General features: G+C 65.7%; 59 protein-coding genes and 2 riboswitches (1 of these 61 only partly in view). Of the genes, 31 read left to right on the plus strand and 28 right to left on the minus strand.

Annotation, left to right across the window (positions count from 1 at the left end):
* Positions 1-1,170: HD domain-containing phosphohydrolase (locus KBW95_RS09940; RefSeq protein ID WP_211528142.1), on the plus strand; the 1,170-nt coding region annotated here is incomplete at its 5' end.
* A 12-nt stretch (positions 1,171-1,182) separates the two neighbouring features.
* Here the strand turns inward: KBW95_RS09940 and KBW95_RS09945 are convergent.
* Positions 1,183-1,812: a response regulator transcription factor gene (locus KBW95_RS09945; protein WP_229429656.1), complete on the minus strand. Its 630-nt coding sequence runs from the start codon at positions 1,810-1,812 to the stop codon at positions 1,183-1,185.
* A gap of 147 nt (positions 1,813-1,959) precedes the next feature.
* Here KBW95_RS09945 and KBW95_RS09950 point away from each other — a divergent pair, with 147 nt between their 5' ends.
* Entirely contained in the window at positions 1,960-2,409 is a 450-nt protein-coding gene (locus KBW95_RS09950) for an Rrf2 family transcriptional regulator (protein WP_211527006.1), read from the plus strand.
* 58 nt (positions 2,410-2,467) lie between these two features.
* On the opposite strand, the gene KBW95_RS09955 is transcribed toward KBW95_RS09950, so the two are convergent.
* The gene (locus tag KBW95_RS09955; RefSeq protein ID WP_211527007.1) at positions 2,468-3,028 is read right to left on the minus strand and encodes a PEP-CTERM sorting domain-containing protein; all 561 of its coding nucleotides are present in this window, start codon (positions 3,026-3,028) and stop codon (positions 2,468-2,470) included.
* Positions 3,029-3,376: 348 nt separating this feature from the next.
* Between KBW95_RS09955 and KBW95_RS09960 the strand changes: the two genes are divergently transcribed.
* Positions 3,377-4,189, plus strand: a complete 813-nt coding sequence (locus tag KBW95_RS09960) for an alpha/beta fold hydrolase (protein ID WP_211527008.1) — start codon at positions 3,377-3,379, stop codon at positions 4,187-4,189.
* A 90-nt stretch (positions 4,190-4,279) separates the two neighbouring features.
* Positions 4,280-4,498, plus strand: coding sequence for a DUF4287 domain-containing protein (locus tag KBW95_RS09965; RefSeq protein ID WP_211528143.1), 219 nt, complete (start codon positions 4,280-4,282; stop codon positions 4,496-4,498).
* Between the two features lie 296 nt (positions 4,499-4,794).
* Here the strand turns inward: KBW95_RS09965 and fliE are convergent, their stop codons facing one another.
* Positions 4,795-5,166: a flagellar hook-basal body complex protein FliE gene (fliE, locus tag KBW95_RS09970; RefSeq protein ID WP_211527010.1), complete on the minus strand. Its 372-nt coding sequence runs from the start codon at positions 5,164-5,166 to the stop codon at positions 4,795-4,797.
* Between the two features lie 189 nt (positions 5,167-5,355).
* On the opposite strand from fliE, the gene fliF reads away from it, so the two are divergent.
* The 14 genes from fliF (at position 5,356) to KBW95_RS10040 (ending at position 17,411) form a co-directional block, all read left to right on the plus strand.
* The gene (gene fliF / locus KBW95_RS09975; RefSeq protein ID WP_211527011.1) at positions 5,356-7,056 is read left to right on the plus strand and encodes a flagellar basal-body MS-ring/collar protein FliF; all 1,701 of its coding nucleotides are present in this window, start codon (positions 5,356-5,358) and stop codon (positions 7,054-7,056) included.
* Complete coding sequence (gene fliG, locus KBW95_RS09980) at positions 7,049-8,053, plus strand: flagellar motor switch protein FliG (protein ID WP_211527012.1); 1,005 nt, start codon at positions 7,049-7,051, stop codon at positions 8,051-8,053. Before fliF ends, fliG begins: the two co-directional genes overlap by 8 nt.
* Positions 8,053-8,760, plus strand: a complete 708-nt coding sequence (gene fliH / locus KBW95_RS09985; RefSeq protein ID WP_211528144.1) for a flagellar assembly protein FliH — start codon at positions 8,053-8,055, stop codon at positions 8,758-8,760. Before fliG ends, fliH begins: the two co-directional genes overlap by 1 nt.
* Position 8,761: 1 nt before the next feature.
* Complete coding sequence (gene fliI, locus KBW95_RS09990; protein ID WP_211527014.1) at positions 8,762-10,159, plus strand: flagellar protein export ATPase FliI; 1,398 nt, start codon at positions 8,762-8,764, stop codon at positions 10,157-10,159.
* Between the two features lie 37 nt (positions 10,160-10,196).
* Complete coding sequence (gene fliJ, locus KBW95_RS09995) at positions 10,197-10,637, plus strand: flagellar export protein FliJ (RefSeq protein WP_211527015.1); 441 nt, start codon at positions 10,197-10,199, stop codon at positions 10,635-10,637.
* A 7-nt stretch (positions 10,638-10,644) separates the two neighbouring features.
* Positions 10,645-11,910, plus strand: a complete 1,266-nt coding sequence (locus tag KBW95_RS10000; RefSeq protein ID WP_211528145.1) for a flagellar hook-length control protein FliK — start codon at positions 10,645-10,647, stop codon at positions 11,908-11,910.
* Between the two features lie 272 nt (positions 11,911-12,182).
* Positions 12,183-12,722: a flagellar basal body-associated protein FliL gene (fliL, locus tag KBW95_RS10005; protein WP_211528146.1), complete on the plus strand. Its 540-nt coding sequence runs from the start codon at positions 12,183-12,185 to the stop codon at positions 12,720-12,722.
* Between the two features lie 9 nt (positions 12,723-12,731).
* A complete protein-coding gene (gene fliM, locus KBW95_RS10010) occupies positions 12,732-13,715 on the plus strand; it encodes a flagellar motor switch protein FliM (protein WP_211527018.1) in 984 nt (327 codons plus the stop codon).
* A gap of 18 nt (positions 13,716-13,733) precedes the next feature.
* The gene (gene fliN / locus KBW95_RS10015; RefSeq protein ID WP_211527019.1) at positions 13,734-14,171 is read left to right on the plus strand and encodes a flagellar motor switch protein FliN; all 438 of its coding nucleotides are present in this window, start codon (positions 13,734-13,736) and stop codon (positions 14,169-14,171) included.
* Positions 14,168-15,043 carry a flagellar biosynthetic protein FliO gene (gene fliO / locus KBW95_RS24730; RefSeq protein ID WP_211528147.1) on the plus strand — a complete coding sequence of 292 codons (876 nt, stop codon included), beginning with the start codon at positions 14,168-14,170 and terminating at the stop codon, positions 15,041-15,043. The genes fliN and fliO overlap by 4 nt, the downstream gene beginning before the upstream one ends.
* Positions 15,033-15,773, plus strand: coding sequence for a flagellar type III secretion system pore protein FliP (gene fliP, locus KBW95_RS10025; RefSeq protein ID WP_211523784.1), 741 nt, complete (start codon positions 15,033-15,035; stop codon positions 15,771-15,773). Before fliO ends, fliP begins: the two co-directional genes overlap by 11 nt.
* Positions 15,774-15,783: 10 nt before the next feature.
* Positions 15,784-16,053 (plus strand): flagellar biosynthesis protein FliQ, encoded by a 270-nt coding sequence (gene fliQ / locus KBW95_RS10030; RefSeq protein ID WP_211523785.1) that lies wholly within the window; start codon positions 15,784-15,786, stop codon positions 16,051-16,053.
* Positions 16,054-16,057: 4 nt separating this feature from the next.
* Positions 16,058-16,891 (plus strand): flagellar biosynthetic protein FliR, encoded by an 834-nt coding sequence (gene fliR, locus KBW95_RS10035; protein ID WP_211523786.1) that lies wholly within the window; start codon positions 16,058-16,060, stop codon positions 16,889-16,891.
* 79 nt (positions 16,892-16,970) lie between these two features.
* Positions 16,971-17,411 (plus strand): glutathione S-transferase family protein, encoded by a 441-nt coding sequence (locus tag KBW95_RS10040; RefSeq protein WP_211523787.1) that lies wholly within the window; start codon positions 16,971-16,973, stop codon positions 17,409-17,411.
* A 143-nt stretch (positions 17,412-17,554) separates the two neighbouring features.
* Here KBW95_RS10040 and KBW95_RS10045 read toward each other — a convergent pair whose 3' ends face one another.
* From KBW95_RS10045 to flgB, 16 genes are all read right to left on the minus strand, one after another.
* On the minus strand, positions 17,555-18,985 hold the full coding sequence (locus tag KBW95_RS10045; protein WP_229429657.1) for an amidohydrolase family protein: 1,431 nt from the start codon (positions 18,983-18,985) through the stop codon (positions 17,555-17,557).
* A gap of 569 nt (positions 18,986-19,554) precedes the next feature.
* Entirely contained in the window at positions 19,555-19,854 is a 300-nt protein-coding gene (locus KBW95_RS10050) for a hypothetical protein (RefSeq protein ID WP_211523789.1), read from the minus strand.
* Between the two features lie 680 nt (positions 19,855-20,534).
* Complete coding sequence (locus tag KBW95_RS10055) at positions 20,535-20,990, minus strand: DUF3997 domain-containing protein (protein WP_211523790.1); 456 nt, start codon at positions 20,988-20,990, stop codon at positions 20,535-20,537.
* An 8-nt stretch (positions 20,991-20,998) separates the two neighbouring features.
* Positions 20,999-21,802, minus strand: coding sequence for an RHS repeat-associated core domain-containing protein (locus KBW95_RS10060; protein ID WP_307727501.1), 804 nt, complete (start codon positions 21,800-21,802; stop codon positions 20,999-21,001).
* Positions 21,705-22,202 carry a hypothetical protein gene (locus KBW95_RS10065; RefSeq protein ID WP_211528149.1) on the minus strand — a complete coding sequence of 166 codons (498 nt, stop codon included), beginning with the start codon at positions 22,200-22,202 and terminating at the stop codon, positions 21,705-21,707. Before KBW95_RS10065 ends, KBW95_RS10060 begins: the two co-directional genes overlap by 98 nt.
* A gap of 236 nt (positions 22,203-22,438) precedes the next feature.
* Positions 22,439-23,659, minus strand: a complete 1,221-nt coding sequence (gene flgL, locus KBW95_RS10070; protein WP_211528150.1) for a flagellar hook-associated protein FlgL — start codon at positions 23,657-23,659, stop codon at positions 22,439-22,441.
* A gap of 19 nt (positions 23,660-23,678) precedes the next feature.
* A complete protein-coding gene (gene flgK / locus KBW95_RS10075) occupies positions 23,679-25,646 on the minus strand; it encodes a flagellar hook-associated protein FlgK (protein WP_211523794.1) in 1,968 nt (655 codons plus the stop codon).
* Positions 25,647-25,709: 63 nt separating this feature from the next.
* On the minus strand, positions 25,710-26,651 hold the full coding sequence (flgJ, locus tag KBW95_RS10080) for a flagellar assembly peptidoglycan hydrolase FlgJ (protein WP_211528151.1): 942 nt from the start codon (positions 26,649-26,651) through the stop codon (positions 25,710-25,712).
* A 13-nt stretch (positions 26,652-26,664) separates the two neighbouring features.
* Entirely contained in the window at positions 26,665-27,786 is a 1,122-nt protein-coding gene (locus tag KBW95_RS10085) for a flagellar basal body P-ring protein FlgI (protein WP_211523796.1), read from the minus strand.
* Between the two features lie 8 nt (positions 27,787-27,794).
* Positions 27,795-28,445, minus strand: a complete 651-nt coding sequence (locus tag KBW95_RS10090; protein WP_211528152.1) for a flagellar basal body L-ring protein FlgH — start codon at positions 28,443-28,445, stop codon at positions 27,795-27,797.
* Positions 28,442-29,224, minus strand: coding sequence for a flagellar basal-body rod protein FlgG (gene flgG, locus KBW95_RS10095; RefSeq protein WP_211523798.1), 783 nt, complete (start codon positions 29,222-29,224; stop codon positions 28,442-28,444). The genes KBW95_RS10090 and flgG overlap by 4 nt, the downstream gene beginning before the upstream one ends.
* Positions 29,225-29,288: 64 nt before the next feature.
* On the minus strand, positions 29,289-30,029 hold the full coding sequence (gene flgF, locus KBW95_RS10100) for a flagellar basal-body rod protein FlgF (RefSeq protein WP_211528153.1): 741 nt from the start codon (positions 30,027-30,029) through the stop codon (positions 29,289-29,291).
* A 67-nt stretch (positions 30,030-30,096) separates the two neighbouring features.
* A complete protein-coding gene (locus KBW95_RS10105) occupies positions 30,097-31,638 on the minus strand; it encodes a flagellar hook protein FlgE (RefSeq protein ID WP_211528154.1) in 1,542 nt (513 codons plus the stop codon).
* A gap of 38 nt (positions 31,639-31,676) precedes the next feature.
* Positions 31,677-32,384 (minus strand): flagellar hook assembly protein FlgD, encoded by a 708-nt coding sequence (locus KBW95_RS10110; RefSeq protein ID WP_211523801.1) that lies wholly within the window; start codon positions 32,382-32,384, stop codon positions 31,677-31,679.
* A gap of 17 nt (positions 32,385-32,401) precedes the next feature.
* On the minus strand, positions 32,402-32,803 hold the full coding sequence (gene flgC, locus KBW95_RS10115) for a flagellar basal body rod protein FlgC (RefSeq protein WP_211520742.1): 402 nt from the start codon (positions 32,801-32,803) through the stop codon (positions 32,402-32,404).
* 10 nt (positions 32,804-32,813) lie between these two features.
* Positions 32,814-33,224, minus strand: coding sequence for a flagellar basal body rod protein FlgB (gene flgB / locus KBW95_RS10120; protein ID WP_211523802.1), 411 nt, complete (start codon positions 33,222-33,224; stop codon positions 32,814-32,816).
* A 167-nt stretch (positions 33,225-33,391) separates the two neighbouring features.
* On the opposite strand from flgB, the gene flgA reads away from it, so the two are divergent.
* The 3 genes from flgA (at position 33,392) to KBW95_RS10135 (ending at position 34,980) form a co-directional block, all read left to right on the plus strand.
* Entirely contained in the window at positions 33,392-34,093 is a 702-nt protein-coding gene (flgA, locus tag KBW95_RS10125; RefSeq protein WP_211528155.1) for a flagellar basal body P-ring formation chaperone FlgA, read from the plus strand.
* Positions 34,094-34,194: 101 nt separating this feature from the next.
* Positions 34,195-34,506: a flagellar biosynthesis anti-sigma factor FlgM gene (flgM, locus tag KBW95_RS10130; RefSeq protein WP_211523804.1), complete on the plus strand. Its 312-nt coding sequence runs from the start codon at positions 34,195-34,197 to the stop codon at positions 34,504-34,506.
* A 3-nt stretch (positions 34,507-34,509) separates the two neighbouring features.
* Complete coding sequence (locus tag KBW95_RS10135; RefSeq protein WP_211523805.1) at positions 34,510-34,980, plus strand: flagella synthesis protein FlgN; 471 nt, start codon at positions 34,510-34,512, stop codon at positions 34,978-34,980.
* Positions 34,981-35,040: 60 nt separating this feature from the next.
* Here KBW95_RS10135 and KBW95_RS10140 read toward each other — a convergent pair whose 3' ends face one another.
* The gene (locus tag KBW95_RS10140) at positions 35,041-35,484 is read right to left on the minus strand and encodes a hypothetical protein (protein ID WP_211523806.1); all 444 of its coding nucleotides are present in this window, start codon (positions 35,482-35,484) and stop codon (positions 35,041-35,043) included.
* Between the two features lie 230 nt (positions 35,485-35,714).
* On the opposite strand from KBW95_RS10140, the gene htpX reads away from it, so the two are divergent.
* Both htpX and KBW95_RS10150 read left to right on the plus strand, forming a co-directional pair.
* Positions 35,715-36,587 carry a protease HtpX gene (gene htpX, locus KBW95_RS10145; RefSeq protein ID WP_211528156.1) on the plus strand — a complete coding sequence of 291 codons (873 nt, stop codon included), beginning with the start codon at positions 35,715-35,717 and terminating at the stop codon, positions 36,585-36,587.
* A gap of 39 nt (positions 36,588-36,626) precedes the next feature.
* Complete coding sequence (locus KBW95_RS10150) at positions 36,627-37,712, plus strand: AI-2E family transporter (protein WP_211528157.1); 1,086 nt, start codon at positions 36,627-36,629, stop codon at positions 37,710-37,712.
* A 3-nt stretch (positions 37,713-37,715) separates the two neighbouring features.
* Here the strand turns inward: KBW95_RS10150 and KBW95_RS10155 are convergent, their stop codons facing one another.
* Positions 37,716-38,183 (minus strand): GNAT family N-acetyltransferase, encoded by a 468-nt coding sequence (locus KBW95_RS10155; protein WP_211528158.1) that lies wholly within the window; start codon positions 38,181-38,183, stop codon positions 37,716-37,718.
* A 198-nt stretch (positions 38,184-38,381) separates the two neighbouring features.
* On the opposite strand from KBW95_RS10155, the gene KBW95_RS10160 reads away from it, so the two are divergent.
* The 5 genes from KBW95_RS10160 to KBW95_RS10180 all read left to right on the plus strand — a co-directional run bounded on the left by KBW95_RS10160 (position 38,382) and on the right by KBW95_RS10180 (position 43,107).
* Positions 38,382-38,834: a hypothetical protein gene (locus KBW95_RS10160; RefSeq protein WP_211523810.1), complete on the plus strand. Its 453-nt coding sequence runs from the start codon at positions 38,382-38,384 to the stop codon at positions 38,832-38,834.
* Between the two features lie 104 nt (positions 38,835-38,938).
* Positions 38,939-39,027: riboswitch (glycine riboswitch) on the plus strand.
* A gap of 2 nt (positions 39,028-39,029) precedes the next feature.
* Positions 39,030-39,127, plus strand: a riboswitch (glycine riboswitch).
* A gap of 316 nt (positions 39,128-39,443) precedes the next feature.
* Positions 39,444-40,154, plus strand: coding sequence for a hypothetical protein (locus KBW95_RS10165; RefSeq protein WP_211528159.1), 711 nt, complete (start codon positions 39,444-39,446; stop codon positions 40,152-40,154).
* Between the two features lie 38 nt (positions 40,155-40,192).
* Complete coding sequence (locus tag KBW95_RS10170; RefSeq protein ID WP_211523812.1) at positions 40,193-40,786, plus strand: C39 family peptidase; 594 nt, start codon at positions 40,193-40,195, stop codon at positions 40,784-40,786.
* Positions 40,787-40,897: 111 nt separating this feature from the next.
* On the plus strand, positions 40,898-42,082 hold the full coding sequence (locus KBW95_RS10175) for a hypothetical protein (protein ID WP_211528160.1): 1,185 nt from the start codon (positions 40,898-40,900) through the stop codon (positions 42,080-42,082).
* On the plus strand, positions 42,079-43,107 hold the full coding sequence (locus tag KBW95_RS10180) for a DUF4034 domain-containing protein (protein WP_211528161.1): 1,029 nt from the start codon (positions 42,079-42,081) through the stop codon (positions 43,105-43,107). Before KBW95_RS10175 ends, KBW95_RS10180 begins: the two co-directional genes overlap by 4 nt.
* Before the next feature lie 22 nt (positions 43,108-43,129).
* Here KBW95_RS10180 and KBW95_RS10185 read toward each other — a convergent pair whose 3' ends face one another.
* Complete coding sequence (locus tag KBW95_RS10185) at positions 43,130-45,706, minus strand: EAL domain-containing protein (protein ID WP_211523815.1); 2,577 nt, start codon at positions 45,704-45,706, stop codon at positions 43,130-43,132.
* A gap of 297 nt (positions 45,707-46,003) precedes the next feature.
* Between KBW95_RS10185 and KBW95_RS10190 the strand changes: the two genes are divergently transcribed.
* Both KBW95_RS10190 and KBW95_RS10195 read left to right on the plus strand, forming a co-directional pair.
* Positions 46,004-47,095: a M35 family metallo-endopeptidase gene (locus KBW95_RS10190; protein ID WP_211528162.1), complete on the plus strand. Its 1,092-nt coding sequence runs from the start codon at positions 46,004-46,006 to the stop codon at positions 47,093-47,095.
* Between the two features lie 218 nt (positions 47,096-47,313).
* Positions 47,314-48,393: a M35 family metallo-endopeptidase gene (locus KBW95_RS10195; protein WP_211528163.1), complete on the plus strand. Its 1,080-nt coding sequence runs from the start codon at positions 47,314-47,316 to the stop codon at positions 48,391-48,393.
* A gap of 73 nt (positions 48,394-48,466) precedes the next feature.
* Here the strand turns inward: KBW95_RS10195 and KBW95_RS10200 are convergent, their stop codons facing one another.
* The 6 genes from KBW95_RS10200 to flhF all read right to left on the minus strand — a co-directional run bounded on the left by KBW95_RS10200 (position 48,467) and on the right by flhF (position 53,516).
* Positions 48,467-48,958, minus strand: a complete 492-nt coding sequence (locus KBW95_RS10200) for a hypothetical protein (RefSeq protein ID WP_229429659.1) — start codon at positions 48,956-48,958, stop codon at positions 48,467-48,469.
* Positions 48,959-49,046: 88 nt separating this feature from the next.
* Positions 49,047-49,802 (minus strand): flagellar motor protein MotD, encoded by a 756-nt coding sequence (gene motD / locus KBW95_RS10205; RefSeq protein WP_211528164.1) that lies wholly within the window; start codon positions 49,800-49,802, stop codon positions 49,047-49,049.
* Positions 49,803-49,809: 7 nt separating this feature from the next.
* On the minus strand, positions 49,810-50,553 hold the full coding sequence (locus KBW95_RS10210) for a flagellar motor protein (RefSeq protein ID WP_211523819.1): 744 nt from the start codon (positions 50,551-50,553) through the stop codon (positions 49,810-49,812).
* Positions 50,535-51,263 carry an RNA polymerase sigma factor FliA gene (locus tag KBW95_RS10215; protein ID WP_211520721.1) on the minus strand — a complete coding sequence of 243 codons (729 nt, stop codon included), beginning with the start codon at positions 51,261-51,263 and terminating at the stop codon, positions 50,535-50,537. Before KBW95_RS10215 ends, KBW95_RS10210 begins: the two co-directional genes overlap by 19 nt.
* A gap of 41 nt (positions 51,264-51,304) precedes the next feature.
* Positions 51,305-52,126, minus strand: coding sequence for an antiactivator of flagellar biosynthesis FleN protein (locus KBW95_RS10220; RefSeq protein WP_211528165.1), 822 nt, complete (start codon positions 52,124-52,126; stop codon positions 51,305-51,307).
* Positions 52,119-53,516, minus strand: coding sequence for a flagellar biosynthesis protein FlhF (flhF, locus tag KBW95_RS10225; protein WP_211523821.1), 1,398 nt, complete (start codon positions 53,514-53,516; stop codon positions 52,119-52,121). The genes KBW95_RS10220 and flhF overlap by 8 nt, the downstream gene beginning before the upstream one ends.
* Before the next feature lie 327 nt (positions 53,517-53,843).
* Here flhF and KBW95_RS10230 point away from each other — a divergent pair, with 327 nt between their 5' ends.
* Positions 53,844-54,471, plus strand: partial view of an L-type lectin-domain containing protein gene (locus KBW95_RS10230; protein WP_211528166.1) — the 5' portion only. Its footprint extends 227 nt past the window's final position; the window shows 628 of its 855 coding nt (coding positions 1-628); the start codon lies at positions 53,844-53,846; its stop codon lies beyond the right edge, outside the window.

The following is a 54,471-nucleotide window of genomic DNA, read 5'->3' on the forward strand; positions in this document are numbered from 1 at the left end:
ACCGCCCCCGGCTTCGCCGCCCTGCTCGGCGACGACATCGGCGGGCGCCGCGCCCTGCTCGCCGATCCCTTTGCTCCACGCTCCTTTCGCGGCGGCGCCGCGCTGGCCGCCGCCCACGCCGAAGTCGCGGGCGAACTGGCCGCCATGCTGGGCCTGCCCGCGGCGGTGGAACACGCCCTGCGCCACCTGTTCGCGCGCGGCGCCGAGACAGGCCAGATCGCCGCGCTGGCGGGCGACCTCGAACTGCTGGCGCGCACCCATGGCCTGGACGCCGCGCTGGCCATGATCGCGCGCCTGGCCGGGCGCCGCTATCCCGCCGCGCTGGCGCAGCTGGCGGCACAGCACGCCGGCGCCTGGCTGGAGCAACTGGGGCAGCCGGAGGACAGCGCCATCGCCCCTGCCTTCCTTCCGCTGTCGGCGCCGCTGGCGCCGGTGGCCGATGCCGTCGAACTCAAGCTGCCCTGGCTGGCCGGCTATGGACGCCGGGTGGCCTTCCTGGCGCGCGAAGCGGCGGTCCTGGCCGGCCTGCCGGACGCCGTCCAGCGCAGCCTGGTGCGCGCCGCGCTGCTGCACGGCCTGGGCCGCGCCGGCGTGCCGAATCGGGTGTGGCAAGGAGCGAACAGGCTGGAAGGGGACGCACGCGAGGCGGCGCGGCGCGCGCCCTACTTGACCGGGCAGCTGCTCGGGCGCATTCCCGGCCTGGAAGAGGATGGCGCGCTCGCCTCCCAAGCCTACGAACGGCTCGACGGCAGCGGTTACTACCGGGGGATGGACGCCGCGGTCCTGGGACAGCCGCAGCGCATCCTGGCCGCCGCCGCGGCCCACGCCGCGCTGCGCGCGCCGCGTCCATGGCGCGCGGCCCACGAGGAAGTGGCCGCCACCGCCCTGCTCGATACCCAGGCGGCGGGCGGCCGCTTCGACCGCGAGGCGGTGGCGCTGGTGACAGCGGCGGCCAGCCAGGAAATCGCGTCCGTGCCGGCCGCGCTGTCGGCGCGCGAACGGGAAGTGCTGCTGCGGATCAGCCGGGGAGAAAGCGAACGCGCGGCGGCGCGCGCCATGCGCCTCAGTGCCGGCGCGGTGCGCGCGCACCTGGAGCGCGCCCTGGAGGAACTCGGCTGCGCCACGCGCCCGGCAGCCACGCTGCGGGCGCTGGCGCGCGGCCTGCTCTAGCCGCGGAAGGAATCAGGAATAGGTGGCCTGGTGCACGCTGCCGCCCGGGCGGATCAGGCCGCGCTGGGTGGCGACCACCACCGCGTGGGTGCGCGCGGTGGCGTCCAGCTTGCTCATCACGCCCTTCACGTGGGTCTTGACCGTGCCCACGCCGATGCCCAGCTTGCGGGCGATCGACTTGTTGCAGCAGCCCTGGGCCAGCAGCTGCAGGACGTCGGTTTCGCGCCCGGTGAGGGTTTCGCGGCTCAGGCTGTCGGCCACGCTGCGCGTGACCGATTCGGTGAGATAGCGCTGGCCCTGCGCCAGGGCGGCGACCGCCTTCTGCACTTCCTCCGGGCGGCTCGACTGCAGCACATAGCCGTGCACGCCGGCGTCCATCGCGATGCGCACTTCCCATTCCTTGTCGAGCTGGGTGACGATCAGCACCGCCGGGTGGCGCAGGGCTTCCGGCATGGGACGGCGCGCCAGTGCGATGCCCGTGTCGTAGTCGGCCACCAGCACGCGCGCGACGCGCTGTCCCTCCGGCTGGCGCAGGCTGGTGCTGACGCGCAGCTCGGGCAGTTCGGCGAGGATGGCATGCAGGCCGACAGTCATCACCGGATCGGCGTGCATGATATGGACGGCGGAGGAAATCGTATGCATGGTCGTGCTCCTGGTTGGACGGACGCAGGCGGGTGCCCGTTCTCCATCTTGAAACGGGCGTGGCCGATCCGGCAAGTTAAGACATGTAAAAAATGCAGCCGGGGGTGGCCTTCGGCCAACGGGCGAATGCGCTATACTTGAACGATCATGCGCCTGACTTCCTTCACCGACTACACCCTGCGCACCCTGCTGCACCTGGGGAGCAACCGCGACCGCCTGGTCACGATCCAGGAGATCGCCGACCTGCACAGCATCTCGAAGAACCACCTGATGAAGGTGGTGAACGAACTGGCGCGCAACGGCGTGGTCGAGACCATCCGCGGCCGCAACGGCGGCTTCCGGCTGGCGCACGAGCCCGAGGACATCAATATCGGGGCCGTGGTGCGCATGAGCGAAAGCGATTTCTACATGGCCGAGTGCTTCGACCCCGAAGGCACGCCTTGCGGCCTGGTCCAGGCCTGCCGCCTCAAGGGCGTGCTGGGCAGCGCCACCAAGGCCTACCTGGACGAGCTGGACCGCCACACCCTCGCCTCCCTGTTGCCGGAGCCGGCGCCGCGCGAAACGCCGGTCGCTTTCCACCGCAAGAAAGCAGCCTGATGCATCATGAAAAACGGCCGCCCGAGGGCGGCCGTTGTCATTCCTGCTGCCGAACCGTTCAAGCCTTGCGGCGTACGGCGGCGATGCCGGCCAGGCCCAGGCCGAACAGCGCCACGCTCAGCGGTTCCGGCACCTGGCCCGGATCGACCGGGTCTTCGCCGCGCACATAGGTGGCCTTGAGGGTAGCGCTGTGCCAGTTGAAACTGGTGCCGGTGTTCGACTTGACCGTTACCAGCAGCTGGCCGGTGTCGCTCAGCGAAGTCAGCGAGGAGCCGGTGATCTCGTAGGGGCCGTAGGGGGTCTCGCCGTTGGGGACGTTGCTGCCGCTGCCGACCAGGACATTGCCCGGACCGACCAGGAAGGAGAAGGTCTCGAGGCCGCCCTGGTTCGAGCCGCCGACATCCTTCAGTTTCAGGGTCAGCTCGGCCCAGCTGATGGAATCGCGGACGGTGACGAAGTTGTAGGGGGCAAGGGTGAAGTCGAAGGTCCAGCTGGCCGATCCGCCGGCAGCGATGGTCTGGTTGCCCGCGTTATAGGTAGAGTCGATATCAGTGATGATCGGGGAAGCGCTTGCGGCGGCCGAAGCGGCAAAGATGGCGGCGGCGGTGACGAATTTCATGAACTGTTTCATATTTTCCTCTAGTTTTGATTTTGGTCAACTACGCCTTCTTTTATGCAATTCGCGTGCCAGGCCAAGGCTCCAGAGGGAGAACTGTCAAACTGCTCTAATTTTTAGGACACAGCGTAAAAAATTCCGACACTGGACTGTCAACTGTGAATCCTGCTAGGAGCTAGCGTTCACATGGCGCTGCCAAAAAGAAACCGGGCCGCATCAGCGGCCCGGTGCCGAGGTAGCACATGGCCTTGCGGCCATGCAGTAATGATCAGAACGCGTAGCTGGCGCGGCCGTAGAGGTAGCGGCCCGAACGGCCGAACGGCGCGTGGTTGGCGAACGGCCGGTGCGATAATGCGGAATCCGCATCCATGGAAGCACTGCGTGAACGAACTCCGCATCACCGACCACCATATTCCCGCAGGAGACGGCTTCCTGTTCGCACGCGCCTGGCAGGGGGCGGCGAGGACCGCGCCCATCGTGCTGCTGCACGATTCCCTCGGCTGCGTCGAACTCTGGCGCAGCTTTCCGGCCGCCCTGGCGGCGGCGAGCGGACGCAGCGTCATCGCCTACGACCGCCTGGGCTTCGGCCGTTCCAGCCCGCGCGGCGGCGTCCTGCCCCACGGCTTCATCGCCCAGGAGGCGCAACAGGGCTTCGCCCTCGTGCGCGAGCATTTCGGCCTGGAGCATTTCGCACTTTTCGGGCACAGCGTCGGCGGCGGCATGGCGGTCCATTGCGCGGCCGGGTTTGCGCAAGCCTGCGCGGCCCTGGTGACCGAATCGGCCCAGGCCTTCGTGGAAGACCGCACCCGTGCGGGGCTCCTGGTGGCGCAGGACGCGTTCCGCCGGCTGGGCAGCCTGGAGCGCCTTGCCCGCTATCACGGCGACAAGGCGGCCTGGGTCTTGCACGCCTGGCTCGACACCTGGCTGGCGCCGGGCTTTGCCGGCTGGTCGCTGGACGCCGTGCTGCCCGAGGTGCGCTGCCCGGCGCTGGTGCTGCACGGGGTGGAGGATGAATATGGATCCCCTGAACATCCGCGCCGCATCGCGCAAGGCGTAGCCGGGCCGGCCGAGCTGGAACTGATTCCGGACGTGCGTCACGTGCCGCACAAGGAACGGGAAACCTGGGTGGCGCAACGGGTCGCCGCCTTCCTCGCCCGCGGCTGAAGAATATGCAATCCGGATGTCGAAACCGGAGCGCGCCGTTCGTCGTGGCAGGAGGAAGGCAGCCGCACTTCCTTACTTCAGGAGCTGAACATGACGGATCAGAAAGCGACAGGACCGGCGTCCTATATCCCCTCGATCGAAAAGAAATACGGCCAGCCGGTGGCGCACTGGCTCGGTCTTCTGGGCGACAAGACCGGAATGAAACACATGGAGATGGTGAACTGGCTGAAAAACGAGCATGGCATCGGCCACGGCCACGCCAATGCCCTGGTCGCCTGGCATCTGGCCAAGCCTGGCGCGCGCGCCTGAGCGCCAGGCCCTCCTGGCCTCTTTGGATAAGGTGCCAGCCTACACGACAAAGGGAGCCGATGGCTCCCTTTGCTAGATGCGAATCCTCGTCAAGACACGCCGCGCAACAGTGCGAACAGGGCGACTACGGAGACGCATGCACTAACGCTCCCATCCATCAAAGTGCGGAGAGAAGAGCGTAGCCTGGGACATAGATGAGCATAAGAATCCCGCATCGTCTGGCATCGCTGAATTAAAGTCAAACTACTGATCCATACAGCGCAAACGGGCTCCTGCCCCTGCGAGCTTGTCCGCCGTCAAACCTGCATGTTCATGATGTCGTGATAAGCCGACACCAGCTTGTTGCGCACCTGGACGGTGGCCTGGAAGGCGATACTGGATTTCTGCATGGCGATCATGGTGTCCGACAGGCTGACCGTGTCGTCCCCCATGGCGAAGCGCTTGCCGATTTCTTCCGCCTGCCTGGACTTGTTGCTCACTTCCTGCAAGGTGGACTGCAAGGCGTCGGCGAAGTCGAGCTTGGCCACGGGCTTGTCGCCGCCGATGCCGCCGAGGCCGGCCGGCGCGGTCGGGACGACCGAAGCCGGCTTGGTCGCCGCCGCCTTCAATTGCTCCATCATCGCCTGGATGCGGCTGCTGTCGATGCCGCCGATGCCGCCAATACTCATGTTCTTCTCCTGCCTATTATTGCCTTGTAGAATCAAACCCTTTGATCTCAGGCTGTCAGAATATCAGCGCCGGGGCGAAACCGAAGCGTGAAGAAGGCGGGAAAAGTCCCCCTGTTTCCCCATTTGGATGTTGCCCTACGGCTCCATAATGCTGCCTGAGCTCCCCTAATCCACCCACAGACAACCACCATGGCAGCAGCAGCGGAAGAACTGATCGACACCCCTGACTCGGCACCGGCCGCGGCCCCGACCTTTTTCCAGACGACGATGGGCAAGCGCGTCGCGGCGGGCGGCGGCGTGGCCATCATCCTGGCGATCATGGTGGCGGTCTGGATGTGGAGCCAGGCGCCGGAATACCGCGTGCTGTTCTCGAACTACAGCGACCGCGACGGCGGCGCCATCACCGCCGCGCTGGACCAGATGGCGGTTCCGTACAAATTCTCCGAAGGCGGCAGCGCGATCCTGGTGCCGGCCGAGCAGATCCACGACCTGCGCCTGAAGCTGGCGGCCCAGGGCCTGCCCAAGGGCGGCAACGTCGGTTTCGAACTGATGGAAAACCAGAAACTGGGCACGTCCCAGTTCCTGGAACAGGTCAATTACCAGCGCTCGCTCGAAGGCGAGCTGGCGCGCTCCATCCAGTCGCTCGGCTCGGTCAGCAATGCGCGCGTCCACCTGGCGCTGCCAAAGCCCTCGGTCTTCGTGCGCGACCAGCAAAAGCCCACCGCTTCCGTCCTGCTCAACCTGCAGCCGGGCCGCGCCCTCGATCCGGGCCAGGTCAGCGCCATCGTGCACCTGGTCGCTTCCAGCGTGCCGGAACTGACCATCGGCAACGTGACCGTGGTCGACCAGAACGGCACCCTGCTCTCGGACACCTCGAACAAGGGCGCCGGCAGCAAGCAGCTCGACGCCACCCAGCTCAAGTACGTCGACACGGTCCAGCAGAACATCATCAAGCAGGTGGAATCGATCATCAAGCCGATCGTCGGCGAAGGCAATGTGCGTGCCGAAGCCACCGCCGAGATCGACTTCGCCCAGGTCGACACCGCGGCCGAGATGTACAAGCCGAATTCGCCGCCGGAGCCGCAGGCGATCCGCAGCCAGCAGACCTCGGAATCGACCCAGCAAGGCGCCGGCGCCTCGGGCATCCCGGGCGCGCTGTCGAACCAGCCGCCGGGCGTGAACGCGGCCCCGGTCGAAGGCCAGCTGCCGCCGAACGGCGCCCAGCCCGCCGCCGGCCCGAGCCGCAAGGATTCGACCACCAACTACGAAGTCGACAAGACCATCCGCTACGAACAGCGTCCGATGGGCGGCATCAAGCGCCTGACCGTGGGCGTGGTGGTGAACTACCGCCGCATCGTCGATCCGAAGACCGGCAAGGTCACTGTGCGTCCGCTGGCGGCCGCCGAAGTGGCCCAGATCAACGAGCTGGTCAAGCAGGCGATGGGCTATAACCAGCAGCGCGGCGACACCCTGAACGTGGCCAATGCCCCGTTCGACGGCGTCGACAAGCCGGCCGAGGACATCAAGCCTATGGAATGGTGGAGCGACCCGGCCAACTTCCCGCTGTTCAAGGAAGTCGCCCGCTACGCTTTTGTCGCCGCCGTGATCGCCTTCCTCTACTTCCGCTTCCTGCGCCCGCTGCTGCGCCCGGCGATCAAGAAGTTCGACGAGGCCACCGCGATCCCGGAAGAGGAAAAGATCGACGAGGAAGCCGAGGCCGAAGCCGCCGCCGCGGCCGAGGAAGCGATGCAGGAAGAAGTCGAGGAAGTCGAGCAGCAACGCCGGGCGCAGGGCTACCGCGCCAACCTGAAAGTGGCGCAGGACCTGGCGCGCGAAGATCCGCGCATCGTCGCAAACGTAATCAAGGCATGGTTGGGTTCCAATGAGTGATAAAGACAAAGACGCCACCAACAAGGCGGCGATCCTGATGCTGGCGCTGGGCGAGGCCGAAGCGGCCGAGGTGATGAAGTTCCTCGGCCCGCGCGAAGTGCTCAAGCTGGGCGCCGCGATGGCGCAGATGAAGGCGGTGCAGCACGAGCAGGTGGTGACGGTGCTGGAAGACTTCGTCGTGGAAACCAACCTGCACTCGACCGTGGGCCTGGATTCGGACGAATACATCCGCCAGGTGCTGACCAAGGCGCTGGGCGACGACAAGGCCGCCGTGCTGCTCAACCGTATCCTGGGCGGCAAGGACGCCTCGGGTATCGAGAGCCTGAAGTGGATGGACTCGACCTCGGTCGCGGAACTGATCCGCAACGAGCACCCGCAGATCATCGCCACCATCCTGGTGCACCTCGAGCGCGACCAGTCCTGCGAAATCCTGTCACACTTTACCGAGCGCTTGCGTAACGACGTGGTGCTGCGTATCGCCACCCTGGACGGCGTGCAGCCGGCCGCCTTGCGCGAGCTGAACGACGTGCTGACCAAGCTGCTGTCGGGCAACGAGAACATCAAGAAATCGTCGCTGGGCGGCGTGCGCACCGCTGCCGAGATCTTGAACTTCATGAGCGGCGAGCAGGAAGCGGCCGTCATGGACAACATCAAGAACTACGACAACGACATGGCGCAGAAGATCATGGACGAGATGTTCGTGTTCGACAACATCATCGACATCGACGACCGCGGCATCCAGCTGCTGCTGCGCGAAGTGCAGTCGGAGATGCTGATCATCGCGCTGAAAGGCGCCTCGCAGGACCTGCGCGAGAAAATCTTCAAGAACATGTCGCAGCGTGCCAGCGAAATGATGCGCGAGGACCTGGAATCGAAAGGTCCGGTGCGCCTGTCGGAAGTGGAAACCCAGCAGAAGCAGATCCTGCAGATCGTCCGCCGCCTGGCTGACGAAGGCCAGATCGTGCTGGGCGGTAAAGGTGAGGATTCCTTCGTCTGATGGTGATTCCGAAAGAACTGCAGAGCGCCTACCAGCGCTGGGAAATGGCCTCCTTCGACAAGGAGCGCCGAAGTGCCCAGCGCGAGGAGCAGCCCGCTCCTGCCCCGGTGGAGATCGTCCCCCAGGTGGTGTTGCCGAGCGTGGAAGAAATCGAGGCGATGCGCGAAGCCGCACGCCAGGAAGGCTACCTGCAAGGCTTGCAGGAAGGCCGCGAGCAAGGCTATGCCGAGGGCCGCGCCCAGGGCTATGCCGACGGCGCCGAAGCCGGCCAGACCGAGTCGGCCGCCGAGCTGGAGCAGATGCGTTCGATCGCCGCCACCTTCGGCGACGCGGTCGCCGCAGCCGACGAGACCATCGCCGCCGACGTGCTGGAACTGGCCCTGCGCCTGGCGCGCGGCATGGTGCGCACCGCCTTCGATGTGCGCCCCGAGCTGATCGTCCCCATCGTGCGCGAAGCCATCGGCTACCTGCCGGTGCTGCAGCAGCCTGCGCTGCTGAGCCTGCACCCGGAAGATGCCCTGATTGTGCGCCAGGGCATGGCCGACGAGCTGACCAAGGGCGGCTGGCGCATCATCGAAGACGCCGGCATCGCGCGCGGCGGCTGCAAGGTCGAGACCGCGAGCAACCAGATCGATGCCCAGGCCCAGGCCCGCTGGCACCGCCTGACGCATGCGCTGGGCGCGAATGTCGAATGGATGGGACAGTAAGATGAGCACGACCGCCGACCGCCACACCGCACGCTGGAAATCCTTCCTGCGCGACTGCGACGCCCTGGTGGGCTTCGCCGAGCCGATGCAGGTCTCGGGACGCGTGACGCGCGTGGCCGGCCTGGTGATGGAATGCGTCGGCCTGCGCCTGGCGGTGGGCAGCGCCTGCACCATCCCGACCGCCAACGGTCACATCGAGGCCGAAGTGGTCGGCTTCGAGGGCGAGCGCCTGTTCCTGATGCCGCAGAGCGACGTCGAAGGCGTGGTGCCCGGCTCGCGCGTGTTCCCGGTGGAGAGCGTGCTGCCCAAGCCGGGCAGCGTGCCGCACCCGCGCCGCCGCCCGAGCGACCGCGCGCGCCACCTGCCGGTGGGCGAGCAGCTGCTGGGCCGGGTGGTGGACGGCGCCGGCCGCCCGCTCGACGGCCTGGGCCCGCTCGGCACCCACGAAGTGGCGCCGCTGAATGCCCGCCCGGTCAACCCGCTCGACCGCGCGCCGATCAAGGACACCCTGGACGTGGGCGTGCGCGCCATCAACGCCATGCTCACCGTGGGCCGCGGCCAGCGCCTGGGCCTGTTCGCCGGTACCGGTGTCGGTAAGTCTGTGCTGCTCGGGATGATCGCGCGCTATACCGAAGCCGAAGTCATCGTGGTCGGCCTGATCGGCGAACGGGGCCGCGAGGTGAAGGAATTCATCGAGCAGATCCTGGGCCCGGACGGCCGCGCTCGCTCGGCCGTGGTGGCCGCGCCGGCCGACGCCCCTCCCCTGATGCGCCTGCAGGGCGCCGCCTATGCCACGGCGATTGCCGAGCACTTCCGCGACCAGGGCAAGAACGTCCTGCTCATCATGGATTCGCTGACCCGCTACGCCATGGCCCAGCGCGAGATCGCCCTGGCCATCGGCGAGCCGCCCGCCACCAAGGGCTATCCGCCGTCGGTGTTCGCCAAGCTGCCGGTGCTGGTCGAACGCGCCGGCAACGGCGTCGAGGGCGGCGGCTCGATCACCGCCTTCTATACGGTGCTGTCCGAGGGCGACGACCAGCAGGACCCGATCGCGGATGCGGCGCGCGGTATCCTGGACGGCCACATCGTGCTGAACCGCCACCTGGCCGAGGCCGGCCACTATCCGGCGATCGACATCGAGCAATCGATCTCGCGCGCCATGCACGGCATCACCACCCACGAACACCAGCTGGCGGCGCGCAAGCTCAAGCAGCTGTACTCGCGCTACCAGCGCTCGCGCGACCTGATCAGCGTCGGCGCCTATGCCCCAGGCAGCGATCCGGTGCTGGACCAGGCCATCGCCAAGCACGGCGACATCGAGGGCTTCCTGTGCCAGGAAATCCACGACAACGTGGGCTTGCCCGAGAGCTTGGGGCAACTTACCTCTCTATTCCAGTGATGAGGGGATGCTTGGCGGAACTATACTGTGATCCATTATGGCCCAAGCTTCCGCCCTCGAAACTCTCATTGACCTGGCCCAGCGCGAATCCGACGCTGCCGCCAAGCGCCTCGGCGTCGCCCTGAAGGCGGTCGAGGAGGCCGAGCAGAAGCTGGAGATGCTGGTCGGCTACCGCGACGAGTACGCGCGCAAGCTGGATGCGGCCCAGCTGGCCGGCATCACGCCCTTCGCGTATCACAATTTTGTTGCCTTCATCGGCAAGCTGGACAACGCGCTCAATGGCCAGCGCGAAGTCATCAAGCACGCGCAGTACAAGGCCAGTGTGGAAAAGACGGCATGGCAGGAAAGCGAGCGCAAGCGCCTGTCCTACCGCACCTTGAGCGAACGCGCCGCGGCCGAGACTTTAAAGATCGAGAACAAGCGCGACCAGAAACTGATGGACGACCACGCGGCCCGTGGCGCCTTCTACAAACGCTGAACCTATCATGACGATGCAGACCACCACCCTTCCGTTCCAGGTTGCCGGCGCCAACGCCGCAGGTTCCCAACTGCAGCGCGCCAACGCGCTGCCGGGCGCGGCCGCCGACGGCGGCAAGGCCTTCGGCGCCACGCTCTCGCGCGAGCTCGCGCAGCGCCAGGCGATGCCGCAGCAGCAGATGGCCCCTGCCCCGGCCGCCCAGCAGAACAAAGCGGCCGCCGCCAAGCCGAATGCTGGCGACAAGCCGGCCCAGGCGCAGCGCACCGCGAATCGCGAGCCGGCCAAGCAGACCCAGGCAACGTCCAGGGACGAGGCCCCGGCGGCCAAGACCGCGAACGCGGATGCGGCCGAAGGCAGCGAGGAAAGCAAGGACGCGGCAGCGGCCAGCGCAGCCGCCGAGGCCGCCACGGCGCCCGTGACCGACATGCTGGCCTTCATGGCCAGCCTGGCCCAGCCGGCCCCAGCCGCACCGGTGGCAGCGGAAGCCGCGCCGGCCGACGCGCTGGAGTCGGCCTTCCAGCAGATCAAGGCAGGCCAGGACGGCCTGGCGCTCGAGGCCGAAGCCCTGCCCCGGGACACCGCATCGACCGGCCTCGCCGCGGCGACCGGCGTCGAGCGCGCGCCTGTCGAGCTGCCTGCCGGCGAGGATGCGGCCTCGATGCCGCAGGCCAAGCCGGACGCCGGCCAGTTCCAGGCCCAGCTGCGCGAAGCGAGCCAGCAGCAGGCCGCCGCCGAAGCGCCGGCCCCGAGCGTCACCCAGCTGCAGGCCCAGGCCGCCAAGCTGGAAACCGTGCAGCCGGCCGCCGTGCCGGCCGACCGCATCCCGGCGCGGGTGGGCAGCCAGGGCTGGGACAACCAGGTCAGCCAGCGCATCGTCTACATGGTCGGCAAGGAACAAGCCGCCACCCTGACCCTGAACCCGCCGGATCTCGGCCCGGTGCAGGTGGTGCTGAACGTGAGCAACGACCAGGCCAGCGTGCAGTTCTCGTCGAACCAGCTGGAGGTGCGCCAGGCCCTGGAAAGCGCGATTCCCAAACTGCGCGAGATGATGAGCGAGAGCGGTATCGCGCTGGGTAATGCGACGGTGGATGCGGGCATGCCGGACCAGCGCCAGGCTTCGCAGGATGGGGAGCGCCGTGGCAATGGCGGCGCCTCCGGGCTGAATGGCAACGGCCGCGATGCGGGCGGCAACGGGAATTCGACGGAGAGCGCACCGCGTAGCGCTCGTACCGTAGCGGTGGGCGACCGCGGCATGGTCGACACCTTCGCGTAACGGTATTTAGTTAGCTTGAAGACCGTCGCCCCGGCGCAGGCCGGGGCCCAAGTTTGCATGCGCTGTCGAAACGCTTAACTTGGGCCCCGGCCTTCGCCGGGGCGACGGTTTTTAGGGTGCGTGGAGGCAGCTTTTTTCCATTCCGCCATCACGTCGACGCAACAATCGTGGAGAAAGCCGCCTCTTCTCCCCTCTTTTCAAAGCTTGCCCAGACGCATCTATCCGCGACAATGCCATAATGACGGACACAACCAACAGGCAGTAGGAAGATCTTGAAAGCGAATCCGAAAACGAAGGCCGATCCGAAGGCGGATGCGGCAGCAGCGGCGCCCACCGGCTCGAAGAAGAAGCTGATCATCATGGTCGCCGCGGCGGTCCTGGTGCTCGGCGCGGGCGCGGGCGGCGGCTGGTACTTCAGCCAGTCCGGCGCGCACGCCGAGGAAGCCCCGGCCAAGGAAAGCAAGAAGAGCAAGAAGAAAAAGCATGACGAGGACGTCAAGGCCGAGTACGTCCCGGTCGAGGCCTTCACCGTGAACCTGCAGCCGGAAAACGGCGAACAGTATTTGCAGGTACAGTTCACCTTGCAGGTCGCCGGCGCCGAACAGGTTCAATTGGTGAAGGACAACATGGCCGTGGTGCGCAACCGCGTGCTGCTGCTCTTGTCCGGCAAGAAGGCGTCCGAGATCAGCACCGTCGAGGGCAAGCAGCAGCTGGCGGCCGAGATCCTGGCGGCCGTCCAGCAGCCTTTCGAGAAAGATGGCGACGAGCAGGACGTGACCGACGTATTGTTTACTTCGTTTATCATCCAGTAAAGAAGCACCATGGCCGATAATTTCCTCTCACAGGAAGAAGTCGATGCCCTCTTAAAAGGGGTCAACGGCGATCAGGACGACATTGCGACGCCTGAAGACACCTCGGGGGTACGCACATATAACCTGGCAACGCAGGAGCGGATCGTCCGCGGCCGCATGCCGACGCTCGAGATCATCAACGAGCGTTTCGCCAGGTATCTGCGGGTCGGCCTGTTCAACTTCCTGCGCCGCAGCGCCGAAGTCTCGGTGGGCTCGGTGCGGGTCTCGAAGTACAGCGAATTCATCCGCAACCTGGTGGTCCCCACCAACCTGAACCTGATCCACATGAAGCCCCTGCGCGGCACTGCGCTGATGGTCTTCGATCCGGGCCTGGTGTTCCTGCTGGTGGACAACCTGTTCGGCGGCGACGGCCGCTTCCACACGCGCGTGGAAGGCCGCGACTTTACCCAGACCGAGCAGCGCATCATCATGCGCATCCTCGACATCGTGTTCGAGGCCTATGCCAAGTCGTGGGAACCGGTGTACCCGATCGAGTTCGAGTACATCCGTTCCGAGATGAACACGCAGTTCGCCAACATCGCGACCCCGAACGAGGTCGTGGTGTCCTGCACCTTCACGGTCGAGCTGGGCTCGGTGTCGGGCCAGATCCACTTCTGCATGCCCTACTCGATGATCGAGCCGATCCGCGATGCGCTGACCTCGAGCATCCAGGGCGAGGCCCTGGAAGTCGACAAGCGCTGGGTGCGCCTGATGACCCAGCAGATCCAGGTGGCCGAGGTCGAGCTGGTGGCGGTGTTGGGCCACGGCAAGGCGAACTTCGACGAGATTCTCAACATGAAGGTGGGCGACGTCATCCCCCTCAGCGTGCCGCAAACCCTGCAGGCCACGGTGGACGGCGTCCCCGTGATGGATTGCAGCTACGGCGTGCACAACGGTCAATATGCGCTGAAGGTCGAGAAACTGCTCGCCAACAGCGACACATTCAGCAAATAAGCAATACAGGAGAGCATCATGTCTGACACCCAGGACGATCAGGGCAGCCTCGACGACGATTGGGGCGCGGCGATTGCCGAGCAGGCCGCGGCCGAAGCGGCGGCGCTCGAGCGCCAGCAGCAGACGGCGGCAGCCGCCCCGGCCGCTGCCGTGTTCCAGGATTTCTCGAACAAGGGCGCGCGCAACGAGACCCCGAACGACATCGACTTCATCCTCGACATCCCGGTCCAGCTGACGGTGGAACTGGGCCGCACCAAGATCGCCATCAAGAACCTGCTGCAGCTGGCGCAGGGCTCGGTGGTCGAGCTGGACGGCCTGGCCGGCGAGCCGATGGACGTGCTGGTCAACGGCTGCCTGATCGCGCAGGGCGAGGTCGTGGTCGTGAACGACAAGTTCGGTATCCGACTCACTGATATCATCACGCCATCTGAACGGATCCGAAAACTGAATAAATGACCAAGCGCAACGTCGCGATCACCGTAGGGTGGACGGCTTTCCCGTCCACGCGTTCAACCCGCGCCGGCACCTCCGGCGAACGACGCCTGGACGCGTGGACGGCAACGCCGTCCACCCTACGTGCTTTGGCGGCGGCAATGCTGTTCGCGCCGCTGGCCGCCTGCGCCGCCCCGCTGCCGGCCGAACCCGCCGCGCAGGCCGCGCCTGCTGTCGAGCAACCCGCGCCCGCGCCTGCCCCAGCGACACCCGCGCCTGAAACGCCGGCCGCTCCCGCGCCGGCGCCGGCCGCCCAAGAACCTGCCACTACCCCGCGCCGTCCCGGCGAAACCACCACCGGCCGCCCGCCGGCGCCGGCCCGTCCGGCTCCCTCGCTCACCACCACGAACACCGCCCCGGTCCCGGCTCCTCTGCCGGCCGACCAGGCGCCCGCGCCTGCGGCGCAAGCGCCAATCACTGCGCCGGCTCCTGCTCCTGAACAGCAGACGCCGCGCGCCGCACTGCCGTCCTCGCCCACCAGCCCTGCGGCCGGCAGCCTGATGCAGACCATCCTGGCCCTGGTGCTGGTGCTGGCCGTGCTGGCCGGCCTGGCCTGGTTCCTGAAGCGCTTCGCACCCAAGATGATGGGCGGCAGTAACGCCAACCTGCGCCTGGTGGGCGCCCTCAACCTCGGCGCGCGCGAGCGCATCGTGGTGGTCGAGGTCGGCAACCAGTGGATCGTGGTCGGCGCTTCGCCCGGCCGCATCAATGCGCTGGCCACCATGCCGCGCCAGGAAGGCGTGGAAGGCACGGCAACCGTGGCGGCCGCCACGCCCTCCGCCGGCAGCTTCTCGGACTGGCTCAAGAATACGATCGACAAACGCAATGCGAAATAAGAAAACCTGGCTGGCGGTCGGCCTGGCGCTGCTGCCCCTGCTGGCAGCCGCCCAGTCCGGCATCCCGGCCTTCAACACCAGCCCGGCCCCGGGCGGCGGCACCCAGTACTCGCTGCCGGTGCAGACCCTGCTGCTGCTCACCTCGCTCACCTTCCTGCCGGCAGCGCTGCTGATGATGACCAGCTTCACGCGCATCATCATCGTGCTGTCCCTGCTGCGCCAGGCGATCGGCACCCAGACCGCGCCGCCGAACCAGGTGATGGTGGGCCTGGCCCTGTTCCTGACCTTGTTCGTGATGGGCCCGACGTTCGACCGCATCTATACCGAGGCCTATGTGCCGCTGCAGGAGAACCGGATCCAGATGACGGAAGCCATGAACCGCGGCGTGGTGCCGCTCAAGGAATTCATGGTCAAGCAGACCCGCCAGTCCGACCTGGCGCTGTTCGTCAAGATCTCGCGCTCGCCGGCCCTGCAGGGACCGGAGGACATCCCGCTGCGCGTGCTGATCCCGGCCTTCGTCACCAGCGAGCTGAAGACGGCCTTCCAGATCGGCTTCGCCATCTTCATTCCCTTCCTGATCATCGACATGGTGGTGGCGTCGGTGCTGATGTCGATGGGTATGATGATGATGTCGCCGGCCGTGATCTCGCTGCCGTTCAAGCTGATGCTGTTCGTGCTGGTCGACGGCTGGCAACTCCTGCTGGGCTCGCTGTCCCAGAGCTTCTACTGAGGAACCAGGCATGACTCCCGAAAGCGTGATGACCATGGGCCGCACGGCCATGGAAGTAACCCTGATGGTGTCGGCGCCGCTGCTGCTGGTGGCGCTGATCATCGGCCTGATCGTCAGCATCTTCCAGGCCGCCACCCAGATCAACGAGGCGACCCTGTCCTTCATCCCCAAGCTGGTCGGCATCTTTGTCGCCCTGGTGGTGGCGGGACCGTGGATGCTGTCGGTGATGCTCGACTACATGCGCCAGGTGTTCACGGGCATCCCCGGCCTGATCGGATAAGCGCGTGCTGGCGCTGACGTCGGCGGAAATCAACGCCTGGATCGCGGGGCTGATCTGGCCCCTGACGCGCATCCTGGGCCTGATCGCGGCCGCGCCCCTGTTCGGCAATGCCGGCGTGCCGGTGTCGATCAAGGTCTCGCTCGGCGTGCTGCTGGCGGCCGTGATCGCGCCCACCGTGCCGGCGATTCCCGCCATGGACCCGACCTCGTGGGCGGGCCTCCTGATCCTGGTGAAGGAACTGCTGATCGGCGTGGCGATGGGCTTCGCGATGCGCATCGTGTTCGCCGCCATCGAATACGCCGGCGAGGTCGCCAGCATGTCCATGGGCCTGGGCTTCGCCATCTCCTTCGACCCCAACACACGCGGCCGCTCGGCGGCCGTGGCCCAGTTCATGGCCCTGGTCTCGACCATGGCCTTCCTGGCCGTCAACGCGCACCTGGTGCTGCTGGCGGCGCTGGCCGAGAGCTTCGTGACCTTGCCGATCTCCAGCACGCCCTTTTCCGGCAATGCGCCGCTGGAGCTGGTGCGCTGGGGGTCGCGCATCTTTTCGGCCGGGCTGCAGCTGTCGCTGCCGATCGTGGCCGCGCTCCTGATCACCAACGTGGCGCTGGGCATCCTGACGCGCGCCGCGCCGCAGCTGAACATCTTCGGTATCGGTTTTCCGATCACCCTGGGCGTGGGTTTCCTGACCCTGAGCCTGGTCATGCCCTACCTGGGCACGCCTATCCTCAACCTGTTCAACCAGGGCATCGAGGCGGGACGCGCGATCCCGCGGGCGGGAGCGACGCGGTCGCCCGCGCCGGCGACGCTGGCTCCGGCGCGGCCGGCGCCGGGCTGAGGCCGCGAACACTCCTGACAGGATCTGTCACTGCCCCCCTTTAGCATTGCCTTCTCATCAATCTTGCACGGAGAAGGCTATGCAGCTCGATCATCATCCCGTTTTGGCCGCGCATCCCGGCATCCGCTTCGACGCCGCGGACCGCAATCTCTATCCGCATGGCCTGGTGGCGCGCACTTGCGTCAAGCGCTGGATGTTCTGGGCGTGCCAGCAATTCTCGCCGGCGATCTCGGTACTGGTGTGGGAGCAGGTTGGCAAGCAAATGATCGAAGGGGGCGCCCCGGATCCGCTCGCGCTGGCCTGCGGTACGGCCGAGCTGGCGCAGGCCGCCGCCGTGCTGGATCATCATCTTTCCACGCGCGAATGGCTGGTCGGCGGCCAGGCGACGCTGGCGGACTACGCCGTGGCGGCACCGCTCATGACCATGGAACAGGCGGGGTTGCCACTAGAGGGCTATCCGTGCCTGCTGGCGTGGTTCGCACGCGTCAAGGAACTACCGGCCTCGCGTTTACCGGACTGACTTTCTTCCACCAACCCCAAGACCGTCGCACCGGCGAAGGCCGGTGCCCAAGTTCTTGCCCGCCCGTGACGCGAGCAAAGCCCGGATGCAGGATTTCGCCGGACGCTTGGCTCGTCAGTCCCATGGCTTTCCAGAATTCCGCGTCACTGACTTTCCGCGATCTTACGGCGCGTGTCATCCAGCATCTGGTCGAGACGCGCGCGGTCATGCACTTCCCCGCGGCTGACAACCATGCGGATCTTGCGGGTCGCTCCGATGTCGGCCAGCGGGTCGGCATCGAGCACCAGCAGATCGGCCGCCTTCCCCGTTTGAATGCTGCCGTAGCGATCCAGCTTGCCGAGGAAACGCGGCCCGTTCACCACGGCGCTTTGCAAGGCCTGCTGCGGGCTCAAGCCATACCGCACGAATAGGGCAATCTCGTCGTGCAGCGCCTGCCCCGGGTAGTTGAACGAGTTGAGGAAGCCTGCATCGGTGCCGGCGATGATGCTCACGCCCTCCTGCTGGAGCAGCGGCAGGAGCTGCGCCGACTTCTCGAAGATGGCGTGGCGCAGCGCGATCGCTTCCGGGCCGTCCTTGGCGGCGCGCTCGACGCGCCAGTCATAGGTCGCGCGCAGGCCCTTGCCGATGTATTTGAGGTAGTCGTCGCCGTAGTGGCTTTCCTGGTCCAGGTAGGCGGTGATACGCGATCCCCACAAGGTCGGCACCACCGCCGTCCCTTGCGCAGCCATGTGGCGGAAGGCGCGGCGCGCGGTCGCCTCGTCGTAGCTCTCCAGGCTGAGCCGCATGGCCTCGCGCCCGGTCAGCTTGCCGGCGGTGAACTGTTCTACCAGCTCGGCTTCGCGCGGCGTGGTGGCGCGCAGCAGGTAGCTCTGGTGTTCGACCGTACCCAGCCCGGCCTCGAACGCGCGCGCCAGCGGGATTTGTCCCGGCAGGTGAGCCGAAGTGCGCATGCCGCGCTCCTTGGCCTGGCGCAGCGCCGCCAGGTAGGTTTCCGACGTCATCGTGTTTTCGGTGATCTTCACGAAATCGACCTTCATGGCCTGGAGCTTGTCCAGTGCCTTGCCAACTTCTTCGGGAGAACCAACTTCGATCGTCCCCTTCCACATGGGCTTGAGCCCTTCCAGCTTGGGACCGGAAGTAAAGATGGTGGGCCCAGCCAGCTTGCCCTCGGCGATTTGCTGGCGCCAGGACAGCACGGTGTCGGCCAGGTCGCCCGCGCAATCGCGCACCGTCGTGATGCCGTGCGCGAGATAAAGCGGAAGGAGTTGTTTGTTTTCTTCGATGAGCGCCTCACCCCCGCCGAAGTGGACATGCGTGTCCCACAGGCCGGGCATCAGGTATTTGCCGGGCAGCTTGATGGTTTTCCTGGGAGCGTAGCGCTTCAGCTCCGCGTCCTTGACCACGGCGACAATGGTGTCGCCCTTGAGGAGCACGGACTGGCCTTTGGTGCGGGTGCCGCTGGCGACATCGATCAGCGTCGCCTGGGTCAGCGCGACGTCGACCGCGATCTTGTCGGCGGCATGCGCGCCGTCCAGGACGCCGGCGAGCAGCACGGCCGCGGCGAGTTGTTTCATTGAAGGCAAGGCAGGCTCCCGAAAGAATTCACTTCGGGTAATTTTACCTCGCCCGCCGGCGCAGTCGGCCCCTTAGAGGTAGTTGAACATTTGAAAATGAATCAAGCTCAAATTCAGACACCAGTCAGCCAATCGGCCCTGTCGAATTGTGCCGATCTCACTCCGGCCTTTGTGCATGTGACTAAAAGCATAAATTGGGCACTAATGCTGAGGTCGTGTCCGAATGTCAGACCTGACCCCGCCCTGGCCTACCTAGGCATATCGATTGAAATTTCGGCCGGTGTTCGCATCGCTCACAACTGGATCGATGCTCAAGAATCGTCCGCCCGACATGCGTTTGTCTTAGGCAAACCGATTTTTTTGTTTAAAAAGAAGGGTAATTTCTACCGCCCACGGTAGGGGGCTCGGGGCTTGCCTTGAGTTTCAAGGAAAAGCCGCGCGCCGTATCGCCACGACTCGTCGTGGCGATACGTTTCTCATCCTGTCCTGGAAATACCTGCCCTGACAGTGGACGTTGGAGTGGACGTTGCAATTGATGTTGCAGTGGACGTCGCAGTGCACTTAAACCGTCAGGGCTTTTCTTGCACCGTAATTTTTTTTGCTTTGACTCGAATGACATCCCCTGACTGCATCTCGATTTCGAGAGACTGCTTATCTCCATCCGGAATGTCATCAATCAAAAGGCTATTCACACTAACGCTCCTTCCCCAAGGCTCTTCACGCGGCATTTCTAGCAACGAAACGTCCTCCGCCAAGAGCACACATCGCGAAGTGGGCCCGTTTAGCGCCACAGCTACGCTTGCTTGGGCCCACTCGAATGCAACATCGACAAGGGTCCAGTCATGAAATCGCGTCATCTTCGTATTCATATTGGTTTGTTTAAGGTTGTGTGGGTGGGGGCGGAGGTTTAATCGGTAGATGCGCTTCTGACGACTCAGGCTTCACCTGGTTCCCATTAACATCAAGACGATTACCGTTGGCGTCGTTGACATGCGCATGGTCGCCATGGACAAGGACACGCTGCTCACCCGTTAAGGGATCAACGAATGCGCCTCTACCTCCTAATGGATCTGGCCCCTTCGGCACCAAACCCGCGCCCGTTGCCACCTGCCCAATTTCCGCCGGAGTCTTGCCTGCCACATCTGCTGGATCGCAGGAAAATGGGGCCAGGTCTGACAATCGGACACGACCTCAACTGTACATTCTGGCCGGCTTTGTATCCCGAAAATTAAGGCAGAGGTCGCGCCTGGAAGTCAGGCCTGACCCTGCCTCGCTAATGCTGAGGTCGTGTCAGAATGTCAGACCTGCCCCCGAATGCTGAGGTCGTGTCCGAATGTCAGACCTGACCCCGCCTCTTATAAGGCAGAGGTTGTGTCCGAATGTCAGACCTGACCCCGCCTCTTGCGCCCTAAGGCAGAGGTTGTGTCCGAATGTCAGACCTGACCCCGCCTCTTGCGCCCGAATGTCAGACCTGACCCCGCCTCTTGCGCCTCTTTGACCCCGCCTCTTTCCGAGCTCGTATTTGAATGTCACCCATCCGGGTTCAGCGCTACTTCACCAAGCAATTCTTTTTTATTTTCTCAAACTGCTCAGAGTTCGAAACATAATCTTTTGGAACATCTAAATTTACATAACGAACACCAAGCTTCTTCAACTCCTCACGATATTCACTCTCACTGAACGGCCCTGCTTCAACACTATCCTTCAAATTTATAATCCAAAATTGAGATTCATCTGAATAGTGTGTAATGATTGTGCGGCGCCCTTTATCGTCATAACAATCTGGACTTATCGCGACTTTTCTAAGGACGGCAATATAACCATCAAACCTTCCCCAATCAACAACCTGCTCTTCTATAACCACAAATGACTTTCCATTTTCCTTCTTTGAGATATAGACATGGTCTTCATCCGTCTTATTAATAAAATAACCCCCGCCTAAATCAGTCGACTCACCACAGCCGATTAACATAAAGCAAGGCAACGCCAAAATTAGTTTACGCATAGAATTTATTACTTAGCAAGATTAGTATTGCCAACATATCGAATGGTGAACGGAGTATTACTCCAACTACCTGACGGCTCCCCAATAAACGTAGCAATATTTCTTGCCACTCCTCGCGGCGAAAAATCGGCATGCATTCTATAGTGGTACTGTTGATTATAAATGCCAACGGTCCCATCCGGCCTTATTCGAATCGTTATCTGCCCGTGCACCCAATAACTCACGCCTTTAACGTAGCCTGGCGCTATCCACCCTCCCCTAGGGTCCGCACTCCACTCACCCAATGCGGCAACAGTAAGTTTAGAAGCATCAACCGTAACCGCGAGATTTGGGTCGGAGTTAATCTGATACAACCAGTCTGCCTCGCCTTTTCCAGAAATAAACCCACGTTCGGAAATTTCGGTAGCTAGCGTATTTGCACGATTGGCAGCACCACTGCTTGCCTCATTGTGAACTGGCGATCCAGTCGAACAATAAGCGCCTCCGCCACATGAACGCTCACGCTCGCGCTTCTTTTGTTCTGCAATTTGGCTATCTCGCGCGTCCCTGCCATCTGGATCGACAAATCGATACGGATTATTCAGAACGTACGCATATCGATTGAAGCTGCGACCACTGCTCGAATCCGTCACCACTGGATCAATGCTCAAAAATCTTCCTGCAACCGCATCATAGTACCGATGCTGCATATAGATGAGGCCAGTCTCATTGTCGTTAACATGCCCCGTGAACCCGATCGTTCGCGTCGCCCATGCCGGGCACATACAGGAAAGCGCCATGCCAGAATTCCGTCCCGGACCAGGAGGCGCCATCGTTCGTCGTCACGGAACCGGGAGCGCCGAACGAACTGCAGCGCGTCGTCGTGTTCCCTGCGCCGACCCATCCGCGCAGCTGCGAGTACACGCCGTGCAGGTGCGGTATGTCCAGGTCCCATTGGCCGAACAGGCCGCCAGTCACCGCGTCCCTGCCGGCTTCCAGGCGCCGGCCGACGCCGACGCGCAAGGGACTATTGCCGGGGATGACGACGTCGGTCTGGATGAATTCCAGGTTGCCGGTGTAGAGATTGACCTTGTCGCCGAACAGGCCGGTGCCGAGCGCGGTGAAGGCCCGCGGCGCGCGGATCAGCTTTTCCTGCTCGCTGTAGGTGGTTGCGGCATGCGCTGACAGCATGCTGGCGATGAGACTAAACAGTCCGCCCAGGCCGACTGCCATCGTTTTGCTGCGAATTCCTGCCCCAAGCCATGCTTTGCGCATCAGATCGCGCCCCATATGATGTGTTGTTGAGCTAACTCAACAATGGGACAGGGTAAGCTGAAGTTAACAGCTTGAATACATATTTACCGTACTGTCAGGAAATATTCTTTGAGCATAGCTTGGGTTCTCAGGCAAATGGATTGCCCTCCTGCACGGGGAGCTCGGGCATCGATCGGCGTGGCATGGATCAACTATCAGAGGTAGTTGAACAGCGACAGCCCCGACATCGTCTTGAACGACATCTGCGCCGCCTGCAAGGTGGTCTGCTGCTGCTGGAAGTCCGAGATCGCCTTCACCACGTCCAGGTCCTGCAGGTCGGACAAGGTGCTCGCGTAATGGATGTTGAGGTCGTCACCCGCGCTGTCCAGGTAATCAAGCTCCTTCAGGTGCGCCCCCACCGAGGCCTGCACGGTCAGCACGTTGTCGTGCGCCGACTTCAGGTTGTCCATCGCCGTGTTCAGGCTGTTGGTCAGCGCCGCCTTGCCGCTGGAACCTTCAGCCGGGGCGCGCAGCGCCGCGATCAGGTCGGTCACGGTGGTGAACACCGACTGCTTCTCGCTCGGCTTGACGGTGAAGCTGTCGCCGTTGGCCGGCGCGCCCTTGATGTCGAAGGACATGCCGCCGAAGGAGATGGTCTTGCCCGGCTCATACGGCTGGTTGCTCAGCACCGCGGTCGCCGGGCTGGTGCTGGTGTCGTTGACGGTATAGGTCGTCACCGCCGGCGTGCCGGTCACGGTGAAGCTCAGCGCGTAGTCGTGGCCGTTCAGCTGCGAGCGGTCGGTCACCGAGCCGGACGAGATGATGGCCGCACCCGTGTTGGTGCTCGCCGCCTGGGTCTGGAAGCTGCCGTTGCCGGTCGGGATCGCCTCGAACACGGCGCTGCCGGAGGCCGACAGCGGAAGCTTGCGCGAAGCGCCCACCTGCAGCTGGCGCTGGCCCTGGTCGCCCTGGTATTGCGCGCCGCCCGGGGTGCGGGTGAAGGGCTGGGTGGTCGCCATGTAGCCCGAGAACAGATAGCCGCCCGAACCGTCGGTGGTGTTGGCCACGCCCAGCAGGTCCTCCAGGCGCCCTTCCAGCTCGGTCGCCAGCGCCTCGCGGTCGGTCTTGACCATGGTGCCGTTGCCGGCGTTGACCGCCAGCTGCTGGATGTCCTGCAGCAGGTTGCCCGCATCCTGCAGGGTGGTCTCCACATGCGACAGCGAGGAACGCGCATTCATGCGGTTGGTGGCGAACTGCGCATTCATTTCCTGCGCCTGGCTCACTTCCAGTGCGCGCGCCGAGGCCACCGGGTCGTCGGCCGGCGTCAGGATGCGGCGCTCGGTCGCCAGCTGCATCTGGGTGCGCGCGATGCCGCTTTGCAAGGTGCCGAGCTGGTTGGTGGCGGTGTTGAAGATGTTCAGGGTGCTGATGCGCATGGTCTACTCCGATACTCCATTAGCGGCCGATCGACAGCAAGGTGTCGAAGATGGTGCCGGCGATCTGCATCACCTTGCCGGCCGCCTGGTAAGCCTGCTGGTACTTGATCAGGTTGGTCGCTTCCTCGTCCAGGTTCACGCCCGAGACGTCGCTGGCGGCGCCCTGCGCCTGGGCCAGCAAGGCGTCGCCGGCCTTGGCGTTCACCTGCACTTCGCGCGTCTTGTTGCCGACCGTGCTGACCAGCTGGGCGTACGAGGTCTGGAAGGTCGCGCTGCCGTTGTTGAAGATGTTCTTGGTCTGCAGGTCGCCCAGCAGGCCGATGTTGCGGGTGTCGCCGCTGCCGCTGGTGTTGCCGGCGATCTGGAAGGTGTCGCCGTTGCCCGGCGCGCCGGTCATGGTGACGCTGACGCCGCCGAAGGTGTAGGTGGCGCCGTTCGTGAACGGCACGTTGCTGGCCGGCGCCGGGTAATTGGTCGCCACGCCCGCGGTGTCGACCACGCGCACCGCCATGCCGGCCGGGAAGCCCGTCATCTGGCCGGTGGCGCCGTCATAGCTCAGCGTCACCGGCAGCGATGGGCCCGCGCCCAGGAAGTTGCTGTCGACCTTGCCTTCGCTGATCTTGCCGGTGCCGGTGTTGGTGAGCGGCGCGCTGGTGGCGATCGGCGCCGCGGCGGCGATCTGCGAGACGTCGTTGGCCAGCACCTTGAAGTTGGCGGCGCCGTTGATGGTCGGACGCACCAGGAAGTTGTCGCCGGCCTGGGCCAGGCCGGAAATGTTGAACTCGACGCCGTCGATCACCCGGGTGGTGCCGGCCGCGTTGTAGGGGGTGATCGCAGTCGAGACGTTGTCCGACAGGCGGATCACGTTGTAGTTGGTGCCGTCGAACTCGACCTTGTAGTCGCTGTCCTTGAGCTGGCCCGGGTCCGTCACCTTGGCCGCGACCTCGGTAGTCGAAGACAGGGCGTTGTTGATGTTGCGGCCCACGAAGGCCGGCGACTCGGCGAAGAAATCGGCGCCCGGCTGGCCGTTCGCGTCCACGCCCAGCTTGTGCTGCTTGTTGAATTCGATCGCCATGCCGAGCGCGATCTTGCCGAGCGCGCTCTGGGCCGGGTCGAGGGTGGTGACGCGGAAGTCCAGTGCGCCGCCCAGTTCGCCGCCGCTCAGGGTGCCTTCCGGCAGGATCGAGACCTTGTTGCCGACCACATAGCCGACTTCGAGGCGGGTCAGGTCGACCGGCGACTTGGTCGCGGCCAGCTGGTAGGCCGTCTGCCCCACCACCAGCGGCTGGCCGCTGCCGATCGAGATCGTCAGGCTGTTGTTGTCGCCCGGGGTGACGGTGGCCTTCACCTGCTTGTTCAGTTCCAGCACCAGCTGGTCGCGCTTGTCCAGTAGGTCGTTCGGCGCGCGCGTCTCGCTCGAGGCGTAGTTGCCGATCTGTTCATTCAGCCCGGCGATCTGCTGGGCGTAGGTGTTGATGATATTGACGCTGGCTTCGATGGTCGTGTTGACGCCTTCGCGGATCTCGCCCAGGCGCGCATCGAGGGCCTGGAAGCGGGTCGCCATGGTGTCGGCGGCGGAGAGCATGGCCTGGCGCGAGGGCACCGAGGCGCGGTTGCCGGCCATGTCCTGCACGCCCTTGAAGAAGCCTTGCAGGGCCGGCGACAGGCCCGCGGTCTGGTCGGCCAGCAGGTTGTCGATCTGGGAAATCTGCGAGTAATACGATTCCAGGCCGCTCACGCTGGACTGGGCGGTGCGCACCTGGCTGTTCAGGAATTCGTCGCTGTAGCGCTTGATCTGGGAGATCTGGGTGCCGGTGCCCAAAAAGCCGATGCCGCCCAGGTCGAGCGCCACCGCGGTGGACTGCACCACGCCCTGGCGGCTGTAGCCCGGCACGTTGGCGTTGGTGATGTTGTGGCCGGTCGTGGACAGGCCCGCCTGTGCCGCGAACAGGCCGCTTTTGCCAATGCTGAGAAGGTTACCGGCCATGTTGATCTTCTTTCTCTAACTCTCTTCGTTGACGGCAGCTTTTCCGGAAACTTGATGGTCCGGTCAGGCCAGCGAATTCTTGATGATGCGGGTCAGCTTGGTGGCGTAGTGCGGATCGGTCGCATAGCCGGCGCGCTGCAGGCCCTGGGCGAAGGCGGCCGCATCGCCGCCGCTGGCGATGACTTTTTCGTAACGCGGGTTCTTGGCCAGCATGTTGGCGTAGTCCTTGAACGATTCCGCCGGCGAGTCGTAGGCGCGGAATTTCTCCACCTTGGTGTGCGGGCGGCCGTTCACGTATTCGGTGGTGACGGCGGTGGCGACCTTGCCCTTCCAGCCCGGGCCGGCCTTGATGCCGAACAGGTTGTGGCTGTTGCTGCCGTCGGCATTGCGGATCATGCGCTTGCCCCAGCCGCTTTCCAGCGCGGCCTGGCCCAGCATGAACTTGGCCGGCACGCCGGTGGCGCGCTCGGCTTCGGCCGCGTGGACGTGCAGTTTTTCCTGGAAGGAGCGCACGTGCGGCGCCTGGATGCGGCCGCTGGCGGTGGTCAGGGGCAGCGGCGGCGCGGCGGCCGCAGGCACACCGCTCACCATTGCGCCGGACTTGATCATGGTGGCGGCGTCCATCGGGCCGGGCATGGCGTTGCCCGAAGTGGTCGCGTTGCCCTCGCCGCCGATGGCAAGCGCCTGCTGGCCCATGTTCTGGGCGCCCAGCTGGCGGGTCAGGACGTCGGCCAGGCCCATGCCGCGCTTGGCCAGGTTCTGGCTCATCTGCTGGTCCAGCATGCCGGTGAACATCTTGGTCTGCTGGTTGTCGAGCATGCCTTCCTGCGGGGTGGCGTCGCGCATGCTCTTCATCATCATGTTAATGAACATCGACTCGAACTGGGTGGCCGCTTCCTTCAGCGCGCCCGGCGAGCCGGCTTTCGCGCTTTGCTTGAGCTCACCCAGGCCCTTGGTGTCGAGGGCGAACTTGGTGCTCAGGTCGGTTTTGTTCGAGGCGATCATGATGCACTCTTCCTTAGATGATCTCGAGGTCGGCGCGCAGCGAGCCGGACGCCTTCAGCGCCTGCATGATGGCCAGCAGGTCTTGCGGGGTGGCGCCGATCGAATTCAGCGCCTTGACCACTTCGGCCAGCGAGGCGCCGCCCTTCACCATCAGCACCTTGCCCGGATCCTTCTTGATCTCGACCGACGGGTTCTGGGTGACCACGGTGGCGCCGCGCGAGCCCGGAGCCGGCTGGCTGACATTGGTGTCGGCGCCGATGGTCACCGACAGGTTGCCGTGCGAGATGGCGCAGTTGTCCAGCATGACGGCCTGGTTCATCACCACCGAGCCGGTGCGCGCGTTCAGGATCACCTTGGCCGAGGCCGAGGCCGGCTTGATGTCGATCTGTTCCAGCATGCCCAGGAAGGCCACGCGCTGGTCGCTCGAGGACGGGGTGCGCACGCGGATCACGCGGCCGTCCAGGGCGGTCGCCACGCCGGCGCCGAACTGGTCGTTGACGGCTTCGACGACGCGCGCGGCGGTCGAGAAATCGGTTTCCTTCAGCTCCAGGCGGATCTGGTTGTTCTCGCCCAGGTTCGACGCGACGGCGCGCTCGACGGTCGCGCCGCCCGAGATCTTGCCCACCGCCAGGTGGTTGACCTGGACCTGGGCGCCGCCGCCAGGGGCCTGGGCGCCGACGCCGCCGACCACCAGGTTGCCCTGGCCCATCGCGTACACCTGGCCATCGGCGCCGTGCAGCGGCGTCATCAAGAGGGTGCCGCCGCGCAGGCTTTTCGCGTTGCCGATCGAGGAGACGGTGATGTCGATGGTCTGGCCCGGCTGGGCGAAGGCCGGCAGCGAAGCGGTGACCATCACGGCGGCCACGTTCTTCAGCTGCAGCTGGGTGCCGCGCGGCAGGTTCACGCCCTTCTGCTGCAGCATCGCCTGGATCGACTGCACGGTGAACGGGGTCTGGCTGGTCTGGTCGCCGGTGCCGTCCAGGCCGACCACGATGCCGTAGCCGGACAGCTGGTTCTGGCGCACGCCGGCGACGGTGGCCAGGTCTTTCAGGCGCTCGGCCTGGGCCGGTGCGGCAGCCAGGGCGGTGACCAGGACGGTGGCGGACAGCAGGACAAAGGAGGTGAACTTGCGCATGATTACATTCAGAACGGCAGCATCGACAGGAAGAAGCGCGACAGCATCGAGTTGACCTCGGCGCGGTCGATACGGCTGTTGGTGCGGTACTCGACACGGGCGTCGGCCACCACCGTCGACGAGACGATGTTGCCCGGCTGGATGGTGTCGGGGCTGACCATGCCCGAGAAGCGGATGAACTCGACACCCTTGTTCATGGCGATCTGCTTTTCGCCGGCCACGATCAGGTTGCCGTTCGGGAGCACTTCGGTGACGGTCACGCCCAGGGTGCCGCTGAAGTCGTTCGAGGCGCTCTGCTTGTCGCCGTCCGCGAACTTGGTTTCCGCTTCCAGCGCCACGCTGGCGCCGATCGCCGACTGCAGCACGCCCGGCGCCGCGAAGCTGGCGCTGCCGTTCTTGTTGCCCGAGCTGGCGCCGGACTTGTTGGCGCTGGTGCGCTCGCTGATGTTGATGGTCAAGAGGTCGCCGATGTGGCGCGCGCGGCGATCCTCGAACATCGGACGGTAGCTGTTGGCGTTGTAGATCGCGCCCGGGGTCGGCGGCGCGGTCTCGACCAGCATCGGACGCGCGCTGGTCGGGCCCTGCACGATGGTGCTGGGAGCGGTGGCGCAGCCGGCGAGCAGCACCAGCGCAGCGAAGGAGGCAATAAACGATTTCATAACTGGGACAGCTTCTGCAGCATCTGGTCGGAGGTGGTGATCGCCTTGCTGTTGATCTCGTAGGCGCGCTGGGTCTGGATCATGTTGACCATTTCCTCGACCACGTTGACGTTCGAGGATTCGACATAGCCCTGCATCAGGACGCCGGCGCCGTTGGTGCCCGGGACGTTCAGGTTGGGGTTGCCCGAGGCGCCGGTCTCGACGTACAGGTTCTCGCCGCGCGATTCCAGGCCGGCCGGGTTCACGAAGGTCGCCAGCTGGAGCGAGCCGACCTGGGTCGGGGCCACGGTGCCCGGCAGCTTGACGGACACGGTGCCGTCGCGGCCGACGGTGATCGATTCGGCGTTCGACGGGATGGTGATGGCGGGCTGGACCACGAAGCCGCTGGAGGTGACCAGCTGGCCGTTGGCGTCGGTCTGGAAGGAACCGTCGCGGGTGTAGGCCTGGGTGCCGTCCGGCAGCAGCACCGGGAAGAAGCCCGAGCCGTTGACCATCACGTCTTTCGAATTGCCGGTCAGCTGGGGATTACCCTGGGTGTGGATGCGCTCGGTGGCGACGGTGCGCACACCGGTACCGATCTGCAGGCCCGAAGGCAGGTTGCTTTGCTGCGAGGACTGGGCGCCGGGCTGGCGCACGTTCTGGTACAGCAGGTCCTCGAACACCGCACGGGAGCGTTTGAACCCGTTGGTGCTGACGTTGGCGAGGTTGTTGGTGATGACGTCGAGGTTGGTCTGCTGCGCTTCGAGGCCGGTCTTGGCGATAAACAGCGAACGGATCATGGAATTCTCCTAAGGGCGGCAGACGAAGTCCGCCACGTACAGGAGAATTATGCTGCAGCAACTATCAATTCAAAGCGAGGATCTGGGTGGCTTTCGCGGCGTTATTCTCGGCGTTCTTCAGCAGGCTCATTTGGGTTTCGAAGGAGCGCGCCAGCGAAATCATCTGCACCATGGAATCCACCGCGCTGACGTTCGAGCCTTCCAGGGCGCCGCCGGCGACCCGGATGTTCGGATCGAAGGTCGCCGCGCTGCCGTCCTTGAGGCGGAACAGGCCGTCGTCGCCGCGCACCAGGTCGCCCGTGGGCGGATTCACCAGCTTCAGGCGGCCGAGCACGACCGGGGCGGCCGGCTGGTCGGTATTCGAGACGGTCGAGATGGTGCCGTCGGCGCCCACGGTCACGGTGGCGTCGGGCGGGATGGTGATCGGACCGCCCTCGCCCGCGATGGTGTTGCCGGACGCGGTCTGCAGCAGGCCGTTCGGGCTCATCTGCAGGGAACCGTTGCGGGTATAGGCTTCGGTGCCGTCCGCCATCTGGACCGCGAGCCAGCCCTCGCCCTTGACCGCCACGTCGAGGTCGCGCCCGGTGATTTGCAGCGGGCCGGCCGTGAAGTCGTGGCCGGCGGTCGAGTCGAGCACGAAGGCGCGCGTCGGCAGGCCCGGGCCCTGGACCGGGGCCGCGCGGAAGATGTCGAGCTGGGCGCGGAAACCCGTCGTGTTGACGTTGGCCAGGTTGTTCGAGGTGGTGGCCTGCTGCTCCAGGATGTGCTTCGCGCCGGAGGCGGCGGTGTAGATCAGGCGGTCCATGTCTTGTCCTTTTTGCTATGCGGTGCGCCGGCGCAAGCGCGTCCGGCGCAGTCAACTCACGCTTGCATCAACGCAGGTTCACCAGGGTTTGCAGCACCGAGTCCTGGGTCTTGATGGTCTGCGCATTCGCCTGGTAGACGCGCTGCGCCGTGATCATGTTGACCAGTTCCGCGGTCAGGTCGACGTTCGAGGCTTCCACCGCCGAGGCCTGCAGCACGCCCATGCCGCCCGTGTTCGGGGTGCCGACCAGGGGCACGCCCGAGTTGGACGATTCGGCCCAGGCGTTGTTGCCCAGCGGCTCGAGGCCGTTCGGGTTGGTGAAGTTGGCCAGCACCACCTGGCCCAGCGGCTTGGTCTGGCCGTTGCTGTACTGGCCCAGGATCACGCCGTCGGCGCCGGCGGTGAAGCGCTGCAGGGTGCCGGCCTTGTAGCCGTCCTGCACGATCTTCTTCTCGCTGGTCGGGCTGCCGTACTGGGTGGTGCCGGCGTAGTCGATTTCCATCGGCAGGGTCAGCTCGGCGCCGGTCGAGGGGAAGACCGGCAAGGTGACGTTGAACTTGCCGGCGGTGCCGGTCGACGCCAGATTGAGCGCGCCGTTGGTGTCGAACTTCAGCTGGCCGATCGACTGCGCCGGCACCCGGATGGCCTTGGCCATTGCGGCATCGATATCCGCCGGGCTGGCGCCCGGGATGGCGGCCGCGCTGGCGGCTGCCGCTGCGATTTCCGCCTGGTTGGCCGCCGTCGATCCCTGGGCTGCGGCTTCGGTCACGACCATGCCCGAGGCGGCAGTGGCGTAGGCGCCGATCGCGCTGGCGATGGTCGCGGCTACGGGCGGCACGGCCTTGGTCGCGGCTTCCCAGTTGGCGCGCGCCGTATTCACGCCGGCGAACGCCGGGCCGGTGCCCTGGGCGGCGGCGGCCACGCCAAGCGCGGCGACCTCGGTGCCGTCGTTGGCGACGTACACGTCCCAGGTGCCCGGGGCGCTCTCGTTCTTCACATAGTAGGTCGACAGCACATGCGGATTGCCCAGCGTGTCGTACACGCTCATCGGGGTCTGCTTGTTGTAGGTGGTCGGGTCGTTGGCGTCGAAAGGCGAATTGACCGGGGCCGTGGTGCGCGAGTCCAGGTTCAGCTGGATGTCGACGTCCGAGGTCTGCACCGGGTCCAGGTCGGCGGTGTCGATCTGCAGCGGCACCGGGGCGCCGGCCGACAGCTGGCCGGCCGCGTTCAGGCCGTAGCCGGTCAGCTTGGCGCCCTGGGCATTGATCATGTAGCCGTTCTTGTCGAGCGAGAACTGGCCGTTGCGCGAATACTGCACCACGCCCGCGGCTTCGATGCGGAAGAAGCCGGCGCCGTTGATAGCGATGTCGAGCGGGTTGTTCGAGGTTTCGACGTTGCCCTGGCTGAATTGCTGGGCGATGCCGGCGACCTTCACGCCGATACCGGCCGAGTTGCCGCCCGCGCCATTCAGCGAGTTAGCGTAGACGTCGGCGAACTGGGTGGTCGAACCCTTGAAACCGACCGTGCTCGCGTTGGCGATGTTGTTACCGATGACGTCCAGCGATTTTGCTGCGCCGTTCAAGCCGCTCAGGCCCTGTTGGAAAGACATGTCGTTTCTCCTGCTAAATGTGTGGGTAAGCGGCTTGCTTACAGAACTTGTTTGATGTCGGCCATGGCTACCGCACCCTTGCCGGGCAGGTTGAGCTTGACGCCGTCCTTGGCATTCGTGGTCACGCTGGCAACGCTGTCGAAGGACAGGCCCTTGGCGTCGTCGAGCTCCTCGCCGGCGCGGGTGGCGACGACCTTGAAACTGTACTTACCGTCGGGCAGGACCACCGGCTTGCCGTCGCTGTCGAGCTTTTCCGGGTCGGGCACGCCGTCCCAGGCCACCGGCAGGATGCCGGCCTCTTGCGGGCCCATGTCGATGGTGGCCACTTCCTTGCCGTTGGCGTCCGTGACGAGGATCTGGACCTTGTCGGCCGGGGTGGCCAGCTCGACGCCCAAGATAGACTTGCCGCCGGAGAGCTGGACGTCCTTGCCTTCGACCAGCACGCCATGGCCGATCAGGTTGGTCGCCTGCATCGCCTCGGACGACTGGTAGCTCGACTTCAGGGTTTCCAGGGTCGCGTTCAGCTTGTTCACACCGGTCACGGTCGACAGCTGGGCCAGCTGGCTGGTCACCTGGGCGTTGTCGAGCGGGTTGAGCGGATCCTGGTTCTTCAGCTGGGTCACCAGCAGGGTCATGAACTTGTCGGTGTCGGCCTGGACGCTGTCGACTTCCTTCGGCTTGGTGTTCATGGTCGACATCAGGTCATTGATGGTCGAGGCGCTGGAATTGGTATTAACGGTGGTCATGGTCGTTGTTCAGTACATTATTGACCGAGGGTCAGGGTCTTGAGCAGCATGGTCTTGGCCGCATTCATTGTCTCGACGTTGGTCTGGTAGGAACGCGAGGCCGACAGCATGTTGACCATCTCGTCGACCACGTTCACGTTCGGCATCGTCACATAGCCCTTGTCGTCGGCCAGCGGGTGCTTGGGATCGTAGACCTGCTTCATCGGCGACTGGTCCTCGACCACTTCGCGCACCCGCACGCCGGTGGCGCCGGAAGCGGTGGGAACCGATTCGAACACGACCGCCTTGGCGCGGTAGGCTTCGCCGGTGGCGCTGGTGGCGCTGTCGGCGTTGGCCAGGTTGCTGGCGGTGGTGTTCAGGCGCTGGGCCTGGGCGCTCATCGCCGAGCCGGAGACGTTGAAGATATTAAATAGCGACATGATTTACCCTTTATTGCCCCTGGATGGCCGCCAGCAGGCCCTTGATCTGGTGGTTGATCATCGTGATGCCGGCTTCGTAGCGCAGCGCGTTGTCGGCGAACTGGTTGCGCTCGACGTCCATGTCGACCGTGTTGCCGTCCACGCTGCCCTGCACCACGCCGCGGTACTGCACCGGAGTGCCGTTGGCCAGGGTGTCGCCGGTGGCCTGGCCGCGCGGCACGTGGCCCTGGGCGGTGGTGGCCAGGCCGCCCTGGCGGCCGGCCAGCGCACCCTGCAGGGCGCTGGAAAAGTCGATGTCACGCGCCTTGTAGTTGGGCGTGTCGGCGTTGGCGATGTTCGACGCCAGCAATTCCTGGCGCTGGGCGCGCAGGGACAGGGCCGATTCATGGAAACGCAGGTAGTCGTCGATTTTGCCGATCATGCCAGCCTCCAGGCAGATTCTTGTTGGGACAGCACCGATCATACGGATCTGTAAAGCGAGGCAATCGAAGGAGTAGGATGGGCAAATCCCGGCTATTCATAGTTTCGCTACGGAATCATCACCCCTAAGATGGCAGCATTCCCGGTTTCCCATCCAGGCTGTTTTCCATGAAACGACACTTCGCCGCCCTGCTGGCGCTTGCCCTGCCCTTCGTCTACGCCCAGGCGCAGACCGCCAGCGCCCAGCGCCAGAACCTGCCCGCCCTGCGCGCGGTCGTCGAGCAATACCTGCAGACCCAGAGCGCCGGCCTGCCCGGCCAGGTATTGGTCAAGGTCGGCGCGGTCGACCAGCGCATGAGCCTGCCGCACTGCCCGGCGCCGGAAGCCTTCCAGCAGCCGGGCGCGCGTCCGTGGGGAAAAACAACGGTCGGCGTGCGCTGCACCGCCCCCACCGCCTGGACCGTGTATATTCAGGCCCAGGTCAGCGTGCTGGCCGACTACGTGGCCGCCGCCGTGCCCCTGGCCCAGGGCCAGCCGGTCGAGCAGGGCCACCTGGTCCTGATGAAGGGCGACATCGCCGCCATGCCGAACGGCATCCTCACCGACATGGCCCAGGCCATCGGCCGCACTCCCACCATTTCGTTGCCCGCCGGCACTGCCCTGCGCGCGGACACCCTGCGCAGCAAGCCGGTGGTCCAGCAAGGCCAGGCGGTGCGCCTGGTGTCGCGCGGCGCCAACTTCTCGGTCTCGGCCGAGGCCAAGGCGATCGGCACCGCCGGCGAAGGCCAGGTGGTGCAGGTGCGGACGCAGTCGGGGACGGTCGTGAGCGGGACGGCACGCATGGGCGGACTGGTCGAGGTCGTTTTGTAACAACCCATCGAAGGCCCTTTTCTGCGCTAAAGTTTGCGGCATCGCTGCCGATAAACAGACAGATCCCGGAGTTTCCGCTCCGAACAGAGAAGGATGATGCTGTGAAAATCAACGATACCCTCAAGAACAACCCAGGCCTCCAGCCCGCCACGACGCAGACCAACAACGCGCGTGGGGCGGAAAAGGCGTCGACCACTGCCCCGACTCCGGCGCAGACCGACAGCGTGCGCCTGTCTTCGCAGGGCCAGGCGATGGCGAATGCCGTCGGCGGCAACAACCAGGTGTTCGACACCAAGAAAGTCGAACGCATCAAGGCGGCCATCGCCGATGGCCAGTTCCAAGTCAATTCCGAGAAAGTCGCAGACGGCCTCCTCGAGACCGTGCGCGACTTGCTGCATTCACGCAAGCGATAACCCATGACCACCAGCCCGCACCACACTCTCGCCTCCGAACACCAACACGTCGCTTCCCTCGTGGAGCTGATGAAACAGGAACAGCAGTTGCTGGTAGCGCTCGACGCCGATGGGCTGGCGGAACTGACACCGAAGAAAAACGCGCTGCTGGCCGAGCTGGCCGCGCTGTCGAAGCAGCGCCATGCGGCGCTCGCCGCGGCCGGCTGCGAAGGCTCGGAAGCGGGCATGGAACCCTGGCTGGCGGTGGCCGGCAATCCGGAAGTGCGGCGCCAGTGGGAAAGCCTGCTGGAAATCTCGCGCGACGCCAAGGAACTCAACCGCGTCAATGGCATGCTGATCAACAAGCAGCTGGCGCACAACCAGGGCGTGCTGAACGCCCTGCGCACCCCGGCGGGCGCCGCCTCCGCCGGCATCTACGGCGCCAGCGGCCAGACCCTGGGCGCCGGTCCCTCGAAGCGCTTCGTGGTCGGCTGATCCGCGACGCATGAAAAGAAATGGCCGCATCCGCGGCCATTGTCGTTTTGGGGGCGGCGGTCAGCGCGACAGCGTGTAGGCCGACGGTCCCAGCTTGCGCAGCAGCGCGATGTTGGCCTTCTGTTCCCTGGTGAACTTGCCCATCATCTCGGCCGCCTGCTTCTTGTCCATCATCGATTCCATGCCGACGAACAAGCCGGCGTGCACCAGCGCGAGGGTGCTCAGCGCGAATTCGCGGGTGCCGATGCCGTGCTTGCTCAGCACCGCCTTGGCGCGCGGCTGCGCCTCGATGGCTTTCACGTAGTCGTCGACCGACAGCTCGTTCTTGCCGTCGTCCTCGTCATTGTCCTTTTCCAGTTTTTTCAGCTCCGGCGCGGCGGCCTTGATCTTCGCCAGCAGGGCCGGCGTCAGCACGAAATGCTCTTCCGGATCGGCGGCGAAGGACGGGGCGCTGCACAGCGAGAGGGCGACGAGCAGCGAGGCGGCGATGTGGATCGGTTTCATGACATTCCCTGGCAAAGTTGTTATGGCCGCGATTATAGGAGCCGCCCGCGTTCCGGAACCGCCGCTTGCGACGAATCCCCCCTCCGTGGTGTGATCCGCCGGCCACGTGCATGACTTCGATTTTTACGAAGAAATCTTTCGCTAAACTTCGCTTTTCCAGATAACGGGCTTGGCGTATCCTTTCGTGTAGGCAATACCGTCTTGCTTTGAACAACAACACTGGAAACGACATGAAACGCATTCTTCTCTTCCTCGCTACCAACGTCGCCGTCATGCTGGTGCTAAGCATCACCGCCAGCGTGCTGGGCGTAAACAAATTCCTGACCGCGAACGGCCTGAATCTGGGCATGCTGCTGGTCTTCGCCGCCCTGATGGGCTTTGGCGGCGCCTTCATCTCGCTGCTGATGTCGAAGCCGATGGCCAAGTGGTCGACCGGCGCGCGCGTGATCGAACGCCCGTCCAACTCGACCGAGCAGTGGCTGGTCAACACCGTCGCCGCCCAGGCGCAGCGCGCCGGCATCGCCATGCCGGAAGTGGCCGTCTATCCGGGCGAGCCGAACGCCTTCGCCACCGGCGCCACCAGGAATTCCTCGCTGGTGGCGGTGTCGACCGGCCTGCTGGAATCGATGACGCAGGAAGAAGTCGAGGCCGTGCTGGCCCACGAGGTGGCCCACATCGCCAACGGCGACATGGTCACCCTCACCCTGATCCAGGGCGTGGTCAACACCTTCGTGATCTTCCTGGCGCGCGTGGTGGCGTGGTTCGTCGACCAGGCGCTGCGCAAGGACGATGAAGAAAGCACGGGCCCCGGCATTGCCTATACCATTACCGCAATCGTCTGCGACATCCTGTTCGGCATCCTGGCCAGCGTCATCGTGGCCTGGTTCTCGCGCCAGCGCGAATACCGCGCCGACCTAGGCGCCGCCCGCATCCTGGGCACGCCGCGCCCGATGATCAACGCGCTGGCCCGCCTCGGCGGTATTGCGCAAGGCGGCCTGCCGAAGAACATGGCTGCCTCGGGCATCGCCGGAGGCGGTATGATGTCGTTGCTGAGCAGCCATCCGTCGTGCGAAGACCGTATCGCTGCCCTGCAACGCGGATAAGAGAACTTAAAAGAACTACCAACAAGGCCAGGAACCTCGATGCGGTACGCTCCACTGTTGTTGCCAGTACTGTTTGCCGCGGCGCTGGCCTACCTCCTGCAGCACTTCCTGGGCTCGCTCGCCTGGGCCGGGCTGCTGGCGGTGATCACCTGGCCCCTGCACCAGCTGCTGCTGCGCCGCGGCTGGCCGCCCCTGGCCAGCGCCGCCACCCTGCTGGTGGCGCTGCTGGTGAGTTTCATCGGTCCCTCGATCCTGCTGTTCAACGCCCTCACCAACGAGCTGGCGGGCATCGAGCGGATGCTGACCAACGTCAACCTGACCGGCGTGGCGGCGCCGTCCTGGCTGTACCGCCTGCCGCTGCTCGCCGAGCCGGCCATCAAGTGGTGGAACGAGCACCTGGCCGTGCCCGGCGGCTTGCGCGCCCTGATCCAGACCGGGCTGGGCGACTTCATGCCGCAGCTGACCGGCGCGGCGCGCCTCTGGGGCTCGACCATCCTGGCCAACGCCCTCTACCTGTTCCTGACCCTGCTGACCCTGTTCGTGCTCTACCTGCACGGCCCGGCCGTGGTGCGCTATGTCGACGGCGCCGGCGAGCGCCTGCTGCCGGCGCATTACCCCAGGCTGCGCGCGATCCTGCCGCTCTCGGTGCGCGGCACCGCGCTCGGGCTGTGCTCGATCGCCGTGCTGGAAGGCATCGTGCTCGGCATCGCCTACGCCATCGCCGGCGCGCCCGCTCCCGCCCTGCTGGGCGTGATCACGGGCTACCTGGCCCTGATCCCGGGCGGCGCCCCGCTGTCCTTCACCATGGTCTCGCTGCTGCTGCTGGGCCAGGGCCATGCCGGCGCGGCCCTGGGCCTGTTCGCCTGGGGCGCGGTGGAGCTGTTCATGGTCGACAAGTTCATCCGCCCCAAGCTGATCGGCCAGCGCGTCAACCTGCCCTTCCTGGCGGTGCTGTTCGGCCTGCTCGGCGGCGTCTCGACCATGGGCGTGCTGGGCCTGTTCGTCGGCCCCTTCATGATGGCGGTGCTGTTCGCCTGGCTGCGCGACGGCCGCGGCGCCGAGGCTGTGGAAGCTGTCCCGGCCGCCGGGAAGGCCGAACGAATCGGCCAGGATACGACCGTCTAGCGCTCAGGCGGCCAGGCGCTTGCTCATGAGGGTGGCGCCGGACGGCGTGACCCGCTCTTCCATGATGCTCCACCCGAGCCTGCGGTAGAAGCTGACCGCACGGCCGACCGACAGGTACATGGTCTCGACGCCGAGGGCCTGGGCCTTGGCTTCGAGCGCCTTGACGATCTGCTCGCCGACCCCGCCGCCGCGGTAAGCCTCCTTGATGTACATGCCCGCCAGCCAGGGCGACAGCCCTTCCCGCGTGCTCGGCTCTTCCATCTTGATGCTGCCGGTGCCCAGCAATTCGCCGTCCCGTACCGCCACGTAGGCGATGGGCAGCCGCTCGGTGTTGGCCCGCTCTTCCAGCATCGCCAGCAGCTGCGCCTTGTCCACGCCGTTGGCGAGGAACAGGTCGGACCACTCGCCGAAGATGAGGTCCGCGATCTCGGGGATGAACTGTTTGTGGTTGGCGAGGTAGTCGACGATCATGGGGGGGATCCTTGTATCTTGTGAAAGAGGCCGGCGCTTCCAGTGTACGTGGCGGCCTGTCCTGGCGGCAAGCTGGCGATTTTGTCAGGTCGGCCACGTCCGACTCCTCCTACGCAGCCTTGTACCGTGCGCCTATTGGGCTCCAGGTGCGGATGATTAAGATGAAGCTGTCCCGTCATCTATGCCAAGGAGAACATGATGAACGATAGAAATAAGTCCACCCCGAAACGCGGCCGCGACGACGACCAGCGCCGAGGCCAGGCCCTGCGCGGCAGCGCGGATTCCGGCTCCGGCTTCGTGGCCGACGACAGCGCCGGCTACTCCAGCGTCGGCGGCCAGAACGAACAGCGCGAAGCCACGTCCGGGCGCTACACCAACTTCAACAGCGCTTCGCCGGAGAGCAATGTCGGCCCGGCCGGCGCGCCGCAAACCAGCCACGGCAACGCCGGCGGGCCCGTGCCGGGAGGCACGGTCGAAAAGGCAGAGGGTAGCCAGGGCCAGCAGAACCGCCAGCAAGACGAAGTCGCCATGGCCGGCGGCGGCAATCCCAGCGATGCGGCCGCCGCGGACGGCGGCCTGGGGAACCGGGCCGGCACCGACGACGACAGCGACAAGCTGGACCAGCGCCGGGACCGCGACGCGGGGCGCTGAGCCGACATGCAGACGCTGGTGCAAAAACAACAAGCGGGATAAAACCGTTGAGTTTTTTGAAATAGCTGGGCTATCCTGTCTATACGACTGGCGCCCAGGCGCCGGCCGCGGTATCGGGAGAGACTGTCTATCCGACAGCGCCGAAGGAGCAACCGCCCCGGAATCTCTCAGGCAAAAGGACCGATACCGCATTCACACTCTGAAGAGCCGCCGGGAGACCGTCACCCGGCGCACCGAAGGAGCAAGCAGGCCCTACCTCGGCCTGCGAAATCTCTCAGGTCCAGCACAGAGGGGGTGCCGACGCGCAATGAGCGCGCGGATTCCCTTGTGACGCTTTTTGTGTCTGGATTTCATGCATACCGAACTTGACTCCGGCGCCCCTGGCGGCGCCGCGGCGCCGTGCGCGCCTGCGCAGCGCGCCACCGCCTTCCTTCCTCATCGCCAGGGCAGTTTCCCGACGCCGTCCTAGCGCTCGTCCCGGTTGTCCGGCACGCCATGCGTGTCCTTTTGCAGCAGCAGCAACAGACGCCCGCTCGGACAGGCGGGCCGCTTTTCACCTTCACATTCAAGGAGAAGTCGTCAATGCAAGCTCAACAACGGCAATACAGGATGGCTCGGGCAAGGCTCGCGGCCCTGGCGCTCGGCATCGGTCTCGGCCTGGCGGGACCCGCAGTACAAGCGCAGGCCGCCGATCCCGGCGCGGCGCGCCAGGCCGCGGCCGGCCAGTCCGCGGCCTTCGCCGCGGCCCAGCGCGATCTCAGCCAGTTCATCAACCACCAGCTCCAGCGCCCGGGCGCGGCCCCGGACGGCTTTCCGCTCGAGGTCCAGGACCTGCGCGCGCTGAAGGATGCGCGCATCGGCTACGGCTTCCCGGTCTACACCATCGATCCGGACCACCTGATGCGCGGCCGCGGCAGCATGAAAAGCATGGCGCGCCACGCCCAGCAATGGCGCTTCGTGGTGCTGCTGGGCGAGCGCCCGATCGGCATGGCGACGGTGGAGCAGCACGGCGGCCGCTACCAGACGGTCGCCTACGGCGCCGCGGTCCTGTCCAGGGACCTCGACGCCCTGGTCGCCGCGCACGGCAATGCCGACCGCTCCAACCTGCGCCTGCTGCGCATCTACCAGGCCCGTTCCGACCTGCTCGAAGTCGAGACCGCCGGCGGCACCCGCTTCGCGCCCCTGTATTCCGCGCGCGCTTCCCTGCCCCTGCAGCGCACCGACGCCTTCGGCCGTCCGACCGCCGCCCTGGCCGACGAAGCCGAACTGCTGCCAGCCCTGCGCGCGGCGGTCAAGCGCAACCTGGACGAGCACCGCTGAGACGGCGCCAACGACAAGCACCCATACGGAGACAAATAATGAACCAACGACTGACAGGCCTGCTGGCCGCCGCGGCGCTGACCCTGGCCGCACCGAGCGCCTTCGCGCAGTGGCGCACCCTCAACGTTCCCCTGACCACCCAGGAACACAGCCAGTGGTGCTGGTCCGCGACCAGCAAGGCGATCCTGAACCTGTACAAGAAGACCCCGAGCCAGTGCCAGATCGTGAACTGGGCCTTCGGGATCAACTACGCGTGCGGGAACACGATCTTCGACTGGAGCAGCTACGCCAACCAGCCGAACTCCATGTACGGCACCAGCGGCAGCGTACAGAACATCCTGTCCGCCTGGGGCGTGCCGAACACCGCCTACAACGTGGCCTCGTCATGGAGCAGCGTGGTGGCCGACATCAATGCCAACCGTCCCTTCGTGATCCGCTACGGCTGGACCAACGGCGGCGGCCACATCATGGCCGGCCGGGGCTACGAGACTTATAACGGCGTGAACTACGTCTACATCATGGACCCGTGGCCGGGCGAGGGCCAGACCTGGCGCACCTACAGCTCGGCGGTGTCGGCCTACGACCACCGCTGGACCCATACCCAGCGCATGAACGCCAGCCCGGCGCTGTAAGCCCCGTCTCCAGGCCGCCGCGGCGGCCTGGAGAGCGTGGAAATGCGCGTGTTTCTCCACTCATTCAGCATGATATGGTTCGACCTCCCCCATGTCATCGACGAGCCGCGCGTGACCAACTTCAAACCGCGGGCCGGACGCCTGGCCCGCTCCGCCCTGCCATTCACCCTGCTATTCACCCTGCTGGCCGGCAGCCTGACGGCGCTGGCCGCACCGGACCGGGCCACCAGGAACAACGCCTCCATTTCCGCGCCGCTGAACGAGGACCTGGCCCGCGCCTTCGCCCTGCCCAGGGAACTCGATCTCGACCCGGCGCTGCGCGCGGAAGCCGAAGCGATGGCCGCCACCCACCTCGCCCGCATCCGGCAACTGCTGCCGGCCTGGATTGACGAGGAAAGGCGCCTGCAGACCACGCCCGCCGAGCCCGCGTCCGAGGACGATGTCTATCATGCCGTCTTCGCCCGCGTGCTCAACGAACTGGCGCTGTGGCAGGTGGAACCGGGCGACGCGGACTACGAACAGGCGACCCTGGCGGCGCTGGCCGCATCGCCCGGCGTCTGCCGGCTCCAGGGCGATGCGCGCTTCCAGGATTTCGCGAGCCGGGTCCTGCGCCTGCAAGCCATGCCGCCCGCGCGGCGCAAGGCGGCGCTCGACACCGAGCGCCGGCTGCTGGCGCACTGGGGACAGCCGCGCGCCGCCCTGCCGCCCTGGCCGGTCCCGCTGCCTCAGGACGCCGCCATGCAGGCCGTGGAGCAGATCCGGCGCGGCGGACCGCGTGCGGCGCCGGCCCTGCCGCCCGCGCTGGCCTACGCCCTGCTCGCGGAACGCAAACCCTATGCCGAGCTGGCCACGGAAAGCAAATGCCAGCTCCAGCAATGGTGGCTGCGCGCCAGCGTGGCGCAGGGCGCGACGCCCGCGGCGGCGCTCGCCGCCTTCCGCTACGGCACATTGATCAGCGCGAGCGAGCGCTTCGCCGGCGCCTTCGAACCCGTCGTGGCCGCCCCGGGCGCCGTCCCCGGCTACCCCAAGCTCGCCGAGCGCTTCGACGTGACCGGGGTGACCCGCATCGCGCGTCCACTGGACGCTTCGGGCAAAGCGGGACCGGCCAGCATCGGCGAACGGAAGATCACGGTGCGCGGCATCCGCGGCACGCGCCCGGTCGCCTTCGAGAACGTCTTCGATGCGGTGGCCCTGCACCACGCGCGCCAGGCCGGCCCGGCCACGCCGCCGGAATTCGAGATGGTCTGGACCCTGACGCCGGCCGAACCGGACACGCAGGAGAAAACGAAGCCATGAGACTGCCCTCCCCTTTCATCCGCCTGCTGAACGGCGCCGTGCTGGGCGCGGCGCTGACAGGCATGAGCTGCTCCGCTCACGGCGCCAACGCGTCCGTGGCGGCGCCGGTCGAAGCCGCCGCCACGGACGCGTTCTGGCGCGGCGACTTCGCCGAGCTCGAACGCCGGAACACCGAATACAGGAAGCCGAACCAGTTCGACGCGGACGCGAACCTGCGCCTGAACCAGTTCCGCGCGGGCCTCGATGCGCTGTTCAACTACAAGATGAAGAACGAGGAAGCCTACCTGAAGGAGGTCGACCTGCTCACCCTGCAGTGGGCGAACGAGCACCCGCAATCGAGCTTCGCGCACGTCCTGCACGCCCGCGCGCTGCTCAGGCATGGCTGGTCGTATCGCGGCAAGGGCTTCGTCAAGGATGTGCCTCCGGAAGCCTGGAAGGACTTCCACGCCTACCTCAAGCGCGCCGCGGATTACCTGCGCCAGCATGCCGAGGTGGCGCTGCAGGACAGCGACGCGCATGGCATCCTGCTGGAGATCGGCACGGCCCTGGACTGGGACCGCCGCCAGATGGAAGCGATCGCGGAGGACGGCCTGAAGCGCTACCCGGACGACAGCGATCTCTACCTCCGCATGGCCGCCTCCCTGTTGCCGAAATGGGGCGGCAGCCCCAAGGTCCTCGACGACTACATCCGCAAGGTCACGGAACAGACCCGCGCGCGCCACGGCATGGCCTTCTATGCGCGGCTGTACTCGCACGCGGCGGCGAACCAGTTCGGCCATGCGCTGTTCGAGGGCAGCCACGCCGACTGGGGCAAGATGAAGCAGGGTTTCGAGGACATCCTGGCGCGCTACCCCGACAGCGCGAAACGGCTCAACCGCTATGCCTACATGGCTTGCCTGGCCAAAGACAGGGACACGGTCCTGCGCCTGCTGGGCAAGCTGGGCGAGCGCGTGGATCCCGAGGAATGGGGCGAGAATCCGGAGCGCAGCCTGGAAAGCTGCCGGCGCTGGGCCGGCGAGACCTGATCCGGGAGCGGGCCGGGGCGGGTCAAGCCGCCTTGACCGCCCTGAGCAGGGCCTCGATCCCCTGCGGCTCGACCGGACGCGAGAAGCAGTAGCCCTGCATCTGGTCGCAGCCGCGCTCGTGCAGGAAGGCCAGCTGTTCCGATGTTTCCACGCCTTCGGCGATCACGTTCAGCTTCATCGAATGGGCCAGCGCGATCACGGCGTTGACAATGGCCGCGTCGTCGGCGTCCTGGGTCAGGTCCATCACGAAGGAGCGGTCGATCTTGAGGCTGTGGATCGGGAAGCGCTTCAGGCTGGCCAGGCTGGAGTAGCCGGTGCCGAAGTCGTCGATCGCCAGCTGCACGCCCATCCCGGCCAGGCGCGCCATGGTCTCGGTGGCGGCCGCCGGATTCTCCATCAGCACGCTCTCGGTGATCTCGAGGGTCAGGTATTTCGGATCGCAGCCGGTGCGCGCGATCAGCTTGGCCACCTGCTGGGCCACGTCCTGGCCCAGGAACTGGCGCGCCGACAGGTTCACGCTGATGCGTACCGGCGGCAGGCCCTGGCGACGCCACGCCACCTGCTGCTCCATGGCCGTGGCCAGCACCCATTCGCCGATCGGCACGATCAGGCCGGTCTCCTCGGCCAGCGGAATGAAGTCGGCCGGCGACACCATGGGCTGGCCATGCGGCTGCCAGCGCAGCAGGGCCTCGACGCCGGTCACCCTGCCGCTGCCGATGTCCACCACCGGCTGGTAGTGCAGCAGGAACTCGCGCCGCTGCAGCGCGCGCTGCAGCGCGCCTTCCAAGCGCAGGTGCTCGAAGGCCTGCTCGCCCATGTCGGCCATGTAGAAGCTGTAGTGGTGCCCGCCCTGCCCCTTGGAGCGGTACATGGCGCTGTCGGCGTTCTTGAGCAGGGTGGCGCTGTCCTGGCCGTCGCGCGGGTACATCGCGATGCCGATCGAGCCGGTCGGGAACACTTCCTGGCCGCACAGGACCAGCGGCTGGAACAGGTTTTCCAGCAGCTTCCCGGCCACCGTGGCGGCGTCCTCTTCCCCCGCCAGGTCGGGCAGCACCACCACGAATTCGTCGCCGCCCTGGCGCGCCACGGTGTCGCTGTCGCGCAGGGTGCTCGACAGGCGGCGCGCGATCTCGACGATCATGCGGTCGCCGGCGTCGTGCCCGAGGCTGTCGTTGACGTGCTTGAAGCGGTCCAGGTCGATGAACATCACCGCCACCTGGCTGCCGTTGCGGTGCGCGTGCGCGATCGCCTGGGCCAGGCGGTCCTGCAGCAGCGCGCGGTTGGGCAGGCCGGTGAGCGCGTCGTGGTTGGCCATGCGCAGCAGCGCTTCCTCGGCCTGCTTGCGGCGCGAGATGTCCTTGACCACCGAGATGAAGCGCTGGTCGCCGTGGGCGTCGCGCATCACCGAGACGCTGACATTGACCCACACCGTGCTGCCGTCGCGCCGCATCAGGCGCTTCTCGCGCTGGTAGTCGTGGATCTCGCCGGCCTTCAGGCGCCGGATCAGGGCCAGTTCGTCGGGCAGGTCTTCCTCGCAGGTGAGCTGCTGGAAGAAGCGCTGCAGCAGCTCGACCTCGGTATAGCCGAGCATCTGCGACATCTTGCGGTTGACCCGCAGCAGGCGCCCGTCGCCGGAGAGCAGCACGATGCCCACGGCCGCCTGGTTGAAGGTGAGGCGGAAGAATTCCTCGCTCTCCTGCAGGCGCAGGCGCGCCTTGCGGCGGAAGGTGACGTCGTGGCCGATCAGGAGCAGCAGCTGGCCGCCGGCCTGCTGGGTGCGGCGGATGTTGAACTCGACATAGCGCAGGCCGTCGGCGCGCCCGTCCAGGGTCACCAGCACGTTGTCCTGGGGCGCGCCGGTGCGCAGCGCCTCCAGCACCCGTTCGCCCAGCTCCTGGCCGGGAATCAGCTGCTCCAGCGGACAGCCGCCCGCCAGCGCGTCTTCCGGCGCGTCAAGCAGGTCGGCCATCATGCGGTTCATCGAACGCACGCGGCGCGTGCAGTCGACCACCAGCAGGCCGGCCGGCATGCCGTCGATAACCTGCTCGAGGTAGTTCTGGTTCTGGCGCATGCTGCGCTGCGCCGCGTGCGCATAGGTGTCGAGCGCCAGGCCCATGTCGAAGCACACCACCTTGAGCACGGCGTCGATGGCCGCGGTGCAGCGCTGCGGGTCGTGGCCCAGCCGCTCCCACAGCATGTCGATGATCTCGGCCAGGTACTTGCGGTAGGCGCCGATGTACCACTTGGGCTCGAGCCCGATGCGCTGGTGCGCCATGCCCACGCGCAGGCGCTCGCGGATATAGCCCGCGTCGTAGTCGCCCGCGGTCAGGCTGCTGAAATAGGCCGACTGCGCGCGGCGCAGGGCGCGCGCCGTGCTGTCGCTGCCGAGCATGCTGCGCGTGTGCGCGAAGCGCAGCAGGTGGTCGTAGAACTCGCCGGAAAAGCGCTCGCGCTCCTGCTCCAGCAGCGCGTGCACCTCGCGCAGGGCGGCGAGGTCGGCCTCGCCCAGCTCCAGGAAGGCCTTGCGCGCCGCCACTTCCTCGCCGTCCAGGCCGATTTCGCTCGCGATCAGGTCGACCATTTCCAGTCCTTCCATCATGCCGGCCTCCGCGCGCGGGCATGCCGCACCAGCGTGTGCATCGTTGCGTCTGTCGTGTGGAATCTCATGAGGAAGCTGCAGCTGCGTGGGGTGTTGGCTGAATGGATACAGTCGTTGCATGATAGCAAAGCATCCCTGCGCTGATCGAGTAAATACTGTGCAACTGTTGTTTATTTGGCCTATTGGCAGCAGGGTTATTGCCGCTTAGCAATGAAGTGGTGGCGCACTGTTGAACTGACGCAATATCTAGCATGCATAGCGGCGGGAGAGTAGGCAGGACACCAACCAGGAGGCATCATGTCCCGCTATTCCCACGCCTGCTTCGCCCTGCTCTTCCCCCTTGTTTTCACGTCCGCGCCGGCAGGCGCCGCCCAGCCGGCGCAGGCCGGCGTCGCGGTCCGGCTCGAGGCGCTGCGCCCTTCCGTGGGGCGCGGCGACGACGTGCCGGTGCGGGTCACCCTGACCAATATCTCGGGCGAGGCCCAGCATGTGCTGCGCTGGCGCACGCCGCTGGAGGGCGTCCAGTCCTCGCTGTTCGAAGTGCGCCGCGACGGCCAGCCGGTGCGCTACCTCGGGGTGGAGATCAAGCGGCCCGCGCCCGAGGCGGCCGACTTCGTGCTCATCGAGCCCGGCGCCTCGGTGACCCAGACGGTCGAACTGTCCGCGCTCTATGAAATGCACATCACGGGCGCTTATACCGTACGCTACAACAGCCCGGCGGCGCCGCTGCCCGGCCTGGGCGCGGGTGCGGCCCTCCACGCGGTGACGGGCGAGCTGGCCTCCAGCCCGGTCAGCATCTGGATCGAGGGCCGGCTGCCGCGCGGCGCCAAGAGCTCCCCCGTGCCGGCGCCCGCCCAGGAAGCCGCGGGCGGCAGCCTGGCCTTCAGCCAGTGCTCGAACGCCCAGCAGGAGCAGCTGGCGGCGGCGGTCGACGCGGGCCGCGCGATGGCCGTCGACAGCCACGTCTACCTGACTTCCGGCCAGGCCTACGGGCCGCGCTACACGACCTGGTTCGGGGTTCCCGATGCGCAGCGCGGCGCCAGGGCCATCGCCCATTTCGCCGCGATCCGCGACGCCTTCGAGAACAAGCCGCTGGCGCTCGACTGCGGCTGCGACGAAGCCTATTTCGCCTACGTGTATCCGGCCCAGCCGTACAAGATCTATGTCTGCAAGGCGTTCTGGAGCGCGGCGAATACCGGCACCGACTCGCGCGGCGGCACCCTGGTGCACGAGATGAGCCATTTCGACGCGGTCGCCGGCACCGACGACCATGTCTACGGCCAGGCCGGCGCGATGGAGCTGGCGCGCAGCGCGCCCGAACGCGCCCTCAACAACGCCGATTCGCACGAGTATTTTGGCGAGAACACGCCGGCCCAGCGAAAGCGGTAGCACCGTAGGTTTCAAAATGCAAGCGTGTTCCGATTGACTGTCGGATTCTGTTGACATTCCGCAAAAAACGTCACAACTGACATGAATCAACTTTACATAGGCACTTGAATCCGTAAATATCGTCAATGGGCTCTTCCTGTACAGACAACTTGTGCAGGATGCGGCCCGATAACGATGGCAGCAGCAAGCCGCATAACTTTCACACACGGAGAAACGATATGAGCTTGAACGGATTCTGGAAGTCGGCATTGGGAGTGGCAGCACTGGCGATGGCCTGCGGAGGCGCAAGCGCCGCGCCGAAGGGCATCAACATTGCTGTGGAGACGGAAAAACACGCGCTGGGGCAGGACGACGACGTGGTGGTCAAGGTCACCCTGACCAACACCTCGGACACGCCGCAGTACGTCCTGAAGTGGCTGACCCCGTTCCAGGGTCTGGATACGCCGCTGTTCGAAGTGACGCGCGACGGCGAGCCGGTGCCCTACCTGGGCCCGATCATCAAGCGTCCGGTGCCGAAGAAGTCGGATTACTTCGTGATCAAGCCGGGCGCCACCCATACCGTCAAGGTCGAGCTGTCGGCCCTGTACGACATGAGCGTGACCGGCGACTACAAGATCAGCTACAAGGTCGCCTCGCCGGCGCTGTTCATGAACGCGGCAGCCAAGAACGACCGCGAAATGGCATCCAACGAAGCCACCCTGTGGATCGACGCCCGCCTGCCGCGCGGCGCCACCCCGCAGGCCATCCTCGACCTGGAAGCCATGAAGCGCGACGCGGGCGTGCAGCCGGCCAGCCTGAGCTACACCAACTGCACCGCTACCCAGCAGAGCACGGTCCAGCAGGCGATGGCCGCAGGTTCGTCCATGGCCAACAGCGGCAACACCTACATGGCCCAGGCCACCATGGGCCAGCGCTACACCAAGTGGTTCGGCGCCGTCACCAGCACCCGCCAGTCGACCGTGAAATCGCACTTCGCGGCGATCAAGGATGCCTTCGACAACAAGCCGGTGACCGTGGACTGCGGCTGCAAGCAGAGCTACTACGCCTACGTGTACCCGACCCAGCCGTACAAGATCTACGTCTGCCGCGCCTTCTGGTCGGCGCCGATGACGGGCACCGACTCCAAGGGCGGCACCCTGGTGCACGAGATGAGCCACTTCAACGCGGTGGCCGGCACCGACGACCACGTCTACGGCCAGAGCGGCGCCGCCAGCCTGGCGATCAGCGACCCGAACAAGGCTGTCGACAACGCCGACAACCATGAATACTTCGGCGAGAATACCCCGGCGCTGAACTAAGCGTTCGCCGCGTTAAAAAAGGGGGAGGAAGCAGCGATGCTTCCTCCCCCTGTTCATTTCATTCGCGCCTTGCTTATTTCGCGGCGTAGGTAAAGCGCACCGGCTCCGACGGACTGGTGCTGACTTCATCGAGCTTGTTAACGTCCGGCAGCCAGGGGCCGGGATAGCTGATTTCATAGCTCTGCGCGCCCTTCCTGAAAGCGTAGGCGCGCGTGATGTCGACCGTGTTGAGATGCATGGTGTGCGGCTTGACCTCGAGGTAGTCGGCGGCCGTGTAGGCGGCGCGCTTGACCATCGGGCCGGCATACTGCACCTCGCGCCCGCCCCTGGCTTCGCGCAGCTCGAAGCGCTTGCCGGTGAGTTCGTCCTCGGCCGCGACCTCGCGCGGCACCCAGATCGTCTGTTCGCCGTGGTTCTCGATGGTCACGCGCACCAGCACCTTGCCGCCGGTGGTTTCCACATCCAGCCGGTGGCGCACGTTCACTTCGGCCTCCACGGCGCCGCTGGCGCCGACCAGTCCCGCCAGGGCCAGCAGTACCGCCGGCATACTCCGTTTGACATGCATTCGCGCTCCCATGGCCATGAAATATTATTTCAACAAGCAGGCTACCACGAAAGATTCTTGCAATTCTTAATTGAAAATTAGGCGCTGCTCAGCCACCCAGTTCGCCTCCGGTTTCGGGCAGCGCCGCCAGGATCATGACCGCCACGCGGCGGTTGCGCGCCTGCCCGGTGGCGTCGGCATTCGACGCCACCGGCCGCGTCGCGGCATAGCCGATCGCGGACAGCCGCGCCTCCCCTACCCCGCTGTCGATGAACAGGCGCACCACGCTGCTGGCGCGCGCGGCCGACAATTCCCAGTTGGACGGATAGACGGCGCTGGCGATCGGTACATTGTCCGTATGGCCTTCGACCTCGATGCGGTGGGAATCGTTCCTGAGCAGGCCGCCGACCGCGCGCAGGATCTCGTTCGCGTCCTTCCCCAGCACCGCTTCGCCCTGGGCGAACAGCACGCTGGCGTTGATCTCGACGCTGATGCCGCGCGCATTCTGGGTCACCCGCACCTGGCCCGCCTTCACCAGCGGCAGCAGGGTCGCCGACAGGTCGCGCGCCAGCACCGCCATCTTCTCGCGCTCGCGGCGCGCCATCTCGTTGCGCTTGCGGTTGACGATGTGGGACAGCGGCAGCACCGGCTCGACCTGGGTGTTGACGGTGGGGGCCGCGCCGCGTCCGCCGAAGGCGTCGCCCAGCGCGTCCGACAGCACCCGGTACTTGCCCTCGTTGACGATCGAGATCGCGTACATCACGACGAAGAAGGCGAACAGCAGGGTGATGAAGTCGGCGTAGGAAATCAGCCAGCGTTCGTGGCTCTCATGGGGCTGCTCGTCGTCGTAGCGTTTGCGCGCCATGACGGACTTAGTGACGCGCCAGCAGGCTGGCCACGCGCTCGTCGATCACGCGCGTGTGGTCGCCGGTGGCGATGTCGTGGAAGACTTCGAGCAGGATTTCGTACTGCGCCACCTTGTCCGCCACGATGGCCTTGAGCTTGTTGCCGACCGGGTGGAAGAACAGGTTGGCCAGCCCCACCCCGTAGACGGTGGACACGAAGGCGACGGCGATGCCCGAACCCAGGCGCGAGGGGTCGGACAGGTTTTCCATCACGTGGATCAGGCCCAGCACCGCGCCCAGGATGCCGATGGTGGGCGCATAGCCGGCCGCCGATTCCCAGATGCGCGCCGCCTGGCGCTGGCTGAATTCGTAGCCGTTGATTTCGTGCTCGAGCAGGCTGCGCAGCTTGTCGGGCTGGATGCCGTCGACCACCAGGCGCAGGCCCTTCTGGATATACAGGTCCTTGGTCCCCATGTACTGTTCGAGCGACAGCAGGCCGTCGCGGCGCGCGGACAGGCTCCACAGGGCGATCTCGCGCGACAGCTTGTCGCGCTCGCCGCGCGGCGGTACGAAGACCCAGCGCAGCATGCGCATGCCGCGCAGGAAGGTGCGGCGCTCGCTTTGCAGCAGCACGGCGCCGGCGGTGCCGACTACCACGATGGCGAAGGCGGCCGGCTGGAACAGCGAGGCGAAGCGGCCGCCGTCCAGCGTATGGCCGACGAACACGCCGGCCAGCGCCAGCAGCAGCCCGATTACGCTGGACCAGTCCACAATTGCTCCCGCAGCGCCGCGCGAAGGCGCGCCACTGCCTGGGTGTGCAGCTGCGACACCCGCGATTCGCTCACGCCCATGACCGCGCCGATTTCCTTGAGGTTGAGTTCTTCTTCGTAGTACAGGCCCATCAGCATCTTCTCGCGCGGCGGCAGGTTGTCGATGGCGTCGATCACGGCCTGGCGGAAGTCGGTGTCGAGCAGGCTGCGCAGCGGATCCTCGTCGTCCACGGCATAGCGGTCGAGGAAACTGCCGTCGTCGTCGTCGCCGCGGAAGTCTTCGTAGTAGACCAGCTGGTGGCCGCCGCCGTCGGACAGCAGGTCCTGGTAGTCGGCCAGCGACATCTTGAGCGACTTGGCGACTTCCGATTCGCTCGGCGGACGGCCCAGGCGCTGCTGCAGCTCGTTCATCGCGGTCTCGACCTTGCGCATGTTCTGGCGCGTGCTGCGCGGCATCCAGTCGCTGTTGCGCAGCTCGTCCAGCATGGCGCCGCGGATGCGCAGCACCGCATAGGTCTCGAACTGGGCGCCGTGGTTGTCCTCGTAGCGGTTGATGGCGTCCAGCAGGCCCATCATGCCGGCCTGTACCAGGTCATCCACCTCCACCGAAGGCGGCAGCTTGGCCTTCATGTGGTGGGCAAGACGCTTCACCAACGGCATGTGCTCCGTCAGCAAATGGTTCTTGTCCGCTTTCCCTTTGACCGTGTACATGCTTGTTGCGTCGTTGTCTTCTTCTGTTTATTCGGTACTGCTCAGTTGCCTAAATGCGCGCTGCTGCCCTGGCGGCCGAAGCCCGGCATCGCGTGCAGCGCGAACTTGCCGGCCAGCTGGCGGAAGGCCACCGACGCGCCCGCGAGCGGGAAGGCGTCGACCACGGCCCGGCCCAGGCGCGCGGCCCGGTGCAGGTACTCGTCGGCCGGCACCGAGCCCATGAAGCTGAGCTTGACGGCCAGGTAGCGTGTTGCCGCTGCTGACATATTATCGTATACCACCTTGGCTTCCGCCTCGGTCGCGCCCGTCACCAGGATGCCGAAGGGCCGGCGGCCGAGCTGCTGCGACAGGCGCTTGATCAGCGCATAGGCGTTGGTGATCGAGGCGGCGCTGGTCGACACCTGCACCACGATCTCGGAACTGCCCATCAGCGGCACCGGGAAGCTGCCGTCCGGTCCCAGCTCGCCGTCCACGATCACGATGCCGGCCTGCCTGGCCAGCACGTCGAAGGTCTTGCCCAGGCGGCGGACGTCGTCGGCGGTCTTCGGCACGCCCAGCGGCGCCACCGAGAAGCCTTGCGGCGCCGGATGGATCACCTGGTTGAGCGCGCATTCCTGGCGCGCCACCTGCAGCAGCGAGGCCGCGCGGCTCAGGCCCAGGCGGCGCGCCACGCCGTAGTCGATGTCGCAGGCATCGACGATCAGGACTTCGTTGCCGGTCTGGGCCAGCGAGGCGCCCAGGTTGACCAGCATGGCGCCCTTGTCGTCTTCAGGCGTGGCGGACAGAAAGGTGACGATGCGCGGGCGCGGGCCCTGCAGCATGCGGCGCAGGCCTTCGGCCTGGTCGAAGTCGAAACTAGCCAAGGGACACCTCGCGCAGGCTGCGATCATTCATGGCGCCCGACATCATCAGCGGCAGGTCGGCGTCGCCGAACTGGGCGCTGGCGGCGCGGTTGTTGCGGAAGGCGCGGTCGATCAGCATGGCGCGGTCGGCCAGGTGCAGGTCTTCCGGCACGCGCTGGCCGTTCGAGATGTAGTGCAGGTTGAGCTTCTGGCGGATCACGACGTCGAGCACGTTGCCGATCGAGGCGGCTTCGTCGAGCTTGGTCATGATGCAGCCGGCCAGGCCCGAGCCCTGGTAGGCGCGCACCACTTCGTTCAGGGTCTCGTTGGTCGAGGTCGCGTTCAGGCACAGCAGGCGCTTCACGTCGGCGCCCGACTCGCTCAGCATGGCCACCTGCTCGGTCACCATCTGGTCGCGCTGCGACATGCCGATGGTGTCGATCAGCACGGTGTGCTTGTTCTTGAGTTCTTTCAGGGCGATGCGCAGGTCGGCTTCGTCCTTCACCGAGTGCACCATCACGCCCAGGATCTTGCCGTAGATGCGCAGCTGCTCGTGGCCGCCGATACGGTAGGCGTCGGTGGTGATCAGGGCCAGCTTGTCCGGACCGTGGCGCATCACGCAGCGCGCGGCCAGCTTGGCGGTGGTGGTGGTCTTGCCGACGCCGGTCGGGCCGACCAGGGCGAACACGCCGCCGCGCGACAGCAGGTCGTCTTCGTTGGCGATGGTGGTCAGGTTACGCGCCAGCACGGTCTTGATCCAGCGCAGCGCATCGGCCGCATCCTTGGTGGCCGGCATCTTTTCGATCAGGTAGCGCGCCAGGGTCGCCGAGAAGCCGGCGGCCAGCATTTCGCGCAGCACGGCGGCCTTCTGGGGCTCGCGCTGGGCGGTGGCGTTCCACGACAGCTCGGCCAGCTGGGTCTCCATCAGGCCGCGCATGGCGCGGATCTCGTTCATCATGCCGCTCATTTCGGCGGCGGCCGATTCCTTGGCCTGGGCGATGGCGGCGCTCATCATGGCGGTCATCGCGCTCATGTCGAGGGCCGGGGCCGGCTCGGGAGCGCGGCGGTTGGCGTAGGTCGGTGCGGGGTCGGCGAATACGGGAGCGGGGGCAGGCTCTTCGAAGCGGCGTGCGGCGAAGGCCGGTCCGGGCTCTTCCATGCGGCGCGCGCCGAAGGCCGGGGCCAGCGGGGCCGGGTCGGCGAAGTGCTGCAGGTGCGGTTGCGGCTGGGCCATTTCCGATTCCGGCGCTGGCGAGGCCAGCGAGGCCACGTCGTCGTTGTCGAGCGCCAGGATTTCGACCACGCCGTCCACCGGGCGGTTGGAGAGGATGACGGCGTCCGGGCCGAGCGCTTCGCGCACCTTGCGCAACGCATCCCGGGAAGTCGCCGCTGTAAATTTCTTCACTTTCATCGTTATTCTCCGCACTTCATCGTCTGTAGCTTGCCTGGGGCGCAATGGCCCTCCCATAGCAAGCATTATTGACGATGCCTCTAGGAAACGATCGCAGGAAAAGGATGGGGAAAACCGGTCAATTCCCTGGCCAGCCGGAAAGGCGGCGACTGGACGGCGATCCGGCATGCATACCAGATGTCGATAAATTTAACAGTTGCAACATACCGGGTTTGCAAGATGTTGATTTTTTTGACATGTTTCCTATGGCACAAGGTTTGCTTTCGTGGGAGCGGTCGCCGGCGCACCCATGACGCCGGCACTTTCCATACGCTAGGAGAAAACCGCATGAAAGCATTGAAGTTCCTCATCGCCGCCGCCGCAACCGCCGCGGTCGCCAACGCCCAGGCGACCGTGGTCACCTACAACGATTTTTCGGACACCAGCGGCCTGACGACGGTGGGCAACGCAGCCGCCACCACGACCGCCGACGGCAAGGTCATGCGCCTGACGCCGGACAACTGGTCGCAGAGCGGCGCGGTCTACAGCAGCAGCGCCGTGCAGCTGGGCGCCAACGCCACCTTCTCGACCACCTTCCAGTTCCGCTTCACCGGCAACAGCCAGCCGGCCGACGGCATGGCCTTCGTGCTCGCGGCCAGCCCGAACGGCCTGGGCGTAGGCGGCGGCGGCATCGGCTACCAGGGCGTGCAGAACGCCTTCGTGATCGAATTCGACACCTACGACAACGGCAGCTGGGACGGCTTCAGCGCCAACCACGTGGGCATCAGCACCAACGGCAGCACCAACACCAGCTGGACCAGCGACGTGTACCAGCGCAAAGCCTGCTTCGGCCTGAGCACCGACACCGGTTGCATGTCGAACGGCAATCTGTGGACCGTGAAGGTCGAGTACGATGGCGCACTGCTGTCGATGAGCATGCGCGACGAAACGAAATCGGACGACTTCCTGGCCTACG

Origin of the sequence: Massilia sp. ZL223 (genome assembly GCF_018119395.1) — a bacterium.
Taxonomy (GTDB): domain Bacteria; phylum Pseudomonadota; class Gammaproteobacteria; order Burkholderiales; family Burkholderiaceae_D; genus Telluria.

What these genes read in the sequence shown, in the direction of transcription:
- KBW95_RS10185 (WP_211523815.1), bottom strand. Translation starts at nt 45,706, where the DNA reads ATGATGGAAGGACTGGAAATGGTCGACCTGATCGCGAGCGAAATCGGC.
- KBW95_RS10200 (WP_229429659.1), bottom strand. Translation starts at nt 48,958, where the DNA reads ATGCATGTCAAACGGAGTATGCCGGCGGTACTGCTGGCCCTGGCGGGA.
- fliP (WP_211523784.1), top strand. Translation starts at nt 15,033, where the DNA reads ATGCGAAATAAGAAAACCTGGCTGGCGGTCGGCCTGGCGCTGCTGCCC.
- flgG (WP_211523798.1), bottom strand. Translation starts at nt 29,224, where the DNA reads ATGATCCGTTCGCTGTTTATCGCCAAGACCGGCCTCGAAGCGCAGCAG.
- KBW95_RS10050 (WP_211523789.1), bottom strand. Translation starts at nt 19,854, where the DNA reads ATGAATACGAAGATGACGCGATTTCATGACTGGACCCTTGTCGATGTT.
- KBW95_RS10085 (WP_211523796.1), bottom strand. Translation starts at nt 27,786, where the DNA reads ATGCGCAAGTTCACCTCCTTTGTCCTGCTGTCCGCCACCGTCCTGGTC.
- flgA (WP_211528155.1), top strand. Translation starts at nt 33,392, where the DNA reads ATGAAACGACACTTCGCCGCCCTGCTGGCGCTTGCCCTGCCCTTCGTC.
- KBW95_RS09960 (WP_211527008.1), top strand. Translation starts at nt 3,377, where the DNA reads ATGCGGAATCCGCATCCATGGAAGCACTGCGTGAACGAACTCCGCATC.
- fliM (WP_211527018.1), top strand. Translation starts at nt 12,732, where the DNA reads ATGGCCGATAATTTCCTCTCACAGGAAGAAGTCGATGCCCTCTTAAAA.
- KBW95_RS10110 (WP_211523801.1), bottom strand. Translation starts at nt 32,384, where the DNA reads ATGACCACCGTTAATACCAATTCCAGCGCCTCGACCATCAATGACCTG.
- KBW95_RS10065 (WP_211528149.1), bottom strand. Translation starts at nt 22,202, where the DNA reads ATGGCAGTCGGCCTGGGCGGACTGTTTAGTCTCATCGCCAGCATGCTG.
- KBW95_RS10165 (WP_211528159.1), top strand. Translation starts at nt 39,444, where the DNA reads ATGGCTCGGGCAAGGCTCGCGGCCCTGGCGCTCGGCATCGGTCTCGGC.
- KBW95_RS09965 (WP_211528143.1), top strand. Translation starts at nt 4,280, where the DNA reads ATGACGGATCAGAAAGCGACAGGACCGGCGTCCTATATCCCCTCGATC.
- KBW95_RS09955 (WP_211527007.1), bottom strand. Translation starts at nt 3,028, where the DNA reads ATGAAATTCGTCACCGCCGCCGCCATCTTTGCCGCTTCGGCCGCCGCA.
- fliJ (WP_211527015.1), top strand. Translation starts at nt 10,197, where the DNA reads ATGGCCCAAGCTTCCGCCCTCGAAACTCTCATTGACCTGGCCCAGCGC.
- KBW95_RS10105 (WP_211528154.1), bottom strand. Translation starts at nt 31,638, where the DNA reads ATGTCTTTCCAACAGGGCCTGAGCGGCTTGAACGGCGCAGCAAAATCG.
- KBW95_RS10045 (WP_229429657.1), bottom strand. Translation starts at nt 18,985, where the DNA reads ATGAAACAACTCGCCGCGGCCGTGCTGCTCGCCGGCGTCCTGGACGGC.
- KBW95_RS10000 (WP_211528145.1), top strand. Translation starts at nt 10,645, where the DNA reads ATGACGATGCAGACCACCACCCTTCCGTTCCAGGTTGCCGGCGCCAAC.
- flgB (WP_211523802.1), bottom strand. Translation starts at nt 33,224, where the DNA reads ATGATCGGCAAAATCGACGACTACCTGCGTTTCCATGAATCGGCCCTG.
- KBW95_RS10140 (WP_211523806.1), bottom strand. Translation starts at nt 35,484, where the DNA reads ATGAAACCGATCCACATCGCCGCCTCGCTGCTCGTCGCCCTCTCGCTG.
- KBW95_RS09950 (WP_211527006.1), top strand. Translation starts at nt 1,960, where the DNA reads ATGCGCCTGACTTCCTTCACCGACTACACCCTGCGCACCCTGCTGCAC.
- flhF (WP_211523821.1), bottom strand. Translation starts at nt 53,516, where the DNA reads ATGAAAGTGAAGAAATTTACAGCGGCGACTTCCCGGGATGCGTTGCGC.
- KBW95_RS10215 (WP_211520721.1), bottom strand. Translation starts at nt 51,263, where the DNA reads ATGTACACGGTCAAAGGGAAAGCGGACAAGAACCATTTGCTGACGGAG.
- KBW95_RS10135 (WP_211523805.1), top strand. Translation starts at nt 34,510, where the DNA reads ATGACCACCAGCCCGCACCACACTCTCGCCTCCGAACACCAACACGTC.
- flgC (WP_211520742.1), bottom strand. Translation starts at nt 32,803, where the DNA reads ATGTCGCTATTTAATATCTTCAACGTCTCCGGCTCGGCGATGAGCGCC.
- KBW95_RS10190 (WP_211528162.1), top strand. Translation starts at nt 46,004, where the DNA reads ATGTCCCGCTATTCCCACGCCTGCTTCGCCCTGCTCTTCCCCCTTGTT.
- fliN (WP_211527019.1), top strand. Translation starts at nt 13,734, where the DNA reads ATGTCTGACACCCAGGACGATCAGGGCAGCCTCGACGACGATTGGGGC.
- KBW95_RS10195 (WP_211528163.1), top strand. Translation starts at nt 47,314, where the DNA reads ATGAGCTTGAACGGATTCTGGAAGTCGGCATTGGGAGTGGCAGCACTG.
- KBW95_RS10180 (WP_211528161.1), top strand. Translation starts at nt 42,079, where the DNA reads ATGAGACTGCCCTCCCCTTTCATCCGCCTGCTGAACGGCGCCGTGCTG.
- flgF (WP_211528153.1), bottom strand. Translation starts at nt 30,029, where the DNA reads ATGGACCGCCTGATCTACACCGCCGCCTCCGGCGCGAAGCACATCCTG.
- KBW95_RS10090 (WP_211528152.1), bottom strand. Translation starts at nt 28,445, where the DNA reads ATGAAATCGTTTATTGCCTCCTTCGCTGCGCTGGTGCTGCTCGCCGGC.
- KBW95_RS10040 (WP_211523787.1), top strand. Translation starts at nt 16,971, where the DNA reads ATGCAGCTCGATCATCATCCCGTTTTGGCCGCGCATCCCGGCATCCGC.
- flgK (WP_211523794.1), bottom strand. Translation starts at nt 25,646, where the DNA reads ATGGCCGGTAACCTTCTCAGCATTGGCAAAAGCGGCCTGTTCGCGGCA.
- KBW95_RS10150 (WP_211528157.1), top strand. Translation starts at nt 36,627, where the DNA reads ATGCGGTACGCTCCACTGTTGTTGCCAGTACTGTTTGCCGCGGCGCTG.
- flgJ (WP_211528151.1), bottom strand. Translation starts at nt 26,651, where the DNA reads ATGATCGCCTCGAACAAAACCGACCTGAGCACCAAGTTCGCCCTCGAC.
- fliF (WP_211527011.1), top strand. Translation starts at nt 5,356, where the DNA reads ATGGCAGCAGCAGCGGAAGAACTGATCGACACCCCTGACTCGGCACCG.
- fliQ (WP_211523785.1), top strand. Translation starts at nt 15,784, where the DNA reads ATGACTCCCGAAAGCGTGATGACCATGGGCCGCACGGCCATGGAAGTA.
- KBW95_RS09945 (WP_229429656.1), bottom strand. Translation starts at nt 1,812, where the DNA reads ATGCATACGATTTCCTCCGCCGTCCATATCATGCACGCCGATCCGGTG.
- fliO (WP_211528147.1), top strand. Translation starts at nt 14,168, where the DNA reads ATGACCAAGCGCAACGTCGCGATCACCGTAGGGTGGACGGCTTTCCCG.
- htpX (WP_211528156.1), top strand. Translation starts at nt 35,715, where the DNA reads ATGAAACGCATTCTTCTCTTCCTCGCTACCAACGTCGCCGTCATGCTG.
- fliE (WP_211527010.1), bottom strand. Translation starts at nt 5,166, where the DNA reads ATGAGTATTGGCGGCATCGGCGGCATCGACAGCAGCCGCATCCAGGCG.
- fliH (WP_211528144.1), top strand. Translation starts at nt 8,053, where the DNA reads ATGGTGATTCCGAAAGAACTGCAGAGCGCCTACCAGCGCTGGGAAATG.
- KBW95_RS10055 (WP_211523790.1), bottom strand. Translation starts at nt 20,990, where the DNA reads ATGCGTAAACTAATTTTGGCGTTGCCTTGCTTTATGTTAATCGGCTGT.
- flgL (WP_211528150.1), bottom strand. Translation starts at nt 23,659, where the DNA reads ATGCGCATCAGCACCCTGAACATCTTCAACACCGCCACCAACCAGCTC.
- KBW95_RS10060 (WP_307727501.1), bottom strand. Translation starts at nt 21,802, where the DNA reads ATGGCGCCTCCTGGTCCGGGACGGAATTCTGGCATGGCGCTTTCCTGT.
- KBW95_RS10155 (WP_211528158.1), bottom strand. Translation starts at nt 38,183, where the DNA reads ATGATCGTCGACTACCTCGCCAACCACAAACAGTTCATCCCCGAGATC.
- fliG (WP_211527012.1), top strand. Translation starts at nt 7,049, where the DNA reads ATGAGTGATAAAGACAAAGACGCCACCAACAAGGCGGCGATCCTGATG.
- motD (WP_211528164.1), bottom strand. Translation starts at nt 49,802, where the DNA reads ATGGCGCGCAAACGCTACGACGACGAGCAGCCCCATGAGAGCCACGAA.
- KBW95_RS10170 (WP_211523812.1), top strand. Translation starts at nt 40,193, where the DNA reads ATGAACCAACGACTGACAGGCCTGCTGGCCGCCGCGGCGCTGACCCTG.
- KBW95_RS10160 (WP_211523810.1), top strand. Translation starts at nt 38,382, where the DNA reads ATGAACGATAGAAATAAGTCCACCCCGAAACGCGGCCGCGACGACGAC.
- fliI (WP_211527014.1), top strand. Translation starts at nt 8,762, where the DNA reads ATGAGCACGACCGCCGACCGCCACACCGCACGCTGGAAATCCTTCCTG.